Origin of the sequence: Donghicola tyrosinivorans (assembly GCF_003003355.1) — a bacterium.
Classification (GTDB): domain Bacteria; phylum Pseudomonadota; class Alphaproteobacteria; order Rhodobacterales; family Rhodobacteraceae; genus Donghicola; species Donghicola tyrosinivorans.
This window is the reverse complement of the sequence record NZ_PVTQ01000024.1, coordinates 1-42,526: the sequence shown is the minus strand read 5'-3', so window position 1 is coordinate 42,526 and position 42,526 is coordinate 1. Positions and strand designations below refer to the sequence as shown.

The following is a 42,526-nucleotide window of genomic DNA, read 5'->3' as shown; positions in this document are numbered from 1 at the left end:
AACCACATTGACCCCATCATGAAGCAACGCACATAACTGAAAGGCGGGTCAAATCTTCATGACAATGCTGGGTCAGTTCTCGGTGACATCTAACAGGCGTGAGCCCCCGACTTCAATCCGGGACAGAACATTGTGGAAACGTCGAAGAGCGCTTGATATTGTGGTCTTGAGAGAGGCGCCAACAACATGTTCGACATATCGCAGCAAATGGAAGTGTTCCCGACGACGGTCGATCTCAAGCGGATCGACCCGTCTCTCAACATGCGGCGGTTCTACAGGATGAGCGTTCAGCCGGACCTCTTCGGCGGCGTGAGCTTGGTGCGGGAATGGGGTCGGATCGGCTACCGTGGCCAGATGCTGGTCGAGCAACAAGATGACGAGGGCAGGGCGGTGAACGCTTTGATGAAGCTGTCGGCGACGAAGAAGCGGCGGGGGTACCAGTCGTCATCCAAGATGTGATCCGCGCACCAGAAGACCGCTTTATGATTGCTCCAGCCCTAGCCGTTCGGTGTGCCTAGCTTCGGTTCTTGGAAAGTCCCGTGAGCGCAAAGTCACTTTTTCTTGCCGGACTGACCGCAATCGATTCAAATGACAGATACAAGATATAGGTAGCCTCGCATTCAGCTATCACACATTTGGAGGACGGATGTCAGACGATTTCATTCCATTGTCAGTGCAGGAATTCTCAGCGGATGCGCTTGCGACGGACCTTCGGCGGGACGCAGATTCCCTCAACTTCCCTTTGCTTGGCCTCTTTGGAGAGGTCGGGAGCCTTCTCTCTGAAGTGAAGAAGAAGCAGAGAGACCCGATCTCCTATCGCGCCTACGCGGCTGCGGTTACAGAAGAACTCGGCGACGTACTTTGGTACTTCAACCTGGTTGCTGCTAGGGCAGAAATCTCGTTCGCCGATATTGTCACCAACCTTGCCAGCGATAGCGAGAACTGGCTATCCGCAACCGGAGAGCCGCTCACCTTTGAGGCTTTGCAGCCGTCTGTACTGACCGCTGGACAGTCACCGTCACCGGCCTTTGAAGCAACCCTCATCGAGTTGGCGGCTGCAACCGGGCTTCTTATGGCCGATCAATCGAACAACGAGCTCCAAAGGGATCGCCGACGTCTCGGACCCCGACTTGTCGCGATTCTCGAGATACTCATTCGCGCGGCCAATGAAGCGGGCGTCACACTGGAAGCTGCGGCCATCAAGAATCGAGCGAAGACGACAGACCGATGGCCCATCCAGAAGGCATACCCGCCCTTCTTCGATGCAGACTTGCCCCCGGAAGAACAGCTGCCCAGGAACCTCAAGATCAACATATTTGAACGGGAGGTTGGTGGCAAACGCTACGTCTTCCAGACCTGCAACGGCCTCAACATCGGGGATCGACTGACGGACAACGCCATGACACCGGATGACTACAGGTTCCATGATGTCTTCCATTATGCCTACGTCGCTATCCTTGGCTGGTCGCCAGTCACTCGTTCCCTTTTTCGGTTGAAACGCAAGAGTCGGCCAAAGATCGACGAGGCCCAAGACGGAGCCCGCGCCGCATTGATCGAGGAGGGGATCGCGACCTGGATTTTCGGACAGGCCATGGAGATGGATTTCTTTCAAGACCTGAAGGCCGGGGAGTTGCCGTTCGACCTATTGAAGCAGGTCAGACAGTTCGTTCGCGGCTACGAAGCCGAGAACTGTCCGACCTGGCTGTGGGAAGAGGCCATCCTGCAAGGATACGCAGCATTTCGCTATCTGCGCGAACATCGCCGTGGAACTGTTATCCTAGATGCCGTAGAGCGGCGGCTAAACATCGAGCCGTTGACATGAACACTCCAGAATCCTTTGTCGAAGAACTTGCCGCTGTAGATTTGGTGAACACCTTTAATCCGTACAGCGACATCTGCCCAATTCACGATACCGTCGATGCTGCACGCGCTCGACGCGAGAACCTGAAGCGGTGTCTTGAGGCCGCGATGAATGCCCGTGCTGATACTATCTGGATAGCAAGGGACCTCGGGTACCGGGGGGGACGGCGTACCGGAGTACCCTTGACCGACGAAGCACATCTCACGGAAGCTGAACATCTGTTTGGCGGAATAACCCTTGCTCGGGCTACGACAGGACCGGCACTTGCCGAACGTACGGCGACAGTCACTTGGCAGCTTCTTTCGTCAATTGGCAGGCCAGTAATGCTGTGGAATGTGTTTCCGCTTCACCCGCACGCGCCAGATGATCCCATGACCAACCGCTCACATCGCAAAACGGAGCGTTCGGCGACTTGGCCATTTCTGTTGGCACTCCTGGAGATGCTTCAACCTAAACGCTTGGTGGCAATTGGGCGTGATGCGGGAGAAGCTCTAGCAGATTTGGACCTTCCTGTCTCTCAGGTCCGCCATCCGAGCTATGGTGGGCAAAGCGAGTTCATTGCTGGCATCGAGGCAATATACAATCTCTCAAGTTCGGCCCGGCGACCGGAAACGGCAACTCTGCCTTTCGCTGAGTTTGCCTAGGTATTGGCTTCAGACAGACTATCAATCTCGTCGAGGAGTGCTCGAAGCTCGCCGCGTGTTGTAGTCCCCCCGCAGGCTGATCGTGGCAGGTCGATTGTCGCATGTGACGACAGCACGGTCAGGGATCCAATCTTGAGTCCGGCTTCAGTGGCCACAAACGACATCAACTGGCCGAGACCAATCAAGTTTCCGAGTAGCTTTTCGACATAGTAGTGGTTCCGGTAGATCGCTGTGAGTGTGAGCGTCTCCGGATTCCCTGCCAACAGTTTGAAGCTGAGAAAACTGAGGCACTGTCCGCCGTAAGGTGAACGATCAACGTCGCGAGCAGGATCGAAAAGAGCAAGCTCAAATTTGTTCCTTGCCCTGACCGCCGGGTCCCTCATACGCGTGACGACGTCCCAAAGCGGATTGCCGGCCGGGGCACCGGGCCAATCGACCATCCGCTCGAAATAGTATCCTGACCATCTTTCGTTGCGTCGTACCGTAGGCAGAACTCGGTCGCGAAACCGGTTGAAGAATTCCGGGGCACCATATCTATGATAGAGTGCCTCAGGAAAGATCGTGTTGGCGATGGTCCGGACGGATTTGTCGTGCCGGAGCAAGAATTCATTGACGGCATTGACGCTCGCGTCGCTCAACTTTGCCCCGGCGGTCGGGTCATCGACTGACATCAGGACGTTGTGCGCCTCGTGTCCGGGTTCGCTATCAACGCAACGAACCGCTTCGCGCCAAGTTCTTACACAATCAGGCTGTGGCGGAATGGCCAGATACATCACATTCGTCCGTCAATATTGCCAAGGCATACATGTGCTTAGCCAGAAAATCCTCAGTTAGCCAAGCATACCCGCTCAAACCCCAGGTCGGTCCCCAGCTATTTCGCACCAGAATGACACGTTTCGTCGCCGCTTTCCCATGGCCGACCGCGATAACAGCATGTCGCGGCGTTGGAAAAACCTCGTCACCGGTGATTTGGTCGATGACTCCATCCGATGGCGGATTAAAGAAACTTCTCGTCAGGACTGAAAGAACAATAGCAGGGACGTTGGAATCCAACGCATCGCAAACTCGATCGACTTCGTGGCTGGTCTTCTGACTTTCGCGCCCAAATAAACTTCCGACGGATGATGGGGGGCGATAGTGCCTCAGGTCCGTGGGCAAACGCGGAATGTACGGCCATCCACTTTCCGATGGCTGGCCGGTATCGCGAAGCGCGGCCAGCATGTCGTCGAGAAATGCTCCCTTATATGGAGAGCGCCCGGTACGTTTTTGTGCGTGGTAGAAGGCGAACTCACATGACAGAGGATCCCAGCCGCTCCGCAATGCAGCATGGGCGTCGCTGGCAGCAAACGCCAAGCAAGTTGGTCGCGCACCTTGATCCCTGACGGGGCCAAACTTCGCCCGTAAATCTACGTCTATCGTTACAGTCACTCAAGCGGCCTCCAGTAGTCTTCGCCGCTCAGCACGTGAAAGGCCTTCACCTTCGGGGCCTGTCAGGTCGAGGTCCAACTCGAGTCTGGAGTAACTCTGATTGTGATCCCAGGGCCGTGTTTCATCCAACACAAGGCGACCTCGGTACTCTTCCGGAGGCCTTGCTGTGACGCGCCGTATTCCAGGATCACCGACGCTATCTGTTTCGAGCGCTTCGATTTCATTACTGACGATGGCGAATCCGCTCTCCTGCAATTGATGGATGTTCCAGAGATATCCTCCGTTGCTGTGCTCGGTGAGCTTGAGAACGAATAGATCGTTACGACTGCCATCAATCAGCGCACCAGCGTCGCGTTCGGTAAGTAGCCATACATCGCCACGATAGTTTGTCGGTCGATGATCAGCGAGAAGCGCTTCTTTCAACGCCTTTGGCTTTGTCTGCAAAAGCTCGCGGGCCTGCTTCGCAGCAATCATCCTGTACCGAACTAGGGTCCAGCACAACGCCTCGTAGCTCACCCCAAGTCGCAGACTGAACTGGTAAATCACGTTTGCGCGTCGAAAGTCTGGCACAGTCCAATTCTGCCGCCTCATGTGTAGGGCCAGCAGCCATTTGGGCATGAGAAACGCGACTGCGAAAGCGTCGGCTTCGACTTCTTGATAGTCGTGGCCCGGATCGAAATTGGCTGGCATTCGACGGAGGATACTCGCTTCATCGTCGAGGCTGGGCTGATGGTTCAGAAGACAATGGCCCAGCTCATGTGCGGCCGTAAATCGCTGGATACTCATGGGGCGCTGAGTGGTGACGAGAATCCCTTGCGATGGGACATTAAGATATGCTCCGAGCAATCCGTCGAGCGGCCGGAGGAGCAAAGGCACGTCAAGTTCATTGATGAGAGCAAAAACGTTGACTGAACCGCCTGAAGTTTCGAGCCGCTCTCGCACGCCTAGTTGCCGGTGTGCTCGAGCCGCCGCAGCTGCTCCGCCGCGAACTGCCTGCGAATAATTGGAAACCACTGGCTACTCCTGGGTTGCGGCCGAGCGGGCGCGCAAGTACTCGGCAAAACGCCCCAGTTCATCCCGGTCTTGCCGAGACAAGTCTGCGGCTTGTCGTGCAAGGTGCGCTACATCTACCGGCAAACTCCCAGCTGCATCGTCTTCTCCGATGAAATACGCGACCGGTTGTCGATACAGCTTCGCGAGCCGGTTCAACTCCAGTGCCTCGACACGGCGGTTTCCTGCCTCGATCTCTGACAACGCGGTTCGCTGGATCTTGAGGTACTGGGCCACCTCGTCTTGTTTAAGACCCAAATACCGACGAGCTTCCCGCAGCCGCTCCCCCATCTCCTGCCGAGCTTCTTGGTCATCGTCGTTCGTCCGCTTCGCGACGCTCATGCTGACACTCCATTCTTCTTTTTCCACTGCTGTTCCAGCCGCGGGATTAGGTGATCCAAAGCGTCTTGCACCGAGTTGTATCCGCCAGTGCGTACCGTCGCATCCGCCGGCGTAAAGCCAAGCACTGGTTCGACAGCGCACAGGAGCTCCACAACTACAAGAGAATCCATCGGTACAGGTGCGACTGCCGCAACCCCAGATGATGCTGGCAGTACAATTCCGTGCATGCTGGCTTCAGCCTCCGCCGCGAGCATGAGCTCGTCACGAAGCACAAGTTCCAGATCCTGCTTCGGAAACAGTTTCGTCTTGGTGGTCGTTTGCATCGTCCATGTCCGAATAGCTGTCTTGCGCTCAATATAATGTTGGAAAATCCAACATGCAAGGCCGTTCACCAGTCGCTTTCGGGCAGGCTAGAGTCGCCCCGAGCTTTTCCGGGATGCGACCAAAGGGGCATCTGTGCTGCGGAAACAAAGATTTCCCGGACAAGCGCCGGTTGTGACGAAGTGTATCGGGCGCGTTCCCAAACCCACCAACGTGAGCTCAAGTCTTGGGTCATGTTACATAAAACGGATTCTCGGATTTTTGTTATTGTACTGTTTTTGCTGCAGAAAAACCCTTGTCTCCATCGAGCTTCAACCAGTATCGCGTGTGTCTCAGCTCGCCAGTTCGGTTCAGCGCGCCCTTCTCGACCAAGTCCTGTAGATCGCGGGTCGCGGTTGCGCGGGATGTGCCGGTGATCTTGAGGTAGTTATCCGCGCTTAGGCCGCCGCTGAAACCTTCGGGTCCTTCACGGAACATCCGCGCGATGGCCTTGGCCTGGCGGTCGTTCAGGTGATCTCTATGTCGATCGTAAAAGTGTGCCTTGTTGATGAAGAACGCTACGCGGTCGAGTGTGATCTGCTGCGCCTTCAAGACAATCTCTGCGAACCAGATGAGCCACGCCGTCACGTCAAGCGTCGTTTGATGCCGCTTGAGTTGGTCGTAGTACTCTTTCCGCTCTTTCTCGATGGTGAAGGCGAGCGAGATTAGGGTCGGCTGGCCAATGTTCTGCGCCAGCGACTTTTCAGCGAGCGCGCGGCCCAGGCGGCCGTTGCCGTCTTCGAATGGGTGGATGCTCTCGAAATAGAGGTGGCTTAGCCCGGCACGCGTCAGGGCGGGAAGCGGCTCTGCTCCCCGCGGGCCGGTCCTATTGAACCAATCCGCGTATCGCTCCATCTCAGGCATGACCTGCGCCGAAGGCGGCGCTTCGAAATGGATCGTCGGTCGGTCAAAGCGGCCGGAAACGATTTGCATCGATTCGGCGTGTTGTCGGTAGGCTCCGATGGTCTCTAACCGACGGTCATGGGACAGCAGCATCCGATGCCAGCGGTACAGCGTCTCGTGGCTCAGCGGCTCCGCAAAGCTGGAATAGACGTCAACCATCATTTCCGCGACGCCCTGTTCGCGCGGTTTGGCGGGATAACTGTCGGGATCGAGTCCCAGATGGCGCCGCAGCGAAGACTGGACGCTGAGCCGGTCGAGGATTTCGCCTTCGATGGCGCTGGTCTGCATGGCTTCGTCGCTGAGTAACTCGATGCGGAGTTGCTCGCGATCCGGCGGGTTGACATGATGGACTGCGCCGAGGATTTCTCCGGATGACAGCAGAAACCTCTGTTCGAACGGCTCCAGAGCGGAGGCGTCATACCGGAAATCCGGCCAGTCGGGCAGTGTCCAGTTCCAGGTCATGAGGTATAGGCACCCTTTCTATAAATCAAGATTAGAGCATTGGTGAGGCATAGAGGTCAATGCTATGGCTCAGAAATCCGGAAAGGAGATTGCCCAATGTGCGTCCATGGTCAGCTTTGCTGGCCACATCAATCTTGCGCTTTGCCGCAGATCAAAGCTGCAATACCCTGCGTGAAGAGACTCAAGCGCCATCAAGAGCGCTGCCAACAAGAGGACAGCAGATGCATCCACTGATCTACTCGTGCAAGTTGGTCGAAATCCCGCGAAACCTCGCGAGATTTGGCCTGAAACCTGGAGACCAGCTCGATCTCCGCTAGGTCGAAGACCGGGTCGAGGTCCTTGCCAAACCCAAGGGTCTGATCGCCTGGATGTTTGGCGGCGATGCGAAACCAGTTGGCCAAATCGATGAAACTCACTGCCGGCGTATACAGCCTTTCATGGCGGAGGCACGCAAGTTTAGGATCAAGGTCGTCGACATCGATGGTTTCGTCAAAGAACCGAAAGGTGTCTCGGTCTCCATATGGGTCGATTCCTGATCCGGAAACACCGTTTCGTCAGCGTGGATTTGCGGTGCACAGCGGTTTCCTGAATGTCGCAGTGCTTCGGTGGCGGTACTTGGGTCTGCCAAGCGGGCTGACGTTTCGCGCGTAGTCCTGATTATGTTGCTTACGACTCCTTTTGGTACGCCCTTCATAATATATCAGAAATAGCTGCCTTCAACTGACAGTCAGCCACGTCGCCATGCCATCGGCTTGATGGCTGAGCATGTGGCAATGCAGCATCCACGCGCCCGGATTGTCGAGGACGGCGGTGATGGCGCGTGTCTCTCCCGCCGCCAGCAGGGTCGAGTCGCGCAGTGGCCCGAGGTCTCCCGAGGTGTCCAGTTCGTGGAAATGGTGGCCATGCAAGTGCATGACATGGGGAAAGCCGGTGCGGTTCTCGATCTCGATGCGCATGGTCTGGCTGCGCTTTGCCGCGATCAAGGGACGGCTTGGAAGGCCCGACACGTCGTTCAGCGCCCATGTTCCAGTGCCGCGATGCGCAGGCGCGCCCGCGCCGCCTTGCAGCACCAGCCTTGTGGTGTGATCCGGCGTGCCGGGACGGGTCATGCGGTTTGGCGGCAGGGTCGGGATCGGCGCAGTCGAGGGGCTGCGCGTGCCGGTCACTGTCAAATGCCCCAGCAAGTCGTTCGCCCCGTCATAGGTGTCGCGCAGCGCCACCGGGCCGGTCACATCTGCGATCACGTCGCAGCGTTGACTGGGGGCCAGCGCCATCGGCGCCAGCGCCTGCGGGACCTCCAACGGCATCCCGTCCAGCGCCACGATCTTGCCCGCCAGCCCGGTCACGGACAATCGATAAATGCGGTCGATGGACGGGTTGATGATCCGCAGGCGCAGCCTGTCGCCTTGCTGCACGCTGTTCCGCGACAGGATCGCGGTCTTGATATTGCCAAGCCGTCCCTCGGTGGCAAAGCGCGCGGGATCGAAGCTGTCATCATACTGACCGTCCGCATCCAGCAGCAGGTCGAACAACTGCACGGTGATGTCGTGGTCGACGGCGGGCGGGTCGCGTTCCTCGACGATGAATGCCCCGAAGAGGCCCCTGCTGACTTGTTCATACGACAGATAATGCGAATGGTACCAATAGGTTCCCGCATCGGCTAAGTCGAACCGGTAGTCAAAGCGTTCGCCGGGGATGACCACATCCTGCGTCAGCACGTTCACGCCGTCCATGCGGTTGGGCACGCGCAGCCCGTGCCAATGCACCAAGGCCCCGTCGTTCAGCCCATTGTCCAACCGGATCTGCGCCGTATCACCTTGGCGGAAGCGGATGTCCGGCCCCGGCACCCCGCCGTTGAAGCCCAGCATCGGCAGGCGCCGCCCGGCGACCTGCGTGACGATCTCTTCGGGGCGCAGCGTAATGCGGGAGCCGCCCAAAGCTGGCGTCGCCAAGCAGGCGGCCAGCAGGGACAAGGCCTGTCGTCGGTTCACCTTCATGGAAACCCCGTTATCCAAAATTGCGGAGGCGCTTTTCAGACAGGCGCGGACAAAGGTCAACCAACCCGCCGGGGCCTCACGCGGTCGTCACCTTGGGGTGCAGGGTGACGCGGGCGCCGATCTCGACCCGTTCATACAGGTCCTTGACGTGCTCGTTGGTCAGCCGCGCGCAGCCGTTGGACACGGCGCTGCCGATGGTCGAGGGCGCATTGGTGCCGTGGATGCGCAGATAGGTGTCACGCCCCTGATCGTCATGCAGGTACAGCGCCCTTGCGCCGAGCGGATTGTTCGGGCCGCCCTTCATGCCGTTCTTGTATTTGGCATATTTCCCCGGATCGCGGCGGATCATCGACTGGGTCGGGCGCCACCACGGCCACTTGGCCTTGCGCGCGACAGTAAAGACGCCGGATTCGTACAGCCCCTTGCGCCCGACGCCCACGCCATACCGGATCGCCGCCCCGTCCTTCCCCATCAGATACAGGTGGAACTCGTCTGGCACCACGTGGATGTCCCCAGGCAGCCAGTCTGTGCGACCGGTCTGCACGGCCGTCGGGTTGAAGTGGTCGGGCAATGTGACCTGATGGGCGCGCGCCAGCGTCGGCGCGGCCAAGGCCATGGCCAGCCCCGTTATGATCGTGCGGCGTGTATATCCAGTCATGACATCTCCTGTTCTCGCATGCGTTTCAGCAGGCCAGCCCGCAATGCCTGCGCCCAGTCAAATGCCCGTGATCCTGCCCTGCGCAGGCGGGCCTGTTTCCCCGAAAGCACGGAATTCGCGCCATTTCGGAACCCTCCAGCGCTGGAAGGGCGTTTGCTTCACATGTGAGCCAAGCGGGAGAGGATTGATGAAGTATTCCAGATTTTTCCTGATGATCGGCACGTCGACGCTGGTGATGTTCGTGCTGATGTATCTGAACACCTACCTTCTGGGGCACGTCTTCTTTTCGGAAACGCGGGCTTGGATGGCTGTGCTGATGGGGGCCACGATGGCCTTTGTCATGCTGTCCTTCATGCTGTCGATGTACACCAACAAGGCGCTGAACGCGGGCATCTTCGTGGGCTCCGTCGTGGTCTTTGCGCTGTCGCTCTGGCTGGTGCGCAGTCAGGTCACGGTGCAGGACCGGTCCTTCATGCGGGCGATGATCCCGCACCATTCGATTGCCATCATGACCTCATCGCGGGCCGAGATCACCGATCCGCGCGTGGCGACACTGGCCGAGGCCATCGTCTATGCGCAGGACAAGGAAATCGCCGAGATGCGCTATTTGATCGCCGATATCTCGGCCAATGGCGAGGCTGATCCGACCGGCGAGACCGCCGCGCCCGAGGTGGTCGACGCCCGACAGGCTCTGTCGACCGAGGTGACCGCCACCGTCGACCCGGAATTCCTGACCGCCGACGACATCACCAAGGCCCTGCCCGAAGGTGCCACCTGCCGGTTTACCTACACCGCCACCAGCCCCGCCGTTCTGGCCGTGGGCAAGGACGCGGCAGTGATGAAGATCAGCGGCGACCTCGTGCGACTTGACCGGCAGGGTGACGGCTTTGCCGCCGACCCGCTGAGTGCCGAACTGCACAAGGGTGATGACCTGACCGATCTGATCGTCACGGCCGGGCCGGATTACTCCGCCGGGTTCCGCGGCCAATATACCTGCGAAGGAGGTCAATGATGCCCAAGGATACAACGCAAACCGCCACGCTGTATCGGATGGTCATGCCCGACCATCTTTGCCCGTTTGGCCTGAAATCCAAGGACTTGCTGGAACGTCAGGGCTATACGGTCGATGACCACCACCTGACAACGCGCGAAGAAACCGACGCGTTCATGGAAAAGCACGGGGTCGAAACGACGCCGCAGACCTTCATCGACGGTGTGCGGATCGGCGGCTATGACGACCTGCGTGTGCATTTCGACCTCGACCCGCCCAAGGACGAACAAAGCGACACCAGCTACCAGCCGGTCATCGCGATCTTTTCCGTCGCGGCGCTGCTGGCGCTGGGGCTGTCGTGGCACCAATACGGCACGGTCCTGACGCTGCGCGCGCTGGAATGGTTCATTTCGCTGTCGATGACGATCCTCGCGATCCAGAAATTGCAGGACGTCGAGAGTTTCTCGACCATGTTCCTGAACTACGACCTGCTCGCCCGCCGCTGGGTGCCCTACGGCAAGGTTTACCCGTTCGGCGAGGCGTTGGCGGGCATCCTGATGACCGCCGGAGCCCTGACATGGCTGTCGGCCCCGGTCGCGCTGTTCATCGGCACGGTTGGCGCCGTCAGCGTCTTCAAGGCTGTCTACATCGACAAGCGCGCGCTGAAATGCGCCTGCGTCGGCGGGTCGTCGAAAGTGCCCTTGGGGTTTGTGTCGCTGACCGAGAACCTGATGATGATCGCCATGGGCCTGTGGATGGGCAGCAAGGCACTGTTCGGGTGATGGTCTGAAAAATGCCTTTTTTCCCGCGCCTACATGCTCGGCACGGAAATTTTGGCCACACGTTTTGGTGACTTGCCGGGTGTCGTTTTCTCGCTTATCGATTCACGAATGTCTCACTGGATTCGCGCACTTCTGGTCAAATTTCAGGTCGTCGCCCTTTTTCTGGCGATGGCCCTGATGCCGTCCAACGCGTCCGCGATGATCCTGTGCGACGGACACGAGGCGACCATTGAGCAGGCGCACGACCACGCCAGTCAAACAACGGACCACGCGGTTGATCACGCTACGGATCATTGCGCATCGCATATTTGCGTCCTCGGCGATCTACGGTCAGCGGATGCGGAGGCGCCGCGCGCCATTCCAGTGTCGATCCGGTCCTGGGACATAGCTTCGCTTGTCATCACCGCAATTCCCGAAGGTTTGCAGCGCCCCCCACGTGCCTGATGCAGCCCCGCCGCGGCGATTCGCCTGCGGATAACTGCATCTGACACGACGAGGGACTACCAGTGAAACTTGCTATTGCGGCTGGATTGCCGCTGCTCGTGGGTGCCTGTGCGGCACTTCCCGAGCTTGACACCGCGCCTGGGTTGACGGCCGCGTCTGTGACGCCGCCTGCGACCATGGCGCAACCTGGACCGAATGTGGCCTATCTTGGCTACCGGCTTCAAGAACCCGCTGACTGGCGCAGCCTGAACGATGCACAGCGGGAGGGCGGCAAATGAAACTGCCGTTGATGCTCGGCGCGGCGCTGCTGGTGGCAGCCTGCGCCAATCCCGCTGTAATCGAGCGCGCAAAGGCCGACCGTGCCGGTTTCGTCAGCGTCGAAGAGGGCGCCCGCAAGGCCGTCGGGGCTGTGCCCGTTTGGAACCAGTCCGCTGCCGATATCGAGGCCACGGAAAGGCGCGTGCACGCCCTGGTCCATGGCAAGACGATCAGCGCCGATACCGCAGTGCAGGTCGCGCTGATCAACAACCGCGCGCTTCAGGCCAGCTTTGCCGAGCTGGGACTGTCTTCGACGGACCTGTGGGAGGTGGCCATGGGCCCGGTGCCCACGCTCGGCGTATCCGTTTCGGGCCTGGCGGGTGACGTGACCCGCACGCTCGAGGCGACCGTGGCGGGCGCGCTTCTGGATCTTGCAACGACCAAGCCGCGTACCCAGCTGGCCGAAGTCCGCTTTCGCCAGGCGGAACTGGCGGCGCTGGCACAAACCATTGACCTTGCCGTGGAAACCCGCCGCGCCTGGATCGAAGCGGTCGGGGCCTTCGAGGCGGCCGCGCTGATCGGACAGACCCACGGCACGGCCGAGGCCGCATCGGAGCTGGCGGTGCAGTTGGGCCGGACCGGCGCCATGAACAAGGCCGACCAGGCGCGCGAACATGCCTTTACCGCAGAACTGGCGGCTGAACGCGCCGCCGCCCGGCTGGAGGCACAGCTGGCCAAGGAAAAGCTGCTGCGCCTGATGGGTCTGTGGGGGAGCGCCACCACCGTCTACGTGCCCGATGCGCTGCCCGCCCTGCCGCGCGGTCCGCGCGCGGCAGGCAACATTGAGCAGCAGGCACTGGCCAACCGCGTCGACCTGGCCGCGGGCAAGCTGGAACTGCAGGCCATCGCCTTGGATTATCGTCTGACCGGCAAGACCCGCATGGTGTCCGACGCGGCGCTGGTCGCCGGGGTCGAGCTGGAGCGCGCCAACGGCGAAACCGAGGCCACGCCCGCGCTGGCGCTGGATTTCGAAATCCCGCTGTATGACACTGGCCCGCTGGTGTCGAAACGCGGCCGCATGGCCTACCTGCAGGCGGCGAACACCCTGGCACAGCAGGCCATCGACGCGCGGTCGGACGCGCGCATGGCCTACAAGGCGGTCACGGGGCGGCACAACATCGCGCGACATTGGCGCGACCAGGTACTGCCGCTGCGCCGCCAGATCGATGAAGAGGCGCTGCTGTCCTACAACGGCATGCTGACCTCTACCTTCGAACTGATCGCCGACGCGCAGGAGGGGCTGGACTCCCGGCTGTCCGCCGCCGAGGCCAAGCGAGACTACTGGCTCGCCGAAACTGAAGCGACCGCCGCGATCTGGGGCGGATCCGTAACCCTGTCCAAAGGAGGGGAAGAATGATGAACCGTCGTCAATTGCTGGGCGCCGGGCTGACCGCCGGTGCCGGTGCCGTGCTGGCCTCGGCCGCCGCCGCGGAAACCCGTTTCCGCGACCTGCCAGAGGCCGCCTTTACCGACATCCCCTACACGCAGGTGCCAGACCGTCCCATGACCGGACTGGATTATAACCCGGTCGTGACGCTGAACGGCTGGTCCCTGCCGTGGCGGATGAACGGCAACGTGAAGGAATTCCACCTCGTCGCCGAGCCGGTCGAGCGCATCATGGCGGATGGCATGATGGCGCGGCTGTGGGGCTATAACGGCCAATCCACCGGCCCCACCATCGAGGCGGTCGAGGGCGAGCGCGTGCGCATCTACGTGACCAACCGCTTGCCGGAACACACATCCGTGCATTGGCACGGGCTGATATTGCCTTCGGGGATGGACGGCGTCGGTGGCCTCAGCCACCCCGCGATCCCGCCGGGCAAGACCTTTGTGTATGAGTTCGACCTGACCAAGTCCGGCACCTTCATGTACCACCCGCATGCGGATGAGATGGTGCAGATGGCCATGGGCATGATGGGCCTGTTCATCGTGCATCCGCGCGACCCGGCCTTCATGCCGGTGGATCGGGATTTTGCGTTTCTGCTGGCGGCCTACGACATCGATCCCGGCACCTACATCCCGCGCGTGGCCGAGATGACCAACTTCAACATGTGGACCTGGAACAGCCGGATTTTCCCTGACATTGATCCCTTGGTGGTGAACAAGGGCGACCGGGTGAGGGTGCGCTGTGGTAACCTGACGATGACCAACCACCCGATCCACATGCACGGCTACGACTTCCATGTCACCTGTACAGATGGCGGCTGGGTGCCCGAAACAGCCCGCTGGCCGGAGGTCAGCATCGACATTCCCGTCGGTGCCATGCGGGCCTATGAATTCGACGCAATCCACGAAGGTGACTGGGCGATCCATTGCCACAAGTCACACCACACGATGAACGCCATGGGCCATGAATTGCCCACGGTGATCGGTGCCGACAAGACCCGACTGACCCAGATGATGCGCCGCCATCAGCCCGGTTACATGCCGATGGGCACCGCCGGAATGGCCGACATGGGCGAGATGTCCATGGAAATCCCCGAGAACACCATCCCGATGATGGCGGGCTGGGGACCCCATGGCCCGCTGGAAATGGGTGGCATGTTCAGTGTCGTGAAGGTCCGCGAGGGCATCGACCGCGACGATTACAGCGATCCCGGCTGGTATCAGAACCCGCCCGGAACCGAAGCCTACGAATGGACGGGCGAGCTGCCCGAACACGCAAGCAACACCAGCCCCAAAACCGTGATCACGCCGCGCGGCGGCGTGCGGCAGGGTTGATGCAAGAGCACAGGAGAAACGCGCTCATGAGAACTGCACTTCTGATACTGGGGCTGGCCATGGCGCCCGCCCTGGCCCCTGTCCCGGGCTTGGCAGACGCCGGACATGGCAGCGGGCAGATGGCCGTCGGCATGCCCGCCATGCACGGCCATGAACCCACCCGCACGATCGACGTCATCATGCGGGAGGATTACGACAAGGACGCGCCTTTCGTCTTTGAACCCTCGGCTGACATGGTCTTTGCGGCGGGTGAAACCGTCCGTCTGCACATCGTCAACATGGGCGAGGAAACCCACGAGTTCGTCATGGACACGATGGCGGAAAACGCCGAGCACAAGGTGTTGATGGCAAAGTTCCCCGAGATGGAACACGACGACCCGAACTCGGTACGACTGGATCCCGGCGAAGAGGCCGACATCCTCTGGACCTTCAACAAAGCGGGCAAGTTCGAATTCGCCTGCCTCCTGCCCGGCCACTACGAGGGCGGCATGCACGGCGCCCTTATCGTCAACTGATCTTCAATCCACAGGAAATCCAAAATGAACAAACTTCTGAAACTGTCCGCCGCCATGATCCTTGCAGCCGGGGCCGCGTTGGCTGAGGGCGACCACCCGATGTCCTCGGGGACCGTAACCAAGATCGACACCAAGTGGAACAAGGTCACAATCGATCACGGCCCGCTGGAAAATCTCGACATGCCCGCCATGAAGATGGTGTTCGATCTGTCCGATCCGACCATGCTCGACGGTTTGAGCGAGGGTGCCAGGATCACCTTCCTTGCAGAGCGGGTGAACGGTAAACTGACCGTCACCGAACTGTCGAAGTGAAACTGCTGCGCGCCCCTGTTGCGGGGCGCGCTTGCACGTCAGGCTTGGTTCGCGTCGCTGCGCGCCAGATCCTGAAGGATCGGGCAGTCGGGGCGGTGATCCCCGGCGCAGGCGTGGATCAGCGTGTCGAGGGTGGCGCGCATGGATTGCAGCTGCGCGATCTTCTCATCGATCTGCCGCAGGTGTTCCTCGGCCACCGCCTTGACCTGCGCACTTTCGCGGTGATCGTCCTCATACAGCGCCATCAGCGTCCGGCAATCCTCGATGGTGAAGCCAAGCGCGCGGGCCCGGCCCAGAAAGGCCAGCTTGTGCAGGTCGCTTTCGCGGAAGCTGCGATAGCCGTTTTCGCTGCGCTGCGGGCGGATCAGCCCGATATCCTCGTAATAGCGGATGGTCTTGGGCGGCAAGCCCGATTGGCGGGCGACGTCTCCGATGTTCATTCTTGCCTCCTTATTCCGCCGGGGCGGCCACGGGCGCCGCGCCGCTGCGGGCCGGATCGGCCCGTTCCGACATCGCGGGCGCGACGCGGCGCAGGCGCAGCGCGTTGGTCAGGACAAGGACCGAGGACAGCGCCATCGCCCCCGCCGCCAGCATCGGCGACAGCAGCACACCCCAGACCGGGTACAGGGCCCCTGCCGCCACCGGGATCAGCGCGGTGTTGTAGGCGAAGGCCCAGAACAGGTTCTCGCGGATGTTGCGCATGGTCCGGGTCGAGACCTCGACCGCGTTGACCACCCCGCGCAGGTCGCCCGACATCAAGACCACATCGGCGGATTCGATGGCCACGTCGGTGCCGGTGCCGATGGCAATGCCCACATCCGCATGGGCCAGCGCGGGGGCATCATTGATGCCATCCCCGACAAAGGCGACGCGGCGGCCTTGGCGCAAGGCCTCCAGCGCGGCGACCTTGCCATCGGGCAGCACCCCGGCGACGACATGATCGATGCCGGTTTCGCGGGCGATGACATCCGCCGTGGCCTGCTTGTCACCAGTAATCATGGCGACGGTCAGCCCCTTGGCGCGCAGGGCGGCGATGGCCGCCTTGCTGGCGGGTTTCACCGGATCGGCCACACCGATCACCGCCGCGACCTGCCCGCCGATGGCGGCGAACAGCGCGGTGCGGCCAGTCTCCGCCAGTTCCGCCTCGCGATCCGCCAAGGCACTGACATCCACACCTTCACGCGTCATCAAGCGGTCGGCACCGATCAACACCTCCCGGCCCTCGACCTCGGCGCGCACACCGTAGCCCGTGACCGAGGCAAACCCCGCGATCTGCGGCAGGGTCATCCCCTCGGCCTGTGCGGCACGCACGATCGCCTCGGCGATCGGGTGCTCGGACTGCGCCTCGACAGCGGCCACCACGGGCAGCACCCCGGCGCGGTCAAAGCCCGGCGCCAGCACGAGGTCCGTCAATTCCGGGCGACCCTCGGTCACGGTGCCGGTCTTGTCCAAAGCCACGACCTGCACGCCATCCAGCGCCTGCAACGCGTCACCCTTGCGAAACAGCACGCCCAGTTCGGCGGCGCGCCCCGTGCCCACCATGATCGAGGTCGGCGTGGCAAGACCCATCGCACAGGGGCAGGCAATAATCAGCACCGACACACCCGCCACCAAAGCCATGGTCAGCGCGGGCTGCGGCCCGACGACCAACCAGACCAGCACGGTCAGCACAGCGACGCTCATGACGGCGGGGACGAACCACAGGGTGATGCGGTCGACCAAGCCCTGAATCGGCAGCTTTGCCCCCTGCGCCTCTTTGACCATGCGGATGATCTGCGCCAGCGTCGTATCCTGCCCGACGCGCCCCGCGCGGACCGTCAGGCTGCCGGTGCCGTTGACCGTGCCGCCGGTCACGCTGTCGCCAATGTCCTTGGCCGCCGGAACCGGCTCTCCGGTGAGCATGCTTTCATCGACACGGCTGGCGCCCTCTGTCACCTCGCCATCGACGGCAATACGCTCGCCCGGGCGGACCAGAACGATGTCCCCTTGCGCCAGTTCCTCGACCGGGATTTCCACGGTCTCGCCGCCGCGCAGCACGCGCGCGGTCTTGACCTGCAACCCCAGCAGTTTCTCGATGGCGGCACCGGTGCGCCCCTTGGCGCGGGCCTCAAGGAACCGGCCCAGCAGGATCAACACGACGATCACCGCCGCTGCCTCGAAATAGACGGCACGCAGGGCGTCGGGCAAAAGCCCCGGCAAGAAGGTCGCCACGACCGAATACATATACGCCGCCCCGGTGCCCACCGCGACAAGGCTGTTCATGTCCGGCGCGCCCTTCAGCAATGCGGGGATGCCCTTGGCGTAGAACATCCGCCCCGGCCCGGCCAGCACGAGGGTCGTCAGCAGGAATTGCAGCACCCAGCTGGTCTGCTGGCCGATGGTGGCGTTGATCCAGTGGTGAAAGGCCGGGAAGACATGCCCGCCCATCTCCACGATGAAGACCGGCAGCGCCAGCGCCGCGGCAAAGGCCATGCGCCGCGACAACGCGCGGGCCTCTTCGGCCTTGCGGGTGCTGCGATCCTCGGTGTCGGTGGCCTCGGCCAGCCGGGCGGGATAGCCCGCCTGCGTGCTGGTCGCGACCAGCTGGGCCGGGGTGACGGCCCCTTCGGCATAGGTGACGGTGGCGGTTTCGGCGGCGAGGTTCACGTTGACCTCCAGCACGCCCGGCACCGCCGCCAGCGCACGATCCACCCGCCCGACACAAGACGCGCAGGACATGGACTCGACGGTCATCGTCACCCGCCCGGTGCGCGCCGGATAGCCCAGATCGGCCAGCGCAGCCACGACCTCGCCCGCGCGGTCGGGGCTGTCCACCTGCATCCGCGCCGATTCAGACGCGAGGTTCACCGACACGTCGCTCACGCCCTCCAGAGTCGACAGTCCGCGATCCACGCGGCCCACGCAGGACGCGCAGGACATGCCTTCGACAGACAGGGTCAGGGGAATCGGGTCCGACATGGGGGGCTCCTTCGCTTTGATCTTGCGGCAGAGATAGGGCTTCCAGTCACTGGAGGGTCAAGGGCCGAAAATAAATTTCTGCGCCGCTCCGACCATCTTGACCTTCCCCCCGCTGGAACCTCTATCTCCCTGTCAGTCAAAATCCGGAAAGGTATGAACATGGACTTCAAGGTTCCCGACATGAGCTGCGGCCACTGCACCTCGGCCATCGAGAAATCGGTCAAATCGGCAGACCCGGCGGCGCAGATCGCCTGCGATCTGGACACCCGCACGGTGCGTATCGACAGCGCGCTCAGCGCCGATCAGCTGTCGGCTGCGATCAAGGACGCCGGATACGAGTCCACCGCAGCCTGAGCGACACCGCTGCCCGCGCATGGACGCGGGCAGCGCACATTCATTCAGCGGCTTGGCGCGCTTCGGCAACCAGCTTGGCCAATTGGTCGGTTTCAACGAAACCGGGCACCAATGCGTCGCCGATCACGAAAGACGGGGTGCCGTTGAACCCAAGCGCCTGCGTCAACTGCATCGAGGTCGCGATATGGTCTTCGACTTCCGGGGCATCCATGTCGGCACGTAATTGCTCGATGTCCAGACCCACCTCTTCGGCCACGCGTAGCACGCTGGCCTCTTCGGCGCGGCCTTCGTTACCCATCATCGCCCAATGGAAGTCTTCGTATTTTCCCTGCTTGCGGGCCGCCAGCGCAGCCTTTGCGGCAAAGACCGAGCCGTCGCCGAGAATCGGCCATTCGCGATAAACCAGACGGATGTTCGGATCCGCGTCGATGAGCGCGCGGACCTCGGGTTTCACGCGGCGGCAATAGGGGCAGTTGTAGTCAAAGAACTCGACCACGGTCACGTCGCCGTCGGGATTGCCCAGCACCGGGGCGTTCGGGTCATTCTCGATCAACTCGCGCTGTGTGTCCAGCGCACGCGCCTGCGCATCGGCCTGCGCGCCCGCCTGACGTTGCTCAAGGATCGCCACCGCTTCCATCACGATTTCCGGGTTCTCGCGTATCGCTTCGAGAACCAGCTCCTTGATCCGCGCCTCGTCGAGATCCTGCGCCAGGGTCGGCAACGGCGTCAGCGCGACCAGCGCCAGAGCAAGTATGGGGGTTTTGAATGTCATGTCAGTTGTCTCCGTTTTCCATGTCGGCCTTGCTGCGTTCGGCCTGCACCTGCTGGGTCCGGTCTGGCCAGGTGGAGCGGATGTAGGCGAGGATGTTCCTGATCTGTTGATCGCTCAGTCGGTCGTCAAAGCCGGGCATGCCGCTATCGAACTCCATGCCCTGCTGTGCCATGAAGCCCTTGCCGCCCAGCTTGGTATAGCCGAACAGCACGCGGTCGCTGTGATGCCAGGTGTGGCCGGTTTCGTCATGCGGCGGGGCAGGCAGTCGGCCATCCGGGCCGGGCGCGCGCCAGTCGGGCTGCCCCTGCAACTCGGCCCCGTGGCAAGAGGCGCAATTCTCGGCATACAAGACCTCGCCTTCGGCGATATCCGGCGTGTCGGCCAATGCGGTCTGCGCCAGAACCAGCGCGGCCCCGATGATGGATACTGACCCCTTCATGTGACCTCCAACCATGTGGTCATGCCGGACGCGGCGTGTTCAAGCATGTGGCAATGGAAGAGCCACTTGCCCGGGTTGTCCGCGACAAAGGCGATTTCCCGGGTCTCGTTCGCGCCGATCAGCAGCGTGTCGCGCATCGATCCTGTCTTACCTTGGGTGACCTCACGGAAGTGCATACCGTGAAGGTGCATGGCGTGGGGAAATACGGTGTCATTGGTGATCGCGACCCGCGCGTGGTCGCCCCGCGACAGCGTCGTCAAGGGCGTGTCGGGCATATTCGCCACGTCGTTCAACGCCCAGAAATAGCCCGCTGCCGCGAGCTGGCGAAAGCCCTTGCGTTCACCGTTCAGCACCGCCGCGTTCATCCGTCCCATCGCGCCGCCCGACATGTACAGCTTGACTGGCGTGGCATTGGCCAGATCGAGCAAATCCATTCGCGGATTGGGTGGCAACGCGGCGGGGGCGGCGCGAGCCACCTGCGCACCCTGCCCCGTCACCGTAAAGGCCACCTGCGGAAAGGGTTCATTGGTATCGACATTCAACAGCGCCGCCGGTTCGCCCTGCGCGGCGGTGATGTCGACGAACAAGTCGATCCGCTGCGCCGGACCCAGCAGGAGCGTGTCCGCGACCGGCTGCGGCTGTGCCAAGGGCATCCCGTCAAGTGCGACGGTCCAGCCCGTCATCCCCTGTAGCCGCAGCGCAAAAATGCGCGCGTTGGCGGCATTGATCAGGCGCAGCCGCAGTCGGTCGTTCCGCTGTGCCGTCAGGGTCAGATTATACTGACCGTTGGTGGTGACGTAGTTCCCGCTTCGCCCGCCGTGGCTCATCATCATCGGCTGGTCAAACGTGTCGGCGATCTGACCGGTTTCAGGGTCGATCAGCCAGTCGTCGAGGATCAGCACCTCGTCGCGATCCACGTCAGGGGCATGAGGCTCTTCGACGATCAACGCACCGCGCAGTCCGCGCGCAACCTGCACGTATGATCGGTTATGCGCGTGATACCAATAAGTTCCGGCATCCGGCACGGTGAAGTCATAATCAAAGGTCTCGCCCGGCCGCACCGCGTCCTGCGTCAGGCCCGACACACCGTCCATGACGTTGTCGATGCGGATGCCATGCCAATGCACGGAGGTGGCCTCGGGCAGGTCATTGACCAGTTGTCGTTGCACGCGCGCGCCTTGCGGCACACGGATCTCGGTGCCGGGGACCGCGCCGTCATAGCCCCAGATGCGCGTCTGCGGGTAACCATTGGGCAGCAGTTGCAGGCTGGCCTCGCGCGTGACCAGAGGTATGGCACCGCTGAGGGACTGCGCCCGCAGTGGCAGGCCCAGACCCGCCGCCGCCCCCGCGAGGGCAAGGAAAGTGCGCCGCGTGTATGTCATACGCTTGTGTCCTTTGCAGGGGACGAGGGCCACCGTGGCCCCCGCCCGTCTCGTGTCAGTCCGTCTGCCCGCCGTCTTCGCCTTGCAGAAGGTAGGTCGCCATGGCGGTCCGGTCCTCGGGTGTCATGAAGCGCGTGTTCTCGCGCACCACTTCGGACATGCTTCCACCAAAGGCATCACCCGAAGGCGTCAACCCGGTTTCCAGCGCATACGCCAGCGCCGAAACCGTCCAGCCGCCCTCTTCCAGCGCCTGCGGTTGAATCGAGGGTGCCTTGCTGCCGCCGGGCAGAGCCGCGTTTCCGGCGAACCGTGCAGCAAGGTCTCGCCCCCCGGCAAGATTGCGGGGGGTATGGCAGGCACCGCAATGGGCTGGGCCGCGGACCAGTTCCCGTCCCCGGTTCCATGCGTCGCTGCGGCCCTCGACCGGCCGGGTGTCCGGGTCGTGGAGAAAGGCCGCGCGCCACAGTTTCAGCCCCCAACGCTGATCGAAGGGGAACCCCACCACATGATCGGGCGCAGGGTCTGCAACGGGCGGCACCGTCTGGAACGCCGCCCAGAGATCGGCGATGTCCTGATCGGTGAAGTCCGCGTAAAACGCATAGGGAAAGGCCGGATAATACGGGGTTCCGTTTGGCCCGACCCCCTGCCGGACCGCCCTTGCGAATTGCTCGACCGTCCAGTTGCCAAGGCCACTGACCGGGTCAGTGGTCAGATTTGGCGGGTGGAACGTGCCAAAAGGCGTATCCAGCGGCGCGCCGCCCGCAAGAGGCGCACCGCCTGCCTCGAAATTCGAGTGGCAAGAGATGCAGCCGCTGGCCCGTGCGAGATAGGCACCGCGATCAACATTGCCTGACAAGGTGATCGGGACGGTGGCAGCGCCGACCGGCCAGACGACCAGCGACACCACCCCCGCAAGCGCGACCGTGCCCAGCACCGCCGCGCCCATAAGGATGCGACGCATGGTCAGTCATCCTCGGCGCGGAAGCGCGCATGGCAGGCGGAACAGACCTGCGTGGTCATGTTGAAGGCCGCATCGGCGGGCATGGCACCGATGGCCTCAGCGCTCATCATGTCGGCTGAGTCGCCCATCATGGACCCGCCCCCCATCATGCTGCTCCCGCCCATCATGGCACCAGCGCCCATGCTGCCATCGCTTCCCAGACCGTTGGCCGCCGCCAATTCCAGCCCGCGCGCATAGGTTTCCAACTGGTCAGCCAGATCAGTGAAGCGGGCCCAGTCCTGCCAGATCTCATCCTTGGCCTCCGACGGGGCACCGCCGCTGCCTTCGGGGAATTGCTCTGTCAGGGCTTTGCCGGCATGGGCCTGAAAGGTGAGGGCGGCGGCGCGCAGGGCCTCCGCGTCATAGGCCGTTTCGCCGCGCATCATGGGAGTGACGGTTTTCACCGCCTTACCCATCGCCATCATGGCCTCCATGCGTTCCTTGACGATGCCTGTGGCGCTGCCATGGGCAAGTGCGGTCACGGTGGTGCCGGCAATCAGGATGGCGGCGGTCAAAGTCGTTTTTTTCATAGTCTCATGTCTCCGTTGATCGTTTTTCAGCTGAGTCATCAGACACGATATCGCGGCGGGGGTGGATCATCGGTAAAGCGCCAACCCTCGTCCAACCGAGCCTCCGAAAGCCGTGGCGTGTCGAGCCGAACAGGTGTGACCTCCGGCATATGAAGCGCAAGGAAGATCACCGCAGGGGCGCAGTCGATACCGGGGTGGCAATGGCCCTGTGCCTCGGAATCATGCACATGGTCCTCGACGGAGGCGATCCGGCGGCTTTCGGGATGCGGGTCGAACTCGGTCACGCCAAGCGACGCCAGCACCATCGTGCAGAGCAACACCAGACACAGCCGAAGTCCCACCCGAACCCGCATCAGTTGATCCCGTTCGCCCGCTGCAATTCCCGCACATAGGCGACGATCATCTTGACGTCGCCGTCGGTCACGCCGTCGATTTTCGGCATGTTGCCGAAGTTCCAGTGATGAGATTGCACGCCGTTCTTGGCTGCCATGAGAAAGGCCATGTCGCCATGATGGTTCGGCTCGTAGATCTTGTGGACCAGCGGCGGCGCGATGCCGTTCTGTCCTGCGGCGTTATCGCCATGACACTTGGCGCAGGCCGCTTCGAACATGGTCTTGCCCAGCTTTGCACTGGCCGACAGGTCATCGGGAAGAGAGACCTCGGCAATGGGCGCACCTTCAGCAATATTGCTGGTGTCCGGCGGCACCATCGAATGCCCTTGCGGCGCGTCCTGCGCGCCAAACACCTGCCATCCCAGTGCCGCGACACCACCGATCAGAACGACCCCGATCAGGCCCGTCAACTTGTCCATCTTGTCTGTCCTGCTTGTTTGATTTCAGATCAGTTTGACCTGTGTGCCAAGCGGCGCGCGGTCGTAGACCTCTTCGATCTGTCGGTTGTAGAGACCAATGCAACCGTTCGAGGACTTGCGTCCGATCTTGCGCGTGTCCTGCGTTCCGTGGATCCGGTAGTAGGTCCATGACAGGTATAGCGCCCGTGTTCCCAGGGGATTGGTCGGGTCGCCGCCCTCGACATATGCGGGCCATTCCGGGTTGCGTTCGCGCATCGACGGGGTCGGCGCCCAGCCGGGATTCTTGCGTTTTTCGACGACTTCGGTGTAGCCACGCTTGGTCAGTTCATCCGTCAGCGGAACCGATGTCGGATAGATCCGCATTTCACCCTCTGCAGTCCAGTGCTGCAGCATCTTGCTGGCGGTGTCGGCGATGATGATGCCCTTGCCAAGGTTATCGAAATGGTCATGCCAGTCATGGGTCCGAAATGCCGAGATGTTGCGCCGTTGCACATCCCCGGCGGCGCGCAGGATGCCCGGCGCTCCGATCAGACCGGCAGAGGCCATGGCCGCGCGCAGAACGGCGCGACGCGTCTGTTTCTGTCTGGTCATGGTCATACCCTCCGTCAACTTTGGCAATGATAGATACAGGCCGGGCCGCACACATCAATCGCAGCAGGGCCAGAGAAATGTATCTGTTTGTATCCTTGACCTTCCGCTGCCGGAGGGTGGCATAACCGCCATCGACGACACCGCGAAAGGATTGGGCGATGAAGGATGACAGGCACTCTGCCAGGGGCGCAGGAAAGCTGATGCATTGGGGCATGATGGCCTGCTGCGCCGTGATGCTGCTGCCGATCGCCGGATATTTCATCGGCGGCGGCACATTGTCGGGGCTGGGATCGAATGCACTGGCCTTTGCGCCGCTGGTGCTATGCGTCGGTGCGCACCTTGTCATGCACAAGATGATGGGCAAATCGTGCCACAGCCACGACACTGCCAAATCCGAGGCGCGCTCGGAGCGCCGCCCCGAGGAGGCCTGAAGGACTTGACCCCTCGCGTCTTTGTGCTTGGGGCAATGGCGGTTGTGTCGGGCTGTTCTGCCACGCTCAGTGACTGCTTCCGTTCGCCCTCAGCCCTGTCGACGCAGGGTGGAGATACGGTCGCGGCCTTGCTTCCCCCTGGCTGCGAGATCGTGGACGGATCGTCGCCCGGCGTTGCACAACTGCGTTGCGCAGATGGCCGGACAGGATTCGTTCTGAACACGGGAAACTGACGTGACCATGCTGCGCCGGAAGACGTATTTTGTCGGGTTTCTGACCGCCCTGTCGCTGATTGCGAGCGGGGCCTTGGCCGCCACGTCGGACGTTTATCGTTCGACCCCTGTCATTGCCCGGCTCATCACCGCGCAAAACGGTGTGGCGCCGGGATCACGCAGCTTGGCCGCCGGGTTGGACCTGACCATATCCGAGGGATGGAAGACCTATTGGCGCACGCCGGGAGAGGTCGGCACACCGCCCCGGGTCGACTGGTCCGGCTCGACCAACATCGCCGAAGTCGATTTTCAATGGCCTGCACCGGAACGCTTCACCGCCTTCGGCATCCAGAATTTCGGCTATCATGGAGAGGTTGTGTTCCCCTTGCGGATCACGCTGAAACAGCCCGGCACCGCGGCCCGGCTGCACGCGGCCGTGTCGCTGCTGGTATGCTCCGACATCTGCGTGCCTGAGGATTTCGTCCTGACGCTCGACCTGCCGCCGGGCAGCGGCATCGACCAGACCTCTGCCGACAGGATTGCGCGTTTCGTGGACAAGGTCCCGCAAATGGCCCCCGTTCCGCGCATCACCTCGGCGCAATTCCATGTGGATGACGCGGCCCGCAGCCTGACCGTCGCGCTGCGCAGCACCAAGGCCTTCGACGCGCCCGACATCTTCCCCGAGGCCGGTGACGGCGTCACCTTCGGTGCACCCGACATTCGGCTGGGCGAAGACGGACGCCTGCTTTGGGCGCGGCTCCCGATCCTGTCCTCTGGCCCGCCCGAGACACCGCGTATCACAGTGACCGACGGGGACACCCGCGCCTTTACGGTGCCAGCCACAAAGGTGGCAAGCGCCCCTGCCCCGCCCTTTCGTCTGGCAACGCGGAGGACCGGGGCGGGGATGCTGGCCGGGATCGCCGCGCTTGCCTTCCTTGGCGGTCTGATCCTGAACGTTATGCCCTGCGTGCTGCCCGTCCTGTCGATCAAGTTCTCGTCTGTCCTGCGCCACGGCTCAGAGGATCGCCCGCGCATCCGCCGCGGTTTTCTTGCCGCCGCCGCCGGGGTCCTCACCTTCATGTGGGCGCTTGCGGCGGTACTCTACGGATTGAAATGGGCGGGTGTGTCCGTGGGTTGGGGTCTGCAATTCCAGAACCCGGTCTTCCTTGCAGGTCTGATCGTCGTGATGACGGTTTTTTCCGGCAACCTGCTGGGCGCGTTCGAGATTTCCTTGCCGTCCAGGCTCCAGACATGGATGGCCAATAACGGCGGCGGAGATTTTGCCACAGGCCTTTTCGCGGCGGTCATGGCCACGCCCTGTTCCGCGCCGCTGCTGGGCACCGCCATAGCCTTTGCGCTGGCCGGTCGGGGTCTCGATATCGCCGTGATCTTTACCGCGCTGGGGCTGGGGCTGGCTCTGCCATACCTGCTGGTCGCGGCGTGGCCAGGAGTGGTGACGTGCCTGCCGAAGCCCGGGCGCTGGATGCTGCTGGTCAAGGTGGTTCTGGGGCTGATGCTGTTGGCCACGCTCGGGTGGCTGGTCTGGGTCATGAGCGGTGTCGCCGGGCCGTGGACTGCGCTCATCGTGCTGGCATTGGCGCTGTCGGTGACCGGGTTGCTGTCGCTCAGCCGCCTGTCACCGGGTCCGCGCCTGTCTGGCGCGGCGCTTCTGGTCGCTGTGACGTTGGTGGCCGCTCCCTTCGTGTCCACGCCCGCCGCCTCCCCCGCGCCGGACGGCAGCGCGCTGGCTTGGCAAAGCTTTGCCCGCGCCGAGATCGCGCGGCAGGTGTCGGGCGGGCAGGTCGTCTTTGTCGATGTCACTGCGGATTGGTGCCTGACCTGCAAGGCCAACAAAGCCCTGGTGCTGGAACGCGACCCGGTGCGCACGGCGCTGTCCGCTGACGGCATCACCCTCATGCAGGCCGACTGGACGCGCCCGGACGAGTCGATTGCGCGCTATCTCGAAAGCTTCGACCGTTACGGCATCCCCTTCAACGTCGTCTATGGACCGGGCGCGCCAGAGGGTATCGTCCTGTCGGAAATCCTGACGGACCGATCCGTGCTGAAGGCTCTCGATCGGGCAACCTTGCCGAACTGACATTTAAACATTATGTATATGGAATATGTTGGACCTTTAGTTGGTCTGCAGATCCGCGTCAGTGGGCATGGCCATGTCAGTCGATCGAAAAGAACACTGGGACACCGTCTACGGCAAGACGCCCGAGACCAGCCTGAGCTGGCATCAGGACGATCCGACAGTTTCGCTCGACCTAATTCGGATGGCCGGAATTCCCAGAGGCGCGTCGGTGATCGACATAGGCGGCGGCATGTCCCGTTTCACGGACGCCGTGCTGGCGATGGGGCTGCGCGACGTGACGATTTTGGACCTGTCGCAAGTGGCCTTGGATGCCGCGCGAGACCGGCTGGGGCCCGCAGGGGGCAGCTTGACCTGGCTGTGTAAAGACATCACCACCTGGTCGCCGACGCGACAGTACGACCTGTGGCATGACAGGGCGGTATTCCACTTTCTCACCGACCCCGCCGACAGAGCCGCCTATATCGAGAGCTTGACACGCGCCGTCCGGATCGATGGCCATGCCATCATAGCCACTTTTGCGCCGGACGGACCGGATCGGTGCAGCGGCCTGCCGGTCGTCCGCTACAGCCCCGAGAATATCGCGGTGCTTTTGGCAGACAGTTTCGCGCCGGTGGCGCATCGCCGCCACCTCCACCAAACCCCGAAAGGCGCGGAGCAAGCTTTTCAATTTAGCCTGATCCGTCGGGTCGGCTGACCTCAGTCTCCCCCGAGTTGCGCCAGTATTGCCTGAACCTCTGCCTTGCGCGCAAACCACGCGTCTTGGCCAGTCGCGCGTGCGGACGGCCAGTTGCGGCCCTGACATCGGGAAACAACTCGCTGATCTGGCAACGCTTTGGTCGCGCCGGAATTCCGCCGCAAGCACCGAACGTGAAGGTTACTTTCTGAACGTCACCGTGCCGATATCTGTACACCTCCCGTCAAATGGATTGGCCGAACCGTTCGACCAGCCAGCCAAAGGCGATCCCCGTGCTGGCCCACAGCGTTGCCTGCACCGCCAATGTCGATGCCCGGAACTGCCAGAGCAGATCGCGCGGAAAGGCCGGGTCCACCTCGTGGAACGAGGGCAACAGGATCGCTGCCCCGGACATGACCCCTGCGTAGATCCCCGCCCCGATCAGCATCTTGCGTCGTCGCGAAGCGATCCCTTTCACCGCCGAGACAGCCGGCCCGAGGGTTGCCAACGACAGCGCCAGAAAGGCGAAATAGGCCAGGGTGCGCGCCCCGATCGTTTCGGGGTTGCCAACTGCTGGCGGATTTCCCGGAAACTTCAGCATGGGAACGACGATCACCGCGGCAAAGCCCAACGCCGTGATCCAGGCCACCGTGGCCCGTGTCGATCCATGCAGGATCCGCCCCCGCGCCACGGCAAAGCTGATTGCCAGGATCCCGCCCAGGGCCACGCCCACGGCGGCGAGACCGACGAACAATCCAGGACCAGCCTGCAAATGGCGCGACATGCCGCCGGTATCGGAAAGATCCGGCGTATCTGTCGCGTGTGTGTGGCTGTCGGTGGTTTCCATCGCGATGGCCGCGTCCAGCGCAGGTTCACCGACAAGTCGCGCCACGCCGAACGTCACCACGGACGCCAACAGCCCGGCCAGAAGGCCGAGCACAAGAAGACGAGTCATCGCTGTAACTTAGTGGCAGGGAAAGCCAAGAAGGTGGCGCGCATCGTGCACGAATTCGTGCACGTCGGTCCCGGCGAAAACAGACCATGCGCCCTGCTCTGCACCAACGAAATAGACCAGCAGGACAGCCAGCAGCGCGGCCAGGATCGCCCAAGGGGCAATGTCCCGCATAGGGATGGCGGGAAGATCGCTCGAAACGGCGGGACGGGTTGCGACAGTCATTTGGTACTCCTTCTGATGACGCGTCATGAGTATTTTCCAGGGATCCGTGTCTGACTTACGCTTGCGCGATCACAGTGGCGCGACCGTGCCGGATTTTCACCGGCTTCCGTATTCCCCTGTGTCTGATCGATAGGCCAGAATGCCTCGAGCTGCCAACATTTTCTTGCCTCGCCTGTACGAAAGCCCCCCATGCGCCTGATCCTCGTTGCCGCGCCCATGTCTGCGCATCACCCCTTTCGCCTTGCCGCGGATATGAGCGCTGCGCAGGTACAGCGGGCACGTACCCTCTCTGGCCGGCTTGGGGGCAGTGCTTGCCAGACCGCGCCAGGGACCGGTGTCTTGGCCTTGGAGCTTGGATTGCAGCCAAACGACTGCGCGGCGCTCGGCGCGCAGGATTTCGGGCACTGGACAGACATGACCCTGGACGAAGTCGCCGCCACCGATCCCGAGGCACTGTCACTGTGGACCCGTGACCCCGAAGCTCGCCCCGGCGGGGGTACCTCCCTGACAGACCTCTGCGCGACCGTACGACCCTGGCTGGACCAGATGGCGGCCTCGTCGGCAGATCGTGTGGTGGCTCTGGCGGCCCCGCCCGTGCTGCGCGGAGTCATTGTCAGCGCGCTGGACCTGCCGCCTATTGCCGGGTTCCGGCTGGATATCCATCCTCTCGCCCCGATCCACCTGGTACACGACGGTCAACGATGGACATGGCGGCCCGGTAACCCGGACTGATCACGGGTTTTCCAGACGTGCGATGCTTGCCCTGACCTCTGCCTTGCGCGCATCGCCCTCGGGCAACAGCGCATCCGCGCGAAGGTAAGCGTCCCGCGCCTTGTCCATCTCTTGGAGCACGCCATAGGCATTCGCCAGCCTGAGCCATCCGTTCACGTCATCCGGTTCATCCTCAAGCCGCGTCGCCAGACGATCCACCATGGACCGTATGAAAACCGCCCTGTCGCCTTCGCTCATCTCCTGTGCGGCGGCGACATCGGCGGCACTGGGGCTGCGGGCAACAGGCGCACGCGACGCGATGGGCGCCCGGCCGAGTGTTTGTGCGAATGCATTCGCCTGCGCAATATAGGTGTCCATCCAGGGCTGGTAGCCCGGCGTCTCGGCCAGTCGCGCCGTCAGGCGGTCATGAGCTGCCCCGACCTCTCCTGCCTGCGCGTCCGCGATCGCAAGGTAGAACGCCGCCGCCGGGTTCGAGAGGTCCAGCGTCAGCGCCCTGTTCAAAGCGGTCACCGCGTCCGGCGTGACGGTTCCGTCATTGGCCCGGATCATCGCCTCGGCCAGCATCGACCATGTCGCCGAAACCGCGTCGTCACGGCCAGAGGCCGTCCGGAAGGCGGTAACGGCTTCGTCGAATTGTCCCATGCGCGCATAGGTCTGGCCCAACAACATCCAGCCATCGGTCGGGCCGCCGTCGGGATCGGCCCTCAGCCTTTCGCGCAATTGCCCAGCCAAATCGGCGATCCGTCGCGTGTCGGCGCGCTCGTCGGCGCGGTCGGCGAAGGCCACAGCCGGCACGTCGGGCGCACCGGCGAACGAATAGTAGCCAAAGGCCATGACCGGGACAAACACCGCCGCGAGGATCAGCGCGCCGCGCCCGCCTGTCGTCGTGACGGTCTGCCGATCAGCGCGCCGCAGCACCTGCGCCATGCGGCGGCGGATTTCCTGCCTTGCGGCCTCTGCTTCGGGTGCAGAGACCAGCCCCCGCGCCATGTCGCGGTCGATTTCTTCGAGCTGGTCGACCAGAACCGCCGGCACGGCGTCGGCGCGCAAGACCGGTGCCATGCCTGCCCGGCGCATCGGAAACAGCGCGATGGTCAGACCAGCAATCGCCATGATGGCGAAAATACCCCAGATCATTCCGATCCTCCCTGTTTGTATCGGTCCATGGCCGCTGCAATGCGCGCCTCGTCTTCGGGATCGAGCGCCGCGTCGGTGCGTCGGCGTCGGGCCCGCGAAAGACTGAGCCCCCCGGTCAGCACCGCTGCAAAAATCAGGACCAGCGGCGCAAGCCAAAGCACCACGGTCCGACGTGTGAACGGCGGTTTCAACAGGACGAAATCTCCGTAGCGCGCGTGGATGTAGTCGACCACTTCCGCATTGCTGTCGCCCGCGGTCAGCCGTTCACGTACGAGCAGCCGCAAATCCCGCGCCACCCCGGCGTTGGAACTGTCGATGTCCTGGCTCTGGCAAACCACGCAGCGCAGCTGCTTGGAGATCACGCGGGCGCGCGCCTCAAGCGCCGGGTCGGCCAGGATCTCGTCCGGCTCTACAGCCTGCGCGAGCATGGGCAAGACAGCCAACAGAACGGCGAGCACCACCGCCCTCATGACAGGCCGCCTTGCGCCTGCTGCAACGCGAGCGTGAATTTTGCCACGGCGTCCTCGCCCACGATCGGCCCGACATAGCGATACAGAACCGTTCCGTCTCCGCCGACGATGAAGGTTTCCGGAACGCCGGAAATGCCCCATTCGATACCCGCCCGACCATCGAGGTCAGAGCCGATGGCACTGTACGGGTTGCCCAACTCGGCGAGCCAACGCAGGGCGTCCTCGGGCTTGTCCTTGTAGTTGATGCCCAGAAGGCGCACCCCGTCCCGTTCGACGAACCGCGACAGGACCGCATGTTCGGCCTTGCACGGCACGCACCACGAGGCAAAGACATTGACCACCACGGGGCCGGGATTGCCCGACAGGTCCGCTGTTGCAAGGCCCGGCACGTCGAGTCCTGGGACCGGGTCCAGCGCAAACTCCGGCACCGGGTGCGAGATCAGAACCGAGGGGATATCATTTGGGTCACGCTCAGGGTCCAGTCCCCAAAGGAAAAAGGCCCCGAGGATGGCCGCCAACACCAACGGCAGCCCGGCTAACATGCGTTTCATGGTCACTCCTATTCGGCGGGCTGGGGTTGCGGTCGGCGCGCCCGCCGTGGCGCCCCGACGCGCAGGCGACGGTCCGATAGCGACAGCGCGCCACCCAGCACCAGCAGGCCCGCACCAATCCACAGCAGGTTCACCAGCGGTTCGTACAGGATGCGCAGGGTCCACGCCCCGCCCTTGGCCGCCGTGTCCGAGGCCGGTTCCGTGATCGAGGCGTAGAGATCCCCTGCCAGGGTCGAGCGGATCGCGGATTCCGTTGTCGTCGACCGGGCCACGGGATAGCTGCGCCGTTCGGGGAACAAAGTCGTCACGTAGCTGCCATTGCGCCAAACCTTCAACCGGCCCTGATCGGCCAGATAATTCGGCCCGCGACGCTTCTCGACCCCCTCGAACAGGACCTCGAACCCGGCAATCTCGATGCGGTCCCCAGGTCGGACAAAGGCTATTTCTTCGCTCTTCCAGGCGCTTGACCCGACCATGCCCAGTATGACCACCGCCAGCCCGGCATGAGCCAGCGTCATGCCATGCGACGCCCGTGGTAGTGCGCGGGCGCGGCGGGCCGATTCGGACAGCGGTGCGTCGAACAGCTTGATCCGCAGCGCCCATTCCCGAAGCGTCGCAAACAGCAGCCAGAGCGCTGCGGCAACCGCGACATAGGCCAACACAGGCGCACCGGTCTGAACATACCAAAGCATCAGAGTCGCAGCGAGGCACAGCAGCGCCACGAAGCGCACCCGTTGGAGCACCCCGCCAATATCGGCGCGCTTCCACGACAGGAACGGCCCGATCCCCATGAACAGCACGAGGACCAGCATCATCGGGACGAAAGCGGCGTTGAAGAACGGTGGTCCGACCGAAATCTTGTCGCCGGTCAACGCCTCCAGCAGCAGCGGGTAGAGCGTTCCGAACAGCACCGTCCCGGTCGCCGCCGCGAGGATCAGATTGTTGAGCAGCAGGCCTGCCTCTCGGCTGACGGGCCGGAACAGGCCGCCGCCCTCCATCTCGGGGGCCCGCCACGCATAAAGCGCCAACGACCCGCCGATGGACAGGCCCAACAGCCCGAGGATGTACAGCCCGCGCTCTGGATCGACGGCAAACGCATGAACCGAGGTCAGCAGCCCCGAACGCACGATGAAGGTGCCCAGCAGCGACAACGAAAATGTCAGGATCGCCAGCAGGATCGTCCAGCTTTTGAAGGCGTCGCGCTTTTCCGTGACGATGGCGGAATGCAGCAGCGCCGTTCCCATTAGCCACGGCATGAAGCTGACATTCTCCACCGGGTCCCAGAACCACCAGCCGCCCCAGCCCAACTCGTAATAAGCCCACCACGATCCCAGCGCGATCCCGGCTGTCAGGCTCATCCACGCAGCCAGCGTCCACGGCCGCACCCAGCGCGCCCAGGCGGCATCGACCCTCCCTTCGAGCAAGGCCGCAACCGCAAAGGAAAACACGATGGAAAAGCCTACATACCCGAAATACAGCAGCGGCGGATGCATGGCGAGACCAACGTCCTGCAACAGCGGGTTCAGGTCATTGCCATTCGCGGGCGGCGGAAAGACCCGTTCGAACGGGTTCGAGGTGAACAGCAGGAAGCTCAGGAAACCGACGCTGATCCAGGCCTGCACCGACAGGACGCGCGCCTTGGTGGCGGCGGGGATGTTCGATCCGAACAAGGCCACGCCCGCGCCGAACACCGCAAGGATCAGCACCCACAACAGCAGCGAGCCTTCGTGGCTGCCCCATGTGCCGGCGATCTTGAACAGCATCGGTTTCAGCGAATGGGAATTCTCAACCACGTTCAGCACGGTAAAGTCGCTGACCACGAAAGAGCGCATCAAGGCGGCAAAGGCCAACCCGACAAAAACCACCTGCCCCATGGCCGAGGATTGCGCGGATTGCATCCACACGACGTTGCCGCGCGACGCGCCCAGAATAGGCAACACGCTCTGAACAATGGCCAAGGCCAGCGCCAATGCCAGTGAGAAATGTCCGATTTCCGGGATCATGCTTGGCCTCCCTCGGGGGTGTCGCGGTTATTTGTCCAGCGCAGCTTTGCGACGCTGGAACTCCTCTTCGTCGATCTCGCCCCGCGCATAGCGCAGGCGCAGTTCCTCAAGGGGATCCGGCGCATCGGACACGGCTGGCCCGCTGTCGCCACGGCCCGTCAGCCGCATCACGACCAGTACGACGATCGCAATCACGAGGCCCCAGAACAGCAGCATCCCGAACCCGCCAAGGCCAAATCCGAAACCGCCCATGCCATAGCCGTTCATCATGCCGTCATCGGCATCGGCCAGCGCAGGTGCTGCGCCGGCCAGCGCCGCGCCCAGTGAAATCAGGATCTGTCTCATGGTGTTTCTCCTTCGGTGTTGGCCGCATGTCCGTTCGGCAGCCGCACCCGTGCCCGCAACCCGCCTTCGGGCCGGTTCGTCAGAGTGACATCGCCGCCATGCGACTGGATGATCGTCCGGGCGATGGACAGTCCCAGCCCATGCCCGCCGGTTTCCAGCGACCGCGACTCTTCGAGCCGCACAAACGGGTCAAAGACCTTGTCCAACTGGTCCTCGGGGATGCCCGGTCCGTCGTCGTCAACGATCAGAACCACCTCCCCGCCAGTCTTTTGCCAATCGATGCGCGCCATATGGCCGTAGCGCAGGGCGTTTTCGATCAGGTTGCGCAAGGCGCGGCGCATGGCGTTGGGGCGCAAGCGCAGTTCGGTGTCGTCGGCTCCCAGCAGGTCGACCCCGGCGGGCAGGGTCTGGCACAGAGCGCCGAGGTAGTCGTGCAGATTGACGCGTTCGGGCTGCTCTGATCCGGTCAGTCCGCGTGCGAAAGTCAACGTTGCCTCGACCATGCCCTGCATTTCCTCGACCGAGGCGACGATGCTGTCGCGGGTTTCGTCGTCGTCGACCATCTCGGCACGCACCCGCATCGCCGTCAGGGGCGAGCGCAGGTCGTGCCCCAGCGCCGCCAGCATCCGCGTCCGGTCATTGACGAAGCGGGTCAGGCGTTCCTGCATCCGGTTGAAGGAAACCGTCAGGTCGCGGACCTCGGTCGGGCCGGCAACGGGCAGTTCAGGCACGTCCTCGCCCCGCCCCAGCCGGTCGGCGGCCCGCGCCAGCCGCCGCAGCGGGCCGGTCAACCGCGTCATGACGAACCAGATCACCACGATCAGCAGCACCGTAGCCGACAGCACAAAGGCCAGCATGGATTCCAGCGGCCACTGGATCGGCGGGCGTTCGAAGCGGGTGCCCACATTCAGCCAGTGCCCCCCGGAAATGGCTATTGATAGGTTCATCTCGATGGCTGTCAGCTCGCCCCGCATCATCGCCATGTGCATCTCTGTCATCTCGCGCGACAGATTGGCGAGCGGCATCAACTGGCCCTCGATCTGGTGAAGCTCGACACGGATGTCGCGGCTGTAGCTGTCATCCAGCAGGGTACGGATGCGGCTTTCGACCAGACCGCCATCGGAATGGTCGCTGTGCTGAACCAAGGCCGTCTGCGACAGGTCGAACCGCACGAGAGGCGAATTTGCCGCCCGCAGGATCGAGGCATGCAGATCGGGTGGCGCCTCTTCGATCAGGCGCGCCACGTTGGCTGCACGCCCCGCCGCCTCGAAGCCAAGCGCCGCACGGATCGCAAGGCTGCGCTCGTCGGCGAACAGCAGCAGGCTGATGATCTGCGCCACGGTCAGCGCCGCTACGATCAGCAGGACCAACTGCCAGCGCAGCGTCATCGCGGCACGCAGGCTCATGCCTCGGCCTCGACATCGCAGGCAAGGCTGTAGCCGCCATTGCGCACCGTCTTAATGATGCGCGGGCGCAACACGTCGGGCTCGATCTTGCGGCGCAGGCGGCTGATCTGGTTGTCGATGGTGCGGTCCAGCGGTCCGGCCATGCGGCCTGCCGTCAGGTCCAGCAACTGATCCCGGCTCAGCACAATGCGCGGGCGTTCCAAAAAGACCGACAGCAGCTTGAACTCAGCGCTGGTCAGCGCCGTTTCGGCGCCCGATTCGTCGCGCAGAATCTGCCGGTCCGTGTCCAGTAGCAGGTGGGCAAAACGCACCGTCTGGCCCGCCAGCCGCCCGGCCATGGGGGCTTCGCGCGTGGTCCGCCGCAGGACGGACTTGATCCGGGCAAGCAATTCGCGGGGATTGAACGGCTTGGCCAGATAGTCATCCGCCCCCAGCTCCAGCCCGACGATCCGGTCGGTTTCCTCACCAAGGGCGGTCAGAAGGATGATGGGCAGATCGCCTTGCGGCGACAGACGGCGACAGACGGACAGGCCGTCCTCGCCCGGCATCATGACGTCCAGCACCATCAGGTCGAATTGGCCGACCGCAAGGCAGGCATCCATTTCGGCCGCATCCTTGGCTGCGGTGGCGCGCACCCCGTTCTTTTGCAGAAACCGCGTGACGCTTTCGCGGATCTGGGCGTGATCGTCGACCACGAGAATATGCGGTTGCTGTCCCATGCGCCCCTTCTAACGGACCGGGGCCGGGAACTTCACCGGTCGATTTGTAGCGGTTTGTATCACGCCCCGGCTTTGCGACAGATCGTTACAAATCCGGGGCTGCATGTCGCCCGAAAACAGCGTTTGACTGGGGCCGGAAACGACACTCTCAAGCGAAAGGAGCACACGATGCCCCGATTTACACAAGCTGTCTCTGTTCTTGCGGTTCTGGCACTGACCGCAGCGCCCGCCCTTGCGGACTCAGACCACCACACCGGAAACGGCGCCGGCCCGACGGGCGGTGACATGGCGATTCCCCAGATGAATGGCGACATGCACAACACCATGATGCAGATGATGATGCGGATGCACGCGGGCGGCGACATGCCGATGATGGGCATGGGGTCCTCCGCAATGGGGATGATGGACCGCGACATGATGCAGATGATGCGCCCCATGATGGGCCCGTCCGGTGACGGCATGGGGGACATGGGCGACATGATGCGGCAAGGCATGATGTCCCATGACGGCGACGGGGACGACAGCCTGAGCCTTGACGAATTCGCCGATTGGCACGCACAGATGATGAAGGAGACGATGGTCGATCGCTTCCAGCATCTCGATGCCGACGGCGACGGCAAGATCACCGGTTCCGAAATGCAGGGCTTTGCCGGGCGGATCGGTTCCATGCCGAGGATGGACCCCGCGCAGGAATGAGCCAGTTACACGGGCATGGCCCCGGCAATCGGGCCATGCCGCAACGATAGGAGACCTGCCATGAGCTATACCCATGACCGCCTGCTGAGCGGCGTGTCGATCGACGACGCCGACATGCGCGTGCGCGCAGCCCTGTCCGAGGCGGGGTTCGGCGTGCTGACCGAAATCGACGTCAAGGCGACGATGAAAAAGAAGATCGACGCCGAAATGGAGGGCTACCGCATCCTTGGTGCCTGCAATCCCAAGATGGCGTATGAGGCCATCGGGCTGGAACCGCGCGTCGGCGCGATGCTGCCCTGCAACGTCATCCTGCGCGAAGTCGAGGGCGGCACCGAAGTCAGCGCGATCGATCCCGTCGCGTCGATGGCGGCAATCGACAACGACCAGTTGCACGCCGTCGCGGGCCAGGTCCGCGACATGCTGATGGGGGCTGTCGATGCGGCCTGATCGCACGCGGCGGTTCGTGCTGGCAGGGCTGGCGGCTTCGGGCGCGGCGCCGTTTGCAGTTCCTTCCTGGGCGCAGGGCACGGGCGCATGGTCCGCCGGTCAGGCTTATGATGCGCTGTTGAACGATACTGCGCGGGTGATCGACATCCGCTCTCGCGAGGAATGGCAGGAAACCGGGATCGGCGCCGGGGTCTGGCCGATCAGCATGCACGAAGCCCGCTTTGCCGACCGCCTCTTTGCGGCCCGCTCCCACGCGGGCGAGCGCACCGTCGGGCTGATCTGCGCCACGGGCGGGCGGTCGCTGTCGGTGCTGGGCGCGTTGATGCGGGCGGGCTACACCGGGTATGCCGATATCTCCGAGGGGATGCTGGGCTCCGGGGCCGGGCCGGGCTGGATCGCCGCCGGGCTGCCCGTGGTGCCGCTGGATGCGGCGCTTGCATCCCTCCCAGAGGCGCTGACCTGACATGACCGGGCGCGGCGTGGATCGGTTCAGTCCGGCGCTTCGCCCCTTTGTGTGGATCGCGGCGGCGCTGCTTGGCGCGCTGGCCCTGTACTGGCTGCTGGGTGGGCAGATGCCGACGATCGACCGCGCGCGGGTCGAAACTTGGGTCCATGCCGCGGGCCCTTGGGGGCCTGTCGCCGTTGTCGCACTGATGACCGCCGCCGTTGTCGCCAGCCCGATCCCCAGCGCGCCCATCGCGCTGGCGGCAGGTGCCGCCTATGGGCACTATGCCGGGGCAGCCTACGTCGCCCTCGGGTCCGAGATCGGCGCGGTCATCGCCTTTGCCCTTGCCAGGACGCTCGGGCGCGGCACGGTCGAGCGTTTATTGGGCCACAGTGCCGATCGCGGGCTGTTCGGTTCGCAAAACGCATTGACACTGACGGTCTTTGTCAGCCGCCTGCTGCCCTTCGTATCGTTCGACGCGATGAGTTATGCCGCCGGACTGAGCCGCCTGCACGCCTGGCGCTTTGCGCTGGCGACGATGGCCGGAATCCTGCCCGCCAGCTTCGTTCTGGCCCATGTGGGCAGCGTCGCCATGCAGGGAGATTTCGGGTCGGCGGAATGGCTGGCCCTCGGCCTGGGGCTGGTCACGGCGGTACCGCTGCTGGTGCTGGCCTTGCGGCACCGGGACGATGACAAGAGGAATACGGAATGACTTCGGACTATCGCAAGAACAGCCTGACCCTGCTGGATGCCATCGCCATGGGTACCGGCGTGATGATCGGCGCCGGGATCCTCGCGCTGACCGGTCAGATCGCAGCTTTGGCGGGGCCGCTCTTCCCCTTCGCCTTCATCGCCGGTGCCGTTGTCACCGCCTTCAGCGCCTACACCTATGTCAAGATGTCGAACGCCTACCCCTCTGCGGGCGGCATAGGGATGATCTTGCAAAAAGCCTATGGCCCAACGACTGTCGCCGCCGGGGCCGCCCTGCTGATGGCGCTGTCGATGGTCATCAACGAAAGCCTCGTGGCGCGGACCTTTGCCACCTACCTGCTGCGCGGGCTCGACATGCCGCGCGACACATGGCTTGTGCCCGCCATCGGCGTAAGCGTCATCGTGTTTGCGTGGCTGGTCAATGTCGCGGGCAACCGGTCCGTCGGCTGGCTGTCGGTGCTGATGGCAGCGCTGAAGGTCGGGGGCATCACCGTTTTCGGCATAGCAGCGCTTTGGGCGGGCGGGATCAGCTTCGAGGCGACCGGGGGACAGCAAGACACCGGGATCACCGGATTTGTCGCCTCGATGGCTCTGGCGATCCTTGCCTTCAAGGGGTTCACGACCATCACGAACAGCGGGGCCGAAATCACGAACCCGCACCGCAACGTTGGCCGTGCCATCATCGTTTCCATCGCCATCTGTACGCTGGTCTACCTGTTGGTCGCCTTTGCCGTCGGCAGCAGTCTGCCGCTGGACCGGATCGTTGCTGCACGGGACTATGCGCTGGCCGAGGCCGCGGAACCGGCCCTGGGGCGGACCGGGTTCTACCTGACCGTCGGCCTGGCGCTCGTGGCGACGGCCTCCGGCCTGATCGCCAGCGTCTTTGCCGTGTCCCGCATGCTGGCCATGCTGACCGAGATGCGGATGATCCCGCACAGCCATTTCGGCATGCCCGGCGTCATCCGCGACCACACCTTAGTCTACACGGTTGTGATTGCCACGCTGCTGACCATCTTCTTCGATCTCGGACGCATCGCGTCGCTGGGGGCGTTCTTCTATCTGGTGATGGACATGCTGATCCATTGGGGAGTGTTCCGCAATCTGCGGACCGAGGTGGGCGCGCGCGGCTGGGTCTTGCTGACCGCAATCGGATTGGACGCCGTCGTGTTGGCTGCCTTTGCCGGGATGAAGGTGCAGGCCGACCCGTGGATCGTGGTGATCGCAGGTGTCGGAATGATCATCGTTTTTGGCTTCGAGCACATCTTCTTGCGTCGGCACCCGCCCAAAATGCATCACCATCACGGCGCTTGACCTTCCCCTTGCTGGAGGGCCCATGACTGATACGGGAAAGGACTTCGATCATGCCCGACCATGCCCACCACTCCCATTCGCAGCATGCCCCGATCCCGGCTGGCGCCCCTACGGCCACGGACCCGGTCTGTGGTATGACCATCGAAGTCAAGGACGACACCCGAACGCAGACCTTTGGAGGAGAGACCCATCATTTCTGCTCGGCCTCCTGCGAGGACAGGTTCAAGGCTGACCCGTGGTTCTATGCGTCCGGCAATGCCGACAAGACAGGCCAACAGGCCCAACCCGGCACGCAATGGACCTGCCCCATGCACCCCGAGATCGTCCGCGACGAACCGGGGGCCTGCCCGATCTGCGGCATGGCGCTGGAACCGATGCTACCCAGCGACGAACCGTCCGAAGAACTGACCGACTTCACCCGCCGGATGTGGATCAGCGCCGCGGCGGCGGTGCCTTTGGTCATCCTGACGATGGGAGAGCTTGTCGGCCTGCCCGTCCGCGACTGGCTGGGTCACCGTATCGCGACCTACATCGAATTCCTGTTGGCCACGCCCATCGTCCTGTGGGCCGCGCTGCCGTTCTTCAGACGCGGGCTGGACTCGTTCCGCAACCTGTCACCCAACATGTGGACGCTGATCTCGCTTGGGGTCGGGTCGGCATATGTCTATTCGATCTTTGCCACCTTCCTGCCAAGTGTCTTCCCCGAGGACTACCGGATGGGCGAAGGCGTCGGCACCTATTTCGAGGCCTCGGTCGTCATCGTCGCCCTGATTTTCGTCGGGCAGGTGCTGGAACTCCGCGCGCGCGAACGCACCGGCGATGCGATCCGCGCCCTGCTGGACCTTGCTCCAAAGACCGCTCGCCGCATCCTGCCCGATGGCGAGGAATACGATGCGCCGCTGGAAAACGTGGTCGCGGGCGACATGCTGCGCGTCCGCCCCGGCGACAGCATTCCGGTGGATGCCGAAGTGGTCGAGGGTCGGTCCTCGGTTGATGAAAGCATGATCACCGGCGAACCCGTGCCCATCGAAAAGACCGCAGGCGACCGCGTCACCGGCGGCACGATCAACAAGAATGGCACGCTGGCGATCCGCGCCACGCAAGTCGGTGCCGACACGGTGCTTTCCCAGATCGTCGACATGGTCGCGGGCGCCCGCCGGTCGCGGGCGCCAATCCAAGGTCTGGCAGACCGGGTTTCGGCGATCTTCGTACCCACCGTGGTCGGTATTGCAACGCTGGCCTTCTTCGCGTGGCTTTTGATCGGTCCTGACCCGGCGCTGGCGTTTGCCATCACCGCCGCCGTTTCCGTACTGATCATCGCCTGCCCCTGTGCGCTGGGGCTGGCTACGCCGATCTCGATCACCACCGCCGCCGGGCGTGGCGCGCAGGCGGGCGTGCTGATCAAGGACGCCGAGGCACTGGAGCGCATGGCCCGCGTCGATACCGTCATCGTCGACAAGACCGGCACGCTGACCATGGGCAAGCCCACCCTGACCGACGTGGTCGGCCTGTCGGGCGCGAACGAGGCTGACGTGCTGGCCTATGCCGCCGCCCTGGAACGCGGCTCCGAACACCCTCTGGCCGAAGCCATCGTTCAGGGTGCACGGGACAGGGGCGCCCCACGCCACGACGCAAGTGAATTCGATGCGGTAACGGGCAAAGGCGTCACCGGACGGGTTGAAGGCCGCGATGTGGCTCTTGGCAACCCGGCGTTGATGGCGGCTCTGGGGGTCGACACGTCTGCTGGGGACGCGCCCGCCGATGCGATGCGCGCGGACGGTAAGACGGCCATGTATGTTGCCCTTGACGGAACGCTGGCCGGTCTGGTCGCCGTTGCCGACCCGATCAAGGACACGACCGCCGCAGCGATCCGCGACCTGCACGCGCTTGGCCTTAGGGTCATCATGGCGACCGGCGACAACCAGCGCACCGCCGAAGCGGTCGCGCGCCAACTCGATATCGACGAGGTCCGCGCGGGCGTTCTGCCCGAGGACAAGAAATCCCTTGTCGAGGAGTTGCGTGCGCAAGGCGCCTATATCGCGATGGCCGGCGACGGGGTGAATGACGCCCCTGCCCTTGCCGCCGCCGATGTCGGGATTGCCATGGGCACCGGAGCCGACGTGGCTGTCGAAAGCGCAGGGATCACCCTTCTGGGCGGCGACCTGACCGGCATTGTACGCGCCCGCAAACTGGCCACCGCAACGCTTCGCAACATCAAGGAAAACCTGTTCTTTGCCTTCGCCTAGGGTCAGGATGCATTGATTTTCAAAGCGCTGCGTGATTCACGGCCCGGAAAACGGAGCGGTGACATGAGCGACCTTTTCTGGCTGACCGACG

General features: G+C 63.2%; 49 protein-coding genes and 1 riboswitch. Of the genes, 22 read left to right on the top strand and 27 right to left on the bottom strand.

Features of this window, described 5'->3' with window-relative positions; translation table 11 throughout:
* Positions 1-186: 186 nt before the first annotated feature.
* From CLV74_RS20400 to CLV74_RS20390, 3 genes are all read left to right on the top strand, one after another.
* Positions 187-459, top strand: coding sequence for a WGR domain-containing protein (locus tag CLV74_RS20400; protein ID WP_072704049.1), 273 nt, complete (start codon positions 187-189; stop codon positions 457-459).
* 187 nt (positions 460-646) lie between these two features.
* Complete coding sequence (locus CLV74_RS20395; protein ID WP_072704046.1) at positions 647-1,822, top strand: nucleoside triphosphate pyrophosphohydrolase family protein; 1,176 nt, start codon at positions 647-649, stop codon at positions 1,820-1,822.
* The gene (locus CLV74_RS20390; RefSeq protein WP_072704026.1) at positions 1,819-2,505 is read left to right on the top strand and encodes a uracil-DNA glycosylase; all 687 of its coding nucleotides are present in this window, start codon (positions 1,819-1,821) and stop codon (positions 2,503-2,505) included. Before CLV74_RS20395 ends, CLV74_RS20390 begins: the two co-directional genes overlap by 4 nt.
* Here CLV74_RS20390 and CLV74_RS20385 read toward each other — a convergent pair.
* The 8 genes from CLV74_RS20385 to CLV74_RS20345 all read right to left on the bottom strand — a co-directional run bounded on the left by CLV74_RS20385 (position 2,502) and on the right by CLV74_RS20345 (position 9,705).
* Positions 2,502-3,278, bottom strand: a complete 777-nt coding sequence (locus CLV74_RS20385; RefSeq protein WP_245888634.1) for a hypothetical protein — start codon at positions 3,276-3,278, stop codon at positions 2,502-2,504. The two genes, CLV74_RS20390 and CLV74_RS20385, sit on opposite strands and share 4 nt — an antisense overlap.
* Entirely contained in the window at positions 3,250-3,933 is a 684-nt protein-coding gene (locus tag CLV74_RS20380) for a C1 family peptidase (protein ID WP_245888633.1), read from the bottom strand. The genes CLV74_RS20385 and CLV74_RS20380 overlap by 29 nt, the downstream gene beginning before the upstream one ends.
* A complete protein-coding gene (locus tag CLV74_RS20375) occupies positions 3,934-4,947 on the bottom strand; it encodes an ImmA/IrrE family metallo-endopeptidase (RefSeq protein WP_245888632.1) in 1,014 nt (337 codons plus the stop codon).
* 3 nt (positions 4,948-4,950) lie between these two features.
* Positions 4,951-5,325 (bottom strand): helix-turn-helix domain-containing protein, encoded by a 375-nt coding sequence (locus tag CLV74_RS20370; RefSeq protein ID WP_007803310.1) that lies wholly within the window; start codon positions 5,323-5,325, stop codon positions 4,951-4,953.
* Positions 5,322-5,648, bottom strand: a complete 327-nt coding sequence (locus CLV74_RS20365) for a hypothetical protein (RefSeq protein WP_007803312.1) — start codon at positions 5,646-5,648, stop codon at positions 5,322-5,324. Before CLV74_RS20365 ends, CLV74_RS20370 begins: the two co-directional genes overlap by 4 nt.
* 262 nt (positions 5,649-5,910) lie before the next feature.
* Positions 5,911-7,050: a Fic family protein gene (locus tag CLV74_RS20360; protein ID WP_106268396.1), complete on the bottom strand. Its 1,140-nt coding sequence runs from the start codon at positions 7,048-7,050 to the stop codon at positions 5,911-5,913.
* 716 nt (positions 7,051-7,766) lie between these two features.
* A complete protein-coding gene (locus tag CLV74_RS20350; RefSeq protein ID WP_058249053.1) occupies positions 7,767-9,047 on the bottom strand; it encodes a multicopper oxidase family protein in 1,281 nt (426 codons plus the stop codon).
* A 76-nt stretch (positions 9,048-9,123) separates the two neighbouring features.
* Entirely contained in the window at positions 9,124-9,705 is a 582-nt protein-coding gene (locus tag CLV74_RS20345; protein ID WP_058249054.1) for a L,D-transpeptidase, read from the bottom strand.
* 187 nt (positions 9,706-9,892) lie between these two features.
* Here CLV74_RS20345 and CLV74_RS20340 point away from each other — a divergent pair, with 187 nt between their 5' ends.
* From CLV74_RS20340 to CLV74_RS23045, 8 genes are all read left to right on the top strand, one after another.
* Positions 9,893-10,717: a DUF305 domain-containing protein gene (locus CLV74_RS20340; protein WP_186009226.1), complete on the top strand. Its 825-nt coding sequence runs from the start codon at positions 9,893-9,895 to the stop codon at positions 10,715-10,717.
* Entirely contained in the window at positions 10,717-11,478 is a 762-nt protein-coding gene (locus CLV74_RS20335; RefSeq protein WP_186009227.1) for a glutaredoxin family protein, read from the top strand. The genes CLV74_RS20340 and CLV74_RS20335 overlap by 1 nt, the downstream gene beginning before the upstream one ends.
* Positions 11,479-11,511: 33 nt before the next feature.
* Complete coding sequence (locus tag CLV74_RS20330; RefSeq protein ID WP_058249055.1) at positions 11,512-11,922, top strand: hypothetical protein; 411 nt, start codon at positions 11,512-11,514, stop codon at positions 11,920-11,922.
* A gap of 62 nt (positions 11,923-11,984) precedes the next feature.
* Entirely contained in the window at positions 11,985-12,200 is a 216-nt protein-coding gene (locus CLV74_RS20325) for a hypothetical protein (RefSeq protein WP_106268394.1), read from the top strand.
* Complete coding sequence (locus tag CLV74_RS20320) at positions 12,197-13,597, top strand: TolC family protein (protein ID WP_058249056.1); 1,401 nt, start codon at positions 12,197-12,199, stop codon at positions 13,595-13,597. Before CLV74_RS20325 ends, CLV74_RS20320 begins: the two co-directional genes overlap by 4 nt.
* Positions 13,594-14,961: a multicopper oxidase family protein gene (locus CLV74_RS20315; RefSeq protein ID WP_058249057.1), complete on the top strand. Its 1,368-nt coding sequence runs from the start codon at positions 13,594-13,596 to the stop codon at positions 14,959-14,961. The genes CLV74_RS20320 and CLV74_RS20315 overlap by 4 nt, the downstream gene beginning before the upstream one ends.
* A 26-nt stretch (positions 14,962-14,987) precedes the next feature.
* Positions 14,988-15,476, top strand: coding sequence for a cupredoxin domain-containing protein (locus CLV74_RS23050; RefSeq protein ID WP_058249058.1), 489 nt, complete (start codon positions 14,988-14,990; stop codon positions 15,474-15,476).
* A gap of 24 nt (positions 15,477-15,500) precedes the next feature.
* Positions 15,501-15,788 carry a copper-binding protein gene (locus tag CLV74_RS23045; RefSeq protein WP_058249059.1) on the top strand — a complete coding sequence of 96 codons (288 nt, stop codon included), beginning with the start codon at positions 15,501-15,503 and terminating at the stop codon, positions 15,786-15,788.
* A 38-nt stretch (positions 15,789-15,826) separates the two neighbouring features.
* On the opposite strand, the gene cueR is transcribed toward CLV74_RS23045, so the two are convergent.
* Together cueR and CLV74_RS20295 are read right to left on the bottom strand one after the other, a co-directional pair.
* Positions 15,827-16,228, bottom strand: coding sequence for a Cu(I)-responsive transcriptional regulator (cueR, locus tag CLV74_RS20300; RefSeq protein WP_058249060.1), 402 nt, complete (start codon positions 16,226-16,228; stop codon positions 15,827-15,829).
* Between the two features lie 10 nt (positions 16,229-16,238).
* On the bottom strand, positions 16,239-18,746 hold the full coding sequence (locus tag CLV74_RS20295; protein WP_106268392.1) for a heavy metal translocating P-type ATPase: 2,508 nt from the start codon (positions 18,744-18,746) through the stop codon (positions 16,239-16,241).
* Between the two features lie 159 nt (positions 18,747-18,905).
* Here CLV74_RS20295 and CLV74_RS20290 point away from each other — a divergent pair, with 159 nt between their 5' ends.
* Positions 18,906-19,100, top strand: a complete 195-nt coding sequence (locus CLV74_RS20290) for a heavy-metal-associated domain-containing protein (protein WP_058249062.1) — start codon at positions 18,906-18,908, stop codon at positions 19,098-19,100.
* A gap of 40 nt (positions 19,101-19,140) precedes the next feature.
* Here the strand turns inward: CLV74_RS20290 and CLV74_RS20285 are convergent, their stop codons facing one another.
* Genes CLV74_RS20285 through CLV74_RS20250 form a run of 8 tightly spaced genes read right to left on the bottom strand, consistent with a single transcriptional unit; the run spans position 19,141 to position 24,631 of the window.
* On the bottom strand, positions 19,141-19,872 hold the full coding sequence (locus CLV74_RS20285; protein WP_058249063.1) for a DsbA family protein: 732 nt from the start codon (positions 19,870-19,872) through the stop codon (positions 19,141-19,143).
* Between the two features lies 1 nt (position 19,873).
* Positions 19,874-20,311, bottom strand: coding sequence for a c-type cytochrome (locus CLV74_RS20280; RefSeq protein WP_106268390.1), 438 nt, complete (start codon positions 20,309-20,311; stop codon positions 19,874-19,876).
* Complete coding sequence (locus CLV74_RS20275; RefSeq protein ID WP_058249065.1) at positions 20,308-21,693, bottom strand: multicopper oxidase family protein; 1,386 nt, start codon at positions 21,691-21,693, stop codon at positions 20,308-20,310. Before CLV74_RS20275 ends, CLV74_RS20280 begins: the two co-directional genes overlap by 4 nt.
* A gap of 55 nt (positions 21,694-21,748) precedes the next feature.
* Positions 21,749-22,654, bottom strand: coding sequence for a c-type cytochrome (locus CLV74_RS20270; protein WP_058249066.1), 906 nt, complete (start codon positions 22,652-22,654; stop codon positions 21,749-21,751).
* Positions 22,655-22,656: 2 nt separating this feature from the next.
* Entirely contained in the window at positions 22,657-23,223 is a 567-nt protein-coding gene (locus CLV74_RS20265) for a c-type cytochrome (RefSeq protein ID WP_106268388.1), read from the bottom strand.
* Positions 23,224-23,261: 38 nt separating this feature from the next.
* Positions 23,262-23,576, bottom strand: coding sequence for a hypothetical protein (locus CLV74_RS20260; protein ID WP_058249068.1), 315 nt, complete (start codon positions 23,574-23,576; stop codon positions 23,262-23,264).
* Positions 23,576-24,034: a c-type cytochrome gene (locus tag CLV74_RS20255; RefSeq protein WP_058249069.1), complete on the bottom strand. Its 459-nt coding sequence runs from the start codon at positions 24,032-24,034 to the stop codon at positions 23,576-23,578. The genes CLV74_RS20260 and CLV74_RS20255 overlap by 1 nt, the downstream gene beginning before the upstream one ends.
* Before the next feature lie 24 nt (positions 24,035-24,058).
* Complete coding sequence (locus tag CLV74_RS20250; RefSeq protein WP_058249070.1) at positions 24,059-24,631, bottom strand: L,D-transpeptidase; 573 nt, start codon at positions 24,629-24,631, stop codon at positions 24,059-24,061.
* Positions 24,632-24,825: 194 nt separating this feature from the next.
* Here CLV74_RS20250 and CLV74_RS20245 point away from each other — a divergent pair, with 194 nt between their 5' ends.
* The 3 genes from CLV74_RS20245 (at position 24,826) to CLV74_RS20235 (ending at position 28,060) form a co-directional block, all read left to right on the top strand.
* Complete coding sequence (locus tag CLV74_RS20245) at positions 24,826-25,056, top strand: DUF2933 domain-containing protein (protein WP_240672154.1); 231 nt, start codon at positions 24,826-24,828, stop codon at positions 25,054-25,056.
* Between the two features lie 375 nt (positions 25,057-25,431).
* Positions 25,432-27,366, top strand: a complete 1,935-nt coding sequence (locus tag CLV74_RS20240) for a protein-disulfide reductase DsbD family protein (protein WP_281260675.1) — start codon at positions 25,432-25,434, stop codon at positions 27,364-27,366.
* A 73-nt stretch (positions 27,367-27,439) separates the two neighbouring features.
* A complete protein-coding gene (locus tag CLV74_RS20235; protein ID WP_106268401.1) occupies positions 27,440-28,060 on the top strand; it encodes a class I SAM-dependent methyltransferase in 621 nt (206 codons plus the stop codon).
* Between the two features lie 223 nt (positions 28,061-28,283).
* Here CLV74_RS20235 and CLV74_RS20230 read toward each other — a convergent pair whose 3' ends face one another.
* Both CLV74_RS20230 and CLV74_RS20225 read right to left on the bottom strand, forming a co-directional pair.
* Positions 28,284-28,994, bottom strand: a complete 711-nt coding sequence (locus tag CLV74_RS20230; RefSeq protein ID WP_106268386.1) for a CbtA family protein — start codon at positions 28,992-28,994, stop codon at positions 28,284-28,286.
* A gap of 9 nt (positions 28,995-29,003) precedes the next feature.
* Entirely contained in the window at positions 29,004-29,216 is a 213-nt protein-coding gene (locus CLV74_RS20225) for a CbtB domain-containing protein (RefSeq protein WP_106268384.1), read from the bottom strand.
* Between the two features lie 22 nt (positions 29,217-29,238).
* Positions 29,239-29,370: riboswitch (cobalamin riboswitch) on the bottom strand.
* Positions 29,371-29,405: 35 nt separating this feature from the next.
* Here CLV74_RS20225 and CLV74_RS20220 point away from each other — a divergent pair.
* Complete coding sequence (locus tag CLV74_RS20220; RefSeq protein ID WP_058249078.1) at positions 29,406-29,948, top strand: histidine phosphatase family protein; 543 nt, start codon at positions 29,406-29,408, stop codon at positions 29,946-29,948.
* On the opposite strand, the gene ccmI is transcribed toward CLV74_RS20220, so the two are convergent.
* The 7 genes from ccmI to CLV74_RS20185 are packed head-to-tail and all read right to left on the bottom strand — an operon-like array spanning position 29,949 to position 36,579.
* Entirely contained in the window at positions 29,949-31,085 is a 1,137-nt protein-coding gene (gene ccmI / locus CLV74_RS20215; protein WP_106268381.1) for a c-type cytochrome biogenesis protein CcmI, read from the bottom strand.
* Positions 31,082-31,555: a cytochrome c-type biogenesis protein gene (locus CLV74_RS20210; RefSeq protein WP_106268379.1), complete on the bottom strand. Its 474-nt coding sequence runs from the start codon at positions 31,553-31,555 to the stop codon at positions 31,082-31,084. Before CLV74_RS20210 ends, ccmI begins: the two co-directional genes overlap by 4 nt.
* Positions 31,552-32,106 carry a DsbE family thiol:disulfide interchange protein gene (locus CLV74_RS20205; protein WP_058249081.1) on the bottom strand — a complete coding sequence of 185 codons (555 nt, stop codon included), beginning with the start codon at positions 32,104-32,106 and terminating at the stop codon, positions 31,552-31,554. Before CLV74_RS20205 ends, CLV74_RS20210 begins: the two co-directional genes overlap by 4 nt.
* Before the next feature lie 8 nt (positions 32,107-32,114).
* Positions 32,115-34,109, bottom strand: a complete 1,995-nt coding sequence (locus tag CLV74_RS20200) for a heme lyase CcmF/NrfE family subunit (protein ID WP_058249082.1) — start codon at positions 34,107-34,109, stop codon at positions 32,115-32,117.
* A gap of 27 nt (positions 34,110-34,136) precedes the next feature.
* The gene (locus tag CLV74_RS20195; protein WP_234988890.1) at positions 34,137-34,454 is read right to left on the bottom strand and encodes an SHOCT domain-containing protein; all 318 of its coding nucleotides are present in this window, start codon (positions 34,452-34,454) and stop codon (positions 34,137-34,139) included.
* Entirely contained in the window at positions 34,451-35,860 is a 1,410-nt protein-coding gene (locus CLV74_RS20190; protein ID WP_058249083.1) for an ATP-binding protein, read from the bottom strand. The genes CLV74_RS20195 and CLV74_RS20190 overlap by 4 nt, the downstream gene beginning before the upstream one ends.
* Complete coding sequence (locus CLV74_RS20185; RefSeq protein WP_058249084.1) at positions 35,857-36,579, bottom strand: response regulator; 723 nt, start codon at positions 36,577-36,579, stop codon at positions 35,857-35,859. Before CLV74_RS20185 ends, CLV74_RS20190 begins: the two co-directional genes overlap by 4 nt.
* Before the next feature lie 168 nt (positions 36,580-36,747).
* Here CLV74_RS20185 and CLV74_RS23260 point away from each other — a divergent pair, with 168 nt between their 5' ends.
* The 6 genes from CLV74_RS23260 to CLV74_RS20155 are packed head-to-tail and all read left to right on the top strand — an operon-like array spanning position 36,748 to position 42,435.
* Positions 36,748-37,275: an EF-hand domain-containing protein gene (locus tag CLV74_RS23260; RefSeq protein ID WP_058249085.1), complete on the top strand. Its 528-nt coding sequence runs from the start codon at positions 36,748-36,750 to the stop codon at positions 37,273-37,275.
* Between the two features lie 60 nt (positions 37,276-37,335).
* A complete protein-coding gene (locus CLV74_RS20175) occupies positions 37,336-37,722 on the top strand; it encodes a DUF302 domain-containing protein (protein WP_058249086.1) in 387 nt (128 codons plus the stop codon).
* The gene (locus CLV74_RS20170; protein WP_106268377.1) at positions 37,712-38,185 is read left to right on the top strand and encodes a rhodanese-like domain-containing protein; all 474 of its coding nucleotides are present in this window, start codon (positions 37,712-37,714) and stop codon (positions 38,183-38,185) included. Before CLV74_RS20175 ends, CLV74_RS20170 begins: the two co-directional genes overlap by 11 nt.
* A gap of 1 nt (position 38,186) precedes the next feature.
* On the top strand, positions 38,187-38,879 hold the full coding sequence (locus tag CLV74_RS20165; RefSeq protein WP_058249087.1) for a TVP38/TMEM64 family protein: 693 nt from the start codon (positions 38,187-38,189) through the stop codon (positions 38,877-38,879).
* Complete coding sequence (locus tag CLV74_RS20160) at positions 38,876-40,189, top strand: APC family permease (protein ID WP_058249088.1); 1,314 nt, start codon at positions 38,876-38,878, stop codon at positions 40,187-40,189. The genes CLV74_RS20165 and CLV74_RS20160 overlap by 4 nt, the downstream gene beginning before the upstream one ends.
* 50 nt (positions 40,190-40,239) lie before the next feature.
* A complete protein-coding gene (locus CLV74_RS20155; protein ID WP_106268374.1) occupies positions 40,240-42,435 on the top strand; it encodes a heavy metal translocating P-type ATPase in 2,196 nt (731 codons plus the stop codon).
* The last annotated feature ends 91 nt before the right edge of the window (positions 42,436-42,526 follow it).

Bases quoted from the DNA above. Each gene is read 5' to 3' on its own strand.
- CLV74_RS20285 (WP_058249063.1), bottom strand. From the start codon at position 19,872: ATGACATTCAAAACCCCCATACTTGCTCTGGCGCTGGTCGCGCTGACG.
- CLV74_RS20265 (WP_106268388.1), bottom strand. From the start codon at position 23,223: ATGAAAAAAACGACTTTGACCGCCGCCATCCTGATTGCCGGCACCACC.
- CLV74_RS20315 (WP_058249057.1), top strand. From the start codon at position 13,594: ATGATGAACCGTCGTCAATTGCTGGGCGCCGGGCTGACCGCCGGTGCC.
- CLV74_RS20360 (WP_106268396.1), bottom strand. From the start codon at position 7,050: ATGACCTGGAACTGGACACTGCCCGACTGGCCGGATTTCCGGTATGAC.
- CLV74_RS20205 (WP_058249081.1), bottom strand. From the start codon at position 32,106: ATGAAACGCATGTTAGCCGGGCTGCCGTTGGTGTTGGCGGCCATCCTC.
- CLV74_RS23050 (WP_058249058.1), top strand. From the start codon at position 14,988: ATGAGAACTGCACTTCTGATACTGGGGCTGGCCATGGCGCCCGCCCTG.
- CLV74_RS20290 (WP_058249062.1), top strand. From the start codon at position 18,906: ATGGACTTCAAGGTTCCCGACATGAGCTGCGGCCACTGCACCTCGGCC.
- CLV74_RS20400 (WP_072704049.1), top strand. From the start codon at position 187: ATGTTCGACATATCGCAGCAAATGGAAGTGTTCCCGACGACGGTCGAT.
- CLV74_RS20195 (WP_234988890.1), bottom strand. From the start codon at position 34,454: ATGAGACAGATCCTGATTTCACTGGGCGCGGCGCTGGCCGGCGCAGCA.
- CLV74_RS20220 (WP_058249078.1), top strand. From the start codon at position 29,406: ATGCGCCTGATCCTCGTTGCCGCGCCCATGTCTGCGCATCACCCCTTT.
- CLV74_RS20270 (WP_058249066.1), bottom strand. From the start codon at position 22,654: ATGCGTCGCATCCTTATGGGCGCGGCGGTGCTGGGCACGGTCGCGCTT.
- CLV74_RS20330 (WP_058249055.1), top strand. From the start codon at position 11,512: ATGCTCGGCACGGAAATTTTGGCCACACGTTTTGGTGACTTGCCGGGT.
- CLV74_RS20280 (WP_106268390.1), bottom strand. From the start codon at position 20,311: ATGAAGGGGTCAGTATCCATCATCGGGGCCGCGCTGGTTCTGGCGCAG.
- CLV74_RS20275 (WP_058249065.1), bottom strand. From the start codon at position 21,693: ATGACATACACGCGGCGCACTTTCCTTGCCCTCGCGGGGGCGGCGGCG.
- CLV74_RS20370 (WP_007803310.1), bottom strand. From the start codon at position 5,325: ATGAGCGTCGCGAAGCGGACGAACGACGATGACCAAGAAGCTCGGCAG.
- CLV74_RS20230 (WP_106268386.1), bottom strand. From the start codon at position 28,994: ATGACTCGTCTTCTTGTGCTCGGCCTTCTGGCCGGGCTGTTGGCGTCC.
- CLV74_RS20235 (WP_106268401.1), top strand. From the start codon at position 27,440: ATGTCAGTCGATCGAAAAGAACACTGGGACACCGTCTACGGCAAGACG.
- CLV74_RS20335 (WP_186009227.1), top strand. From the start codon at position 10,717: ATGCCCAAGGATACAACGCAAACCGCCACGCTGTATCGGATGGTCATG.
- CLV74_RS20190 (WP_058249083.1), bottom strand. From the start codon at position 35,860: ATGAGCCTGCGTGCCGCGATGACGCTGCGCTGGCAGTTGGTCCTGCTG.
- CLV74_RS20295 (WP_106268392.1), bottom strand. From the start codon at position 18,746: ATGTCGGACCCGATTCCCCTGACCCTGTCTGTCGAAGGCATGTCCTGC.
- CLV74_RS20160 (WP_058249088.1), top strand. From the start codon at position 38,876: ATGACTTCGGACTATCGCAAGAACAGCCTGACCCTGCTGGATGCCATC.
- CLV74_RS23260 (WP_058249085.1), top strand. From the start codon at position 36,748: ATGCCCCGATTTACACAAGCTGTCTCTGTTCTTGCGGTTCTGGCACTG.
- CLV74_RS20320 (WP_058249056.1), top strand. From the start codon at position 12,197: ATGAAACTGCCGTTGATGCTCGGCGCGGCGCTGCTGGTGGCAGCCTGC.
- CLV74_RS20340 (WP_186009226.1), top strand. From the start codon at position 9,893: ATGAAGTATTCCAGATTTTTCCTGATGATCGGCACGTCGACGCTGGTG.
- CLV74_RS20200 (WP_058249082.1), bottom strand. From the start codon at position 34,109: ATGATCCCGGAAATCGGACATTTCTCACTGGCATTGGCGCTGGCCTTG.
- CLV74_RS20250 (WP_058249070.1), bottom strand. From the start codon at position 24,631: ATGACCATGACCAGACAGAAACAGACGCGTCGCGCCGTTCTGCGCGCG.
- CLV74_RS20345 (WP_058249054.1), bottom strand. From the start codon at position 9,705: ATGACTGGATATACACGCCGCACGATCATAACGGGGCTGGCCATGGCC.
- CLV74_RS20255 (WP_058249069.1), bottom strand. From the start codon at position 24,034: ATGGACAAGTTGACGGGCCTGATCGGGGTCGTTCTGATCGGTGGTGTC.
- CLV74_RS20395 (WP_072704046.1), top strand. From the start codon at position 647: ATGTCAGACGATTTCATTCCATTGTCAGTGCAGGAATTCTCAGCGGAT.
- CLV74_RS20175 (WP_058249086.1), top strand. From the start codon at position 37,336: ATGAGCTATACCCATGACCGCCTGCTGAGCGGCGTGTCGATCGACGAC.
- CLV74_RS20185 (WP_058249084.1), bottom strand. From the start codon at position 36,579: ATGGGACAGCAACCGCATATTCTCGTGGTCGACGATCACGCCCAGATC.
- CLV74_RS20365 (WP_007803312.1), bottom strand. From the start codon at position 5,648: ATGCAAACGACCACCAAGACGAAACTGTTTCCGAAGCAGGATCTGGAA.
- CLV74_RS20225 (WP_106268384.1), bottom strand. From the start codon at position 29,216: ATGACTGTCGCAACCCGTCCCGCCGTTTCGAGCGATCTTCCCGCCATC.
- CLV74_RS20210 (WP_106268379.1), bottom strand. From the start codon at position 31,555: ATGAGGGCGGTGGTGCTCGCCGTTCTGTTGGCTGTCTTGCCCATGCTC.
- ccmI (WP_106268381.1), bottom strand. From the start codon at position 31,085: ATGATCTGGGGTATTTTCGCCATCATGGCGATTGCTGGTCTGACCATC.
- CLV74_RS20155 (WP_106268374.1), top strand. From the start codon at position 40,240: ATGCCCGACCATGCCCACCACTCCCATTCGCAGCATGCCCCGATCCCG.
- CLV74_RS20245 (WP_240672154.1), top strand. From the start codon at position 24,826: ATGCATTGGGGCATGATGGCCTGCTGCGCCGTGATGCTGCTGCCGATC.
- CLV74_RS20385 (WP_245888634.1), bottom strand. From the start codon at position 3,278: ATGTATCTGGCCATTCCGCCACAGCCTGATTGTGTAAGAACTTGGCGC.
- CLV74_RS23045 (WP_058249059.1), top strand. From the start codon at position 15,501: ATGAACAAACTTCTGAAACTGTCCGCCGCCATGATCCTTGCAGCCGGG.
- CLV74_RS20350 (WP_058249053.1), bottom strand. From the start codon at position 9,047: ATGAAGGTGAACCGACGACAGGCCTTGTCCCTGCTGGCCGCCTGCTTG.
- CLV74_RS20260 (WP_058249068.1), bottom strand. From the start codon at position 23,576: ATGCGGGTTCGGGTGGGACTTCGGCTGTGTCTGGTGTTGCTCTGCACG.
- cueR (WP_058249060.1), bottom strand. From the start codon at position 16,228: ATGAACATCGGAGACGTCGCCCGCCAATCGGGCTTGCCGCCCAAGACC.
- CLV74_RS20390 (WP_072704026.1), top strand. From the start codon at position 1,819: ATGAACACTCCAGAATCCTTTGTCGAAGAACTTGCCGCTGTAGATTTG.
- CLV74_RS20165 (WP_058249087.1), top strand. From the start codon at position 38,187: ATGACCGGGCGCGGCGTGGATCGGTTCAGTCCGGCGCTTCGCCCCTTT.
- CLV74_RS20170 (WP_106268377.1), top strand. From the start codon at position 37,712: ATGCGGCCTGATCGCACGCGGCGGTTCGTGCTGGCAGGGCTGGCGGCT.